The organism is Roseovarius faecimaris (assembly GCF_009762325.1).
In the GTDB taxonomy this organism is placed as follows: Bacteria; Pseudomonadota; Alphaproteobacteria; order Rhodobacterales; family Rhodobacteraceae; genus Roseovarius; species Roseovarius faecimaris.
In genome coordinates, this window is record NZ_CP034348.1 from 1,653,550 (window position 1) to 1,709,708 (window position 56,159).

54 protein-coding genes, 1 tRNA gene and 1 other RNA gene (2 of these 56 only partly in view) are annotated in these 56,159 nt (G+C 61.7%); 33 read left to right on the top strand and 23 right to left on the bottom strand.

All coding sequences use genetic code 11. The features are described 5' to 3' along the window. Positions 1-820: the end of a ribonuclease E/G gene (locus EI983_RS08535; RefSeq protein ID WP_157706951.1), read on the top strand. It extends 1,937 nt beyond the left edge of the window; 820 of the gene's 2,757 nt are visible here — the last part of the coding sequence; its start codon lies beyond the left edge, outside the window; it ends in the stop codon at positions 818-820. Positions 821-866: 46 nt separating this feature from the next. On the opposite strand, the gene EI983_RS08540 is transcribed toward EI983_RS08535, so the two are convergent. Beyond that, positions 867-1,097 (bottom strand): sulfurtransferase TusA family protein, encoded by a 231-nt coding sequence (locus EI983_RS08540; RefSeq protein WP_157706952.1) that lies wholly within the window; start codon positions 1,095-1,097, stop codon positions 867-869. A 205-nt stretch (positions 1,098-1,302) separates the two neighbouring features. Here EI983_RS08540 and EI983_RS08545 point away from each other — a divergent pair, with 205 nt between their 5' ends. The 4 genes from EI983_RS08545 to EI983_RS08560 all read left to right on the top strand — a co-directional run bounded on the left by EI983_RS08545 (position 1,303) and on the right by EI983_RS08560 (position 5,129). Then, entirely contained in the window at positions 1,303-2,055 is a 753-nt protein-coding gene (locus tag EI983_RS08545; protein WP_157706953.1) for a cytochrome c biogenesis CcdA family protein, read from the top strand. Between the two features lie 74 nt (positions 2,056-2,129). After that, on the top strand, positions 2,130-3,365 hold the full coding sequence (locus EI983_RS08550; protein WP_157706954.1) for a hypothetical protein: 1,236 nt from the start codon (positions 2,130-2,132) through the stop codon (positions 3,363-3,365). Continuing rightward, the gene (locus tag EI983_RS08555; protein ID WP_157706955.1) at positions 3,362-4,729 is read left to right on the top strand and encodes a cytochrome P450; all 1,368 of its coding nucleotides are present in this window, start codon (positions 3,362-3,364) and stop codon (positions 4,727-4,729) included. The genes EI983_RS08550 and EI983_RS08555 overlap by 4 nt, the downstream gene beginning before the upstream one ends. A 220-nt stretch (positions 4,730-4,949) precedes the next feature. Further along, positions 4,950-5,129, top strand: a complete 180-nt coding sequence (locus tag EI983_RS08560) for a hypothetical protein (protein WP_157706956.1) — start codon at positions 4,950-4,952, stop codon at positions 5,127-5,129. 11 nt (positions 5,130-5,140) lie between these two features. Here EI983_RS08560 and EI983_RS08565 read toward each other — a convergent pair whose 3' ends face one another. The 10 genes from EI983_RS08565 to EI983_RS08610 form a co-directional block, all read right to left on the bottom strand. Then, positions 5,141-5,374 carry a ribbon-helix-helix domain-containing protein gene (locus EI983_RS08565; protein WP_157706957.1) on the bottom strand — a complete coding sequence of 78 codons (234 nt, stop codon included), beginning with the start codon at positions 5,372-5,374 and terminating at the stop codon, positions 5,141-5,143. Then, the gene (locus EI983_RS08570) at positions 5,371-5,547 is read right to left on the bottom strand and encodes a DUF4169 family protein (RefSeq protein ID WP_157706958.1); all 177 of its coding nucleotides are present in this window, start codon (positions 5,545-5,547) and stop codon (positions 5,371-5,373) included. The genes EI983_RS08565 and EI983_RS08570 overlap by 4 nt, the downstream gene beginning before the upstream one ends. After that, positions 5,547-6,938: a class II fumarate hydratase gene (gene fumC, locus EI983_RS08575; protein WP_157706959.1), complete on the bottom strand. Its 1,392-nt coding sequence runs from the start codon at positions 6,936-6,938 to the stop codon at positions 5,547-5,549. Before fumC ends, EI983_RS08570 begins: the two co-directional genes overlap by 1 nt. Positions 6,939-7,059: 121 nt before the next feature. Beyond that, positions 7,060-7,542, bottom strand: coding sequence for an SspB family protein (locus tag EI983_RS08580; protein WP_157706960.1), 483 nt, complete (start codon positions 7,540-7,542; stop codon positions 7,060-7,062). 74 nt (positions 7,543-7,616) lie between these two features. After that, the gene (gene chrA, locus EI983_RS08585) at positions 7,617-8,867 is read right to left on the bottom strand and encodes a chromate efflux transporter (RefSeq protein ID WP_157706961.1); all 1,251 of its coding nucleotides are present in this window, start codon (positions 8,865-8,867) and stop codon (positions 7,617-7,619) included. Next, positions 8,864-9,367 (bottom strand): chromate resistance protein ChrB domain-containing protein, encoded by a 504-nt coding sequence (locus EI983_RS08590; RefSeq protein ID WP_157706962.1) that lies wholly within the window; start codon positions 9,365-9,367, stop codon positions 8,864-8,866. Before EI983_RS08590 ends, chrA begins: the two co-directional genes overlap by 4 nt. Before the next feature lie 116 nt (positions 9,368-9,483). Continuing rightward, positions 9,484-9,840, bottom strand: a transfer-messenger RNA (tmRNA) gene (gene ssrA / locus EI983_RS08595). Between the two features lie 74 nt (positions 9,841-9,914). Further along, positions 9,915-11,969, bottom strand: a complete 2,055-nt coding sequence (locus tag EI983_RS08600) for a hypothetical protein (RefSeq protein WP_157706963.1) — start codon at positions 11,967-11,969, stop codon at positions 9,915-9,917. A gap of 107 nt (positions 11,970-12,076) precedes the next feature. Next, the gene (locus EI983_RS08605; protein ID WP_157706964.1) at positions 12,077-12,934 is read right to left on the bottom strand and encodes a DMT family transporter; all 858 of its coding nucleotides are present in this window, start codon (positions 12,932-12,934) and stop codon (positions 12,077-12,079) included. 125 nt (positions 12,935-13,059) lie between these two features. Then, positions 13,060-14,916, bottom strand: a complete 1,857-nt coding sequence (locus EI983_RS08610) for a BCCT family transporter (protein WP_157706965.1) — start codon at positions 14,914-14,916, stop codon at positions 13,060-13,062. Positions 14,917-15,223: 307 nt separating this feature from the next. On the opposite strand from EI983_RS08610, the gene EI983_RS08615 reads away from it, so the two are divergent. The 9 genes from EI983_RS08615 to EI983_RS08655 all read left to right on the top strand — a co-directional run bounded on the left by EI983_RS08615 (position 15,224) and on the right by EI983_RS08655 (position 25,297). Further along, positions 15,224-16,450: an aminotransferase class V-fold PLP-dependent enzyme gene (locus tag EI983_RS08615; RefSeq protein ID WP_246162352.1), complete on the top strand. Its 1,227-nt coding sequence runs from the start codon at positions 15,224-15,226 to the stop codon at positions 16,448-16,450. A gap of 93 nt (positions 16,451-16,543) precedes the next feature. Beyond that, positions 16,544-17,962, top strand: coding sequence for a cryptochrome/photolyase family protein (locus EI983_RS08620; protein WP_157706966.1), 1,419 nt, complete (start codon positions 16,544-16,546; stop codon positions 17,960-17,962). 75 nt (positions 17,963-18,037) lie between these two features. Continuing rightward, entirely contained in the window at positions 18,038-19,246 is a 1,209-nt protein-coding gene (locus EI983_RS08625) for an SAM-dependent methyltransferase (RefSeq protein WP_157706967.1), read from the top strand. Then, entirely contained in the window at positions 19,246-19,704 is a 459-nt protein-coding gene (locus tag EI983_RS08630) for a TrgA family protein (RefSeq protein WP_157706968.1), read from the top strand. Before EI983_RS08625 ends, EI983_RS08630 begins: the two co-directional genes overlap by 1 nt. 4 nt (positions 19,705-19,708) lie before the next feature. Then, positions 19,709-20,815: an NUDIX domain-containing protein gene (locus tag EI983_RS19320; RefSeq protein WP_246162353.1), complete on the top strand. Its 1,107-nt coding sequence runs from the start codon at positions 19,709-19,711 to the stop codon at positions 20,813-20,815. Positions 20,816-20,878: 63 nt separating this feature from the next. Beyond that, entirely contained in the window at positions 20,879-21,910 is a 1,032-nt protein-coding gene (locus EI983_RS08640) for a cysteine synthase A (protein WP_157706969.1), read from the top strand. Next, entirely contained in the window at positions 21,907-24,369 is a 2,463-nt protein-coding gene (locus EI983_RS08645; protein ID WP_157706970.1) for a DUF3772 domain-containing protein, read from the top strand. Before EI983_RS08640 ends, EI983_RS08645 begins: the two co-directional genes overlap by 4 nt. Further along, positions 24,366-25,088, top strand: a complete 723-nt coding sequence (locus EI983_RS08650) for an alanyl-tRNA editing protein (RefSeq protein ID WP_157706971.1) — start codon at positions 24,366-24,368, stop codon at positions 25,086-25,088. The genes EI983_RS08645 and EI983_RS08650 overlap by 4 nt, the downstream gene beginning before the upstream one ends. A 119-nt stretch (positions 25,089-25,207) precedes the next feature. Then, a tRNA-Ser gene (locus tag EI983_RS08655) sits at positions 25,208-25,297 on the top strand. A gap of 291 nt (positions 25,298-25,588) precedes the next feature. On the opposite strand, the gene EI983_RS08660 is transcribed toward EI983_RS08655, so the two are convergent. Further along, complete coding sequence (locus EI983_RS08660) at positions 25,589-26,089, bottom strand: OST-HTH/LOTUS domain-containing protein (protein WP_246162398.1); 501 nt, start codon at positions 26,087-26,089, stop codon at positions 25,589-25,591. A gap of 8 nt (positions 26,090-26,097) precedes the next feature. Beyond that, positions 26,098-26,448 (bottom strand): hypothetical protein, encoded by a 351-nt coding sequence (locus tag EI983_RS19325; protein ID WP_246162354.1) that lies wholly within the window; start codon positions 26,446-26,448, stop codon positions 26,098-26,100. 576 nt (positions 26,449-27,024) lie between these two features. On the opposite strand from EI983_RS19325, the gene EI983_RS08665 reads away from it, so the two are divergent. Beyond that, on the top strand, positions 27,025-27,705 hold the full coding sequence (locus tag EI983_RS08665; protein WP_157706972.1) for a Crp/Fnr family transcriptional regulator: 681 nt from the start codon (positions 27,025-27,027) through the stop codon (positions 27,703-27,705). A 154-nt stretch (positions 27,706-27,859) separates the two neighbouring features. On the opposite strand, the gene EI983_RS08670 is transcribed toward EI983_RS08665, so the two are convergent. Continuing rightward, on the bottom strand, positions 27,860-28,621 hold the full coding sequence (locus EI983_RS08670; protein WP_157706973.1) for an IclR family transcriptional regulator: 762 nt from the start codon (positions 28,619-28,621) through the stop codon (positions 27,860-27,862). Positions 28,622-28,694: 73 nt separating this feature from the next. Here EI983_RS08670 and EI983_RS08675 point away from each other — a divergent pair, with 73 nt between their 5' ends. From EI983_RS08675 to EI983_RS08715, 9 genes are all read left to right on the top strand, one after another. Further along, positions 28,695-30,050: a selenium-binding family protein gene (locus EI983_RS08675; protein WP_157706974.1), complete on the top strand. Its 1,356-nt coding sequence runs from the start codon at positions 28,695-28,697 to the stop codon at positions 30,048-30,050. Beyond that, complete coding sequence (locus EI983_RS08680; protein WP_157706975.1) at positions 30,047-30,415, top strand: 2Fe-2S iron-sulfur cluster-binding protein; 369 nt, start codon at positions 30,047-30,049, stop codon at positions 30,413-30,415. Before EI983_RS08675 ends, EI983_RS08680 begins: the two co-directional genes overlap by 4 nt. Next, positions 30,416-30,880: a CoA-binding protein gene (locus tag EI983_RS08685; RefSeq protein WP_157706976.1), complete on the top strand. Its 465-nt coding sequence runs from the start codon at positions 30,416-30,418 to the stop codon at positions 30,878-30,880. It abuts the gene before it with no gap. Positions 30,881-30,996: 116 nt separating this feature from the next. Further along, a complete protein-coding gene (locus EI983_RS08690) occupies positions 30,997-31,386 on the top strand; it encodes a rhodanese-like domain-containing protein (RefSeq protein ID WP_157706977.1) in 390 nt (129 codons plus the stop codon). Between the two features lie 15 nt (positions 31,387-31,401). Then, positions 31,402-32,286 carry an MBL fold metallo-hydrolase gene (locus tag EI983_RS08695; protein WP_157706978.1) on the top strand — a complete coding sequence of 295 codons (885 nt, stop codon included), beginning with the start codon at positions 31,402-31,404 and terminating at the stop codon, positions 32,284-32,286. A gap of 279 nt (positions 32,287-32,565) precedes the next feature. After that, a complete protein-coding gene (locus EI983_RS08700; RefSeq protein WP_246162355.1) occupies positions 32,566-33,501 on the top strand; it encodes a glycosyltransferase family 2 protein in 936 nt (311 codons plus the stop codon). Between the two features lie 336 nt (positions 33,502-33,837). Beyond that, on the top strand, positions 33,838-35,592 hold the full coding sequence (locus EI983_RS08705) for a glycosyltransferase family protein (RefSeq protein ID WP_157706979.1): 1,755 nt from the start codon (positions 33,838-33,840) through the stop codon (positions 35,590-35,592). After that, on the top strand, positions 35,592-36,566 hold the full coding sequence (locus tag EI983_RS08710) for a lysylphosphatidylglycerol synthase transmembrane domain-containing protein (RefSeq protein WP_157706980.1): 975 nt from the start codon (positions 35,592-35,594) through the stop codon (positions 36,564-36,566). Before EI983_RS08705 ends, EI983_RS08710 begins: the two co-directional genes overlap by 1 nt. A gap of 70 nt (positions 36,567-36,636) precedes the next feature. Continuing rightward, positions 36,637-37,599, top strand: a complete 963-nt coding sequence (locus EI983_RS08715; RefSeq protein WP_157706981.1) for a glycosyltransferase family 2 protein — start codon at positions 36,637-36,639, stop codon at positions 37,597-37,599. Positions 37,600-37,688: 89 nt separating this feature from the next. Here EI983_RS08715 and EI983_RS08720 read toward each other — a convergent pair whose 3' ends face one another. Both EI983_RS08720 and EI983_RS08725 read right to left on the bottom strand, forming a co-directional pair. Beyond that, on the bottom strand, positions 37,689-38,468 hold the full coding sequence (locus EI983_RS08720) for a class I SAM-dependent methyltransferase (RefSeq protein WP_157706982.1): 780 nt from the start codon (positions 38,466-38,468) through the stop codon (positions 37,689-37,691). Between the two features lie 163 nt (positions 38,469-38,631). After that, positions 38,632-39,042, bottom strand: a complete 411-nt coding sequence (locus EI983_RS08725; RefSeq protein ID WP_157706983.1) for a PaaI family thioesterase — start codon at positions 39,040-39,042, stop codon at positions 38,632-38,634. A gap of 210 nt (positions 39,043-39,252) precedes the next feature. Between EI983_RS08725 and EI983_RS08730 the strand changes: the two genes are divergently transcribed. Beyond that, positions 39,253-40,581 carry an MmgE/PrpD family protein gene (locus EI983_RS08730; RefSeq protein ID WP_157706984.1) on the top strand — a complete coding sequence of 443 codons (1,329 nt, stop codon included), beginning with the start codon at positions 39,253-39,255 and terminating at the stop codon, positions 40,579-40,581. A 72-nt stretch (positions 40,582-40,653) separates the two neighbouring features. On the opposite strand, the gene EI983_RS08735 is transcribed toward EI983_RS08730, so the two are convergent. Continuing rightward, complete coding sequence (locus EI983_RS08735) at positions 40,654-42,156, bottom strand: fumarate hydratase (RefSeq protein WP_157706985.1); 1,503 nt, start codon at positions 42,154-42,156, stop codon at positions 40,654-40,656. A 531-nt stretch (positions 42,157-42,687) separates the two neighbouring features. On the opposite strand from EI983_RS08735, the gene EI983_RS08740 reads away from it, so the two are divergent. From EI983_RS08740 to EI983_RS08760, 5 genes are all read left to right on the top strand, one after another. Continuing rightward, positions 42,688-44,364 carry a cytochrome D1 domain-containing protein gene (locus EI983_RS08740; protein ID WP_157706986.1) on the top strand — a complete coding sequence of 559 codons (1,677 nt, stop codon included), beginning with the start codon at positions 42,688-42,690 and terminating at the stop codon, positions 44,362-44,364. Between the two features lie 78 nt (positions 44,365-44,442). Then, the gene (locus EI983_RS08745; RefSeq protein WP_157706987.1) at positions 44,443-46,260 is read left to right on the top strand and encodes a NapC/NirT family cytochrome c; all 1,818 of its coding nucleotides are present in this window, start codon (positions 44,443-44,445) and stop codon (positions 46,258-46,260) included. A 1-nt stretch (position 46,261) separates the two neighbouring features. Continuing rightward, on the top strand, positions 46,262-46,669 hold the full coding sequence (locus EI983_RS08750; protein WP_246162356.1) for a plastocyanin/azurin family copper-binding protein: 408 nt from the start codon (positions 46,262-46,264) through the stop codon (positions 46,667-46,669). 231 nt (positions 46,670-46,900) lie between these two features. Beyond that, entirely contained in the window at positions 46,901-47,605 is a 705-nt protein-coding gene (locus tag EI983_RS08755; protein ID WP_157706988.1) for a Crp/Fnr family transcriptional regulator, read from the top strand. Continuing rightward, positions 47,599-48,183: a DUF4202 domain-containing protein gene (locus EI983_RS08760; protein WP_157706989.1), complete on the top strand. Its 585-nt coding sequence runs from the start codon at positions 47,599-47,601 to the stop codon at positions 48,181-48,183. Before EI983_RS08755 ends, EI983_RS08760 begins: the two co-directional genes overlap by 7 nt. Here EI983_RS08760 and EI983_RS08765 read toward each other — a convergent pair. Genes EI983_RS08765 through EI983_RS08790 form a run of 6 tightly spaced genes read right to left on the bottom strand, consistent with a single transcriptional unit; the run spans position 48,180 to position 53,532 of the window. Next, positions 48,180-48,425, bottom strand: coding sequence for a cytochrome C oxidase subunit IV family protein (locus tag EI983_RS08765; protein WP_157706990.1), 246 nt, complete (start codon positions 48,423-48,425; stop codon positions 48,180-48,182). The genes EI983_RS08760 and EI983_RS08765 overlap by 4 nt on opposite strands. Continuing rightward, complete coding sequence (locus EI983_RS08770) at positions 48,422-48,952, bottom strand: cytochrome c oxidase subunit 3 (RefSeq protein WP_246162357.1); 531 nt, start codon at positions 48,950-48,952, stop codon at positions 48,422-48,424. Before EI983_RS08770 ends, EI983_RS08765 begins: the two co-directional genes overlap by 4 nt. Continuing rightward, positions 48,949-50,889 (bottom strand): nitric oxide reductase activation protein NorD, encoded by a 1,941-nt coding sequence (locus tag EI983_RS08775; protein ID WP_157706991.1) that lies wholly within the window; start codon positions 50,887-50,889, stop codon positions 48,949-48,951. Before EI983_RS08775 ends, EI983_RS08770 begins: the two co-directional genes overlap by 4 nt. Before the next feature lie 4 nt (positions 50,890-50,893). Further along, positions 50,894-51,700, bottom strand: a complete 807-nt coding sequence (locus EI983_RS08780; RefSeq protein WP_198389401.1) for a CbbQ/NirQ/NorQ/GpvN family protein — start codon at positions 51,698-51,700, stop codon at positions 50,894-50,896. Positions 51,701-51,702: 2 nt separating this feature from the next. Beyond that, positions 51,703-53,067, bottom strand: coding sequence for a cbb3-type cytochrome c oxidase subunit I (locus tag EI983_RS08785; protein WP_157706993.1), 1,365 nt, complete (start codon positions 53,065-53,067; stop codon positions 51,703-51,705). Between the two features lie 12 nt (positions 53,068-53,079). Continuing rightward, the gene (locus tag EI983_RS08790; protein WP_157706994.1) at positions 53,080-53,532 is read right to left on the bottom strand and encodes a c-type cytochrome; all 453 of its coding nucleotides are present in this window, start codon (positions 53,530-53,532) and stop codon (positions 53,080-53,082) included. 471 nt (positions 53,533-54,003) lie between these two features. Between EI983_RS08790 and cobA the strand changes: the two genes are divergently transcribed. The 3 genes in view from cobA to EI983_RS08805 are tightly spaced (at most 38 nt apart) and all read left to right on the top strand, a layout consistent with a single transcriptional unit that may run on beyond the window. Further along, the gene (gene cobA, locus EI983_RS08795) at positions 54,004-54,789 is read left to right on the top strand and encodes a uroporphyrinogen-III C-methyltransferase (protein WP_157706995.1); all 786 of its coding nucleotides are present in this window, start codon (positions 54,004-54,006) and stop codon (positions 54,787-54,789) included. Beyond that, positions 54,782-55,111: a c-type cytochrome gene (locus EI983_RS08800; RefSeq protein ID WP_157706996.1), complete on the top strand. Its 330-nt coding sequence runs from the start codon at positions 54,782-54,784 to the stop codon at positions 55,109-55,111. The genes cobA and EI983_RS08800 overlap by 8 nt, the downstream gene beginning before the upstream one ends. Positions 55,112-55,149: 38 nt before the next feature. Continuing rightward, positions 55,150-56,159 carry the 5' portion of a cytochrome D1 domain-containing protein gene (locus tag EI983_RS08805; RefSeq protein ID WP_157709034.1) on the top strand. The gene runs 97 nt beyond the window's last position, so only the first 1,010 of its 1,107 coding nucleotides appear in the window; it begins with the start codon at positions 55,150-55,152; its stop codon lies off the right edge, out of view.

Genomic DNA, 56,159 nt, shown 5'->3' on the forward strand with positions numbered 1-56,159 from the left:
GAGCGTACGGATCGAAGGCGATCCGATGCTGGTCAGCCCCGATTTCAGCCTTGAGAAGTTCAAGACCGCCACGCGGGTCGTGCCCGAGGCGGTCGCCCCGGTCGTGTCGGTGGACAGCTCGATCATGGATGAGGTGGACGAGGACGAGGCGCAGGCCACCGATGCCGTTACCCCGGAGGGAGAGGGCGAGGAGACCAAGCCCAAGAAGCGCCGCCGCCGCCGCCGCCGCAAGCCCAAGTCGCAGAGGGACGGGGCAGACGCCCAGGAGCAGGACGCCGAGACATCTGGCGACAGCGAGGAGCAGCAGCCCGAGGCCGCAGAGGCAAGTGAGCCTGACGCGGCACCTGCCGAGGCTGATGCGGAAGACGCGCCCAAGCCCAAGCGCAGCCGCTCGCGCCGCAAACCCGCCAAGAAGGACGCGGAGGGGGCTGAGGCACCGTCCGAGGCCCCATCCGAGGCATCTGTCGAGGCCGAAGCCGATGCAGCGCCTGTTGCGGAGGACACGCCTGCAGAGGACACGCCTGCAGAAGATGAGGCCGCGGAGAAGCCAAAGAAAAAGCCGACCCGGACACGGCGCAAGAAAGCCGAGCCCGCCGCAGAGCCTCAAGAGGCCCCAGCAGAGCCTGAGGCGGCCGGAGAGCCCGCGCCGGAGCCCGAGCCTGCTGTTGCCGCCGAAACCGCAGCCGAGCCTGTGGCCGAGCCGGAGCCGGTCGCTGAGGAGGCGTCTGTCACCGAGGCCGCCGTCGCGAACGCCGAAGGCGAGGGCCAGGATAACGCGGACAAGCCCAAGCGCCGGGGCTGGTGGGCCATCGGCCGGTAATCAAAGATCAGCGTGGGGTGCGTGAAATCACGCACCCTACGGTTTCTCAGCCGGGTTTGCGCAGAAGATAGACCTGATACCCCTCGGCCTCGGTCATCGAGACGAGCGTGGTGCCGGACTCGCTGCAGAAATGCGGCACATCCACCACCGCCGCCGGATCGTCGGCCCAAAGTGTCACCCGGGCGCCCGGGGCGAGCGTTTTCATCCGCTTGCGCAGCTTCAGCACCGGCAGCGGGCAGAGCAGACCGCGTGCATCTATCGTGTCATCCGCATCCATAAACCGTTTCGCCTTTAACCTGAGACATCACCTGAGCCGAAGCATGCGCAAGATACGCGGGTTTCGCTGCGCGTCGCGAAACGCAGGGGGTCAGGTGTTTCACGAAACGCTTTAGCCGCGACATAGGCCGCTTGTTTCATCTTGTCCACGGGGATGTGACTTCTGGCCACGTGACGCAGGCGGTGAATAGGACTATGTGGGGGATATGTTCGGAATCGAAATCATCGACGCGGCGTTGCTGCCCGCCATGATCGTGGCGCTACTGGCGGGGGTTATCTCTTTCCTCAGCCCCTGCGTCTTGCCCATCGTGCCGCCCTATCTTGCTTACATGAGCGGGGTGACAATGTCCGAGCTTTCCGACAGCGGCGCACAAAGCCGCCGCGCGGTTGTGCCCGCGCTGTTCTTTGTGCTGGGCCTCTCCACGGTGTTTCTTTTCCTCGGCTTCGCGGCCTCTGCGGCGGGCATGATGTTCCTGGCCTATCAGGATTGGTTCAACACCATCGCCGGGGTCATCGTGATGATTTTCGGCGCGCATTTCATCGGTATCTACCGGATCGGCTTTCTCGACCGGGAGGCGCGCATGGACGCGGGCGACCGCGGAGGCAGCTCTTTTGGGGCTTATATTCTTGGCCTCGCCTTTGCCTTCGGCTGGACCCCCTGCATCGGCCCGCAGCTTGGTGCGATCCTGTCGCTTGCCGCGGCCGAGGCATCGGTCAGCCGGGGCACCTTGCTTCTTGCGGTCTATGCCATCGGACTTGGGGTGCCGTTCCTGCTGGTGGCGGCGTTCCTGCCGCGTCTGGGCGGTCTCATGACCTGGATGAAACGGCATATGGAACAGATCGAGCGGGTCATGGGGCTTCTGCTCTGGACCATCGGCCTGCTGATGCTGACAGGCGGATTTGCCGCTTTCTCCTACTGGCTGCTGGAAATGTTCCCGGCCCTTGCCGCGCTCGGATAAGCCCGCGCCGCACAAGGATAAGCCTTACTCTCGCCGGAATCCTGCGCTAGGCTTTTGCGCATAAGAGGTTTGGCATGAGCAGCAATCCCGAAACCCCGGTGCGCAAACGGCGCGTCTTTTACATTCCGGGTTATGACCCGATCCATCCGCGCCGCTACCGTGAGCTTTATCGCAAGGAAGGCGCGGAACAGGCGCGCGTGTCAGGCTACGAGATCGCCCTGTCGCCGGGTAAAAGCGGTGGTCGATATGGCTGGCATGTCGAGGGGGTGATCGACGCACGGACGGTCGAGGCCGATTTCGAGGTGCTTGTCTGGTCCGACATCGTGCGCGACAGCATGGAACAGGGGATCGCTCAAACCTACCTGCAACTCATGCGCACCGCCTGGACCTATATCTCCTCCGGCGCGCTGTTCCGGCTGATGCGCCTGCGCAAGGGGCCGGTCATCGCAGCCCTTTATCCGGTGGTGTTCCTGCTGGTGCAGTTGCTGGTCGCCCTGGCCTTGGCGGCCGGGGTGATCTGGGCGGGCAGGGCGATGCTGGTGCCCGTGCTCGGCCTTGCGGGCGCTCTGGCCTCCTGGGCTGTCGCCTTTGGCCTTTTCCTCGGCCTGCTGCACTGGTTCAAATCCAAGGACAACAAGCTCTTTGCCTATTACCTGATGCATGACTATGCCTATTCAGCGCAATCCAAAGGGGCCAATCCGCCCGAGTTGGAGGCACGGATGGCCGAATTTACGGCCGAGATTGCCGAGGCGCTCACGCAAGGGAGCGACGAGGTGCTCGTCGTCGGCCATTCTTCGGGGGCGCATCTGGGGGTGTCGATACTGGCGGATCTCATCCGGGCCGGGCAATTGCCCGACAACGGCCCGGCGCTGAGTTTTCTCACGCTTGGGCAGGTGGTGCCTATGGTCTCCTTCCTGCGCGACGCCCACCGCCTGCGCGCCGATCTTCACTACCTCAGCACCCGGGACGAACTCACCTGGGTCGATGTCACCGCCCCCGGCGATGGGTGCGCCTTTGCGCTATGTGATCCGGTGTCTGTCTCCACCCACCCGCCCGAGGGCAAGCGCTGGCCGCTGGTGATTTCCGCCGCCTTCACCCAAACGCTCAGCCCCGAGCGGTGGAAGGCGCTCAAACGCCGCTTCTTCCGGCTGCACTTTCAGTATCTTTGCGCCTTCGACCGTCCGGGCGACTACGATTACTTTCAGATCACCGCCGGGCCCCTCACACTGGGCGACCGCTATGCGGGCCGCACCCCGTCGCCCAGCCGGATCGAGGCGACCGTCAATAAGTATCCCGGGATCGCATCATGACGCTGCCGCCCAAACCGCCCGCCCGTGAAGGGCACGTGTCGTTCCGGCGGTATCTGCGGCTTTTCCGGCAAGATATCCTGTCGGCGCAGCCCGCGCGGCTTTACCGCGCCTGGATGGCCGAATTTCGCACGCCTTTCTTCCGCTCATTCCTGTGCAACCAGCCCGAGCTTGTTGACCTCGTCCTGAAGGAGCGGCCGGATGATTTCCCCAAATCCGACCGGGTGCGCGAGGGGCTGACGCCGCTTCTGGGCAATTCGGTCTTTGTGACCAATGGCGAGACCTGGAAACGCCAGCGGCGGATCATCGACCCGGCTTTCGAGGGCGGGCGGCTTCGCGATGTGTTTCCGGCGATGGTGGCCGCGGGGCAGGGGGCGGTGACGCGGCTCATGGCCCTTGCGGATGGCCAGCCGCATGACATCGAACCTGAAACCAGCCATGTGGCCGCCGATGTGATCTTTCGCACGCTGTTTTCCATTCCCATCGAACATGAGGTGGCCAGCCGGGTCTTTGAGGCGTTCCGGGAACATCAGCGCACACAACCGGTGCTCAACCTCGGGGCGCTGTTGCCTCTGCCGCACTGGGTGCCGCGATTTCACCGGGCCGAGACGAAACGCACCGCGCGCGAGATTCGCAGCCTGATCACGACCCTGACCGCAGACCGGATGGCCGAGATCGAAAGCGGCTGCGCGCCCGACGATCTGGCCAGCAAGATCATGACCACTGCCGATCCGCAGACCGGCGAGCGTTTTGACACCGAGGAGATGGTCGACCAGGTGGCGATCTTCTTTCTGGCAGGCCATGAAACCAGCGCCTCGGCCCTGGCCTGGGCGCTTTACCTTCTGGCGCTCTATCCTGAATGGCAGGACAGGGTGGCGGCAGAAGCGACGGCGCTTGGTGATGCGCCCGAATTTGGCGATATGGCGAAACTGCCCGTCACACGCGATGTTTTCCGCGAGACGCTTCGGCTCTATCCGCCGGTGCCGATGATGGTGCGCGAAGCGGCCTGCCCTGAGAGGTTTCGTGACCGGGACGTGCCCCGGGGCAGCCAGATCGTCCTCAGCCCCTGGCACCAGCACCGGCATGAGAGGCTGTGGGACAATCCCGACGGGTTTGACCCGGCGCGGTTTCAGACCGAAAACGGACGCGCCTGCCTGCGGACGGCCTATATGCCGTTCTCGGCCGGGCAACGGGTCTGTACCGGGGCGGGCTTTGCGATGATCGAAGGGCCGCTTCTGTTGGCCATGCTGGTGCGCGCCCTGCGGTTTGACGCGGTGACCGAACGTCCGGCAATGCCGGTGGCCCATCTGACGGTCCGTGGCAAGGACGGAATATGGCTAAAAATCTCAGGCCGGAACCATTGTTGACGGATCCGAAACACGCATGAGCCGTCCTAACGGCTTGTTACGTAACGTCACTTTGCGCGATCTTTCAAGAAAATGCTTAAAATTAAGGCATTATGAACATTCACCATGCAAGGCGCGGCCATGACGGTGATTGCTTTTTGCGGGGTTTCCGAAAATAGTCGCGGCAGTTCTTTCAGGAGTAGGACGGGGGCCCGGCCTGAATTTGTGAAGGAGCGTAAGAATGACTGCTTTGTTGAGTGCCTATTTGCCACAGACATTGCTTGGATTCGGGTCGGCCAAAATTGCCGATTCCGAATCGCTGACCTCACAGACCCAAGGTGATGTGAAACTCAATCGCGATGATCTGACGGCCTTGTTTTCCGATATTCTGTCTGAGCAGGACATTCGTCGCGCAGACTGAGCGACGGGCGATTACATGTCGGAGCGGAGCCTGTTCTGCAGCGTCTTCAGAACATAGACGCGGATGGCCGATGCAAGGCCGCTCTCCATCCCTCGGTCCGCATCAATTTCGGCGGCCAGGGCATTGATTGCCGTTCCTTTTTCTGCGGCTATCTCTCGAAAGGCCTGCCAGAATTCCTCTTCAAGGGACACGCTGGTGCGGTGCCCGTGCAAGGTCAGCGAATGTTTGACAGGCCGCCCGCTCATGGTTCGCGCTTATGCCCGTCAAGCGTATCTGACGCCGCTTTGGCACGGGCTTTCTCAAGATCTTTCTGCGTCTTGGTCCGCCCGAACTTGACCGCGTTTTCCTCGGCGCGGGCCTGTTTGTCGGCCCGGGCCTTCGCCTTGCGAAACCGGTTCAGGTTGACCGGCTGAGCCATTACTTCGGGCCCACCATGTTCTCGGGGCGCACCACGCGGTCAAAGGTCTCTTCATCGACAAAACCAAGCGCGATGGCCTCTTCTTTCAGGGTCGTGCCGTTCTTGTGCGCGGTCTTGGCGACCTTGGTGGCGTTGTCATACCCGATCTCGGGCGCCAGCGCGGTGACCAGCATCAGCGACTCGCGCATCAGCTTGTCGATCCGGGTTTCATCGGCGCGCAGCCCGTCCACCAGATTGTCGGTAAAGGCCGAAGCGGCATCGCCCAAAAGCTGCATGGATTGCAGCACGTTATAGGCCATCATTGGCTTGTAGACATTCAGCTCGAAATGCCCCTGGCTGCCGGCAAAGCCCACGGCGGCGTCATTGCCCATCACATGCGCACAGACCTGGGTCAGCGCCTCGCATTGCGTCGGGTTCACCTTGCCCGGCATGATCGAGCTGCCTGGCTCGTTCTCGGGCAGGATCAGCTCGCCCAGCCCGCAACGCGGGCCCGAGCCGAGAAGGCGGATGTCATTGGCGATCTTGAAGAGCGAGGCCGCCACGGTTTTCAGCGCACCCGAGATTTCCACCATCGCGTCATGGGCGGCCAGCGCCTCGAACTTGTTGGGCGCGGTGACGAATGGCAGCCCGGTGATGTCGGCCATGTTTTTCGCGACCATCACGTCCCAGCCCTTAGTCGTGTTCAGCCCCGTACCCACGGCGGTGCCGCCCTGGGCCAGTTCGTAAATCCGGCCCAACGCGTCCTTGACCCGCTGGATGCCCATGGCAACCTGGTGGGTATAGCCTGAAAACTCCTGCGCCAGCGTCAGGGGGGTTGCATCCTGCGTATGGGTGCGACCGATCTTGATGATGCCGTCGAACGCCTCGACCTTCTGCGCCAAGGCGGCGTGCAGCTTCTCCAGACCCGGCAACAGCACATCATGCGCGGTCATGGCGGTTGAGATATGCATCGCCGTCGGGAAGGTGTCATTCGACGACTGACCCATATTGCAATGATCATTCGGGTGCACCGGATCCTTCGAGCCAATCACCCCGCCGAGGATTTCAATCGCGCGGTTGGCGATGACCTCGTTCGAGTTCATGTTGGATTGCGTGCCCGAACCGGTCTGCCACACCACCAGCGGGAAGTTGTCGTCAAACTTGCCCTCGATCACCTCGCCGGCGGCCTGGATGATGGCATCGGCGCGGGTCTCGTCAAGCTTGCCCAGCTCCTTGTTGGCCATCGCACAGGCCTTCTTGATCACACCCAGGGCGCGGACGATGGCGATGGGCTGTTTTTCCCAGCCGATGGGAAAGTTCATGATCGACCGCTGCGTCTGTGCACCCCAGTACTTGTCGGCAGGCACTTCGAGAGGGCCAAAACTGTCGGTCTCGGTGCGGGTCTGGGTCATGGCTCATCTCTCCTAGATAGGGCGCGGCAGCACGCCGGATTTGCCCTGTTCATACCCATCAACAGCAAAAGTGCAATCACCGCCTGCTGCGATGCGACATAGTGGCAAAGGCCCGGGCGGGTTACTTGCGGAAACTGTCGAGGCTGACGATTTCGGCCTTCGGATTCTCGTCCTTGTCCTCGGCACGCTCGCTTGCCCGGTCAAGCTCGGGCGGGGCGACAGGCAGTTCTGCAAGTTCGGCTTCGTCGTCATCATGACTTTCGAACCGCAGGCCAAATTCCACGGACGGATCCACAAAGGTCTTGATCGCATCATAGGGCACATAGAGGTTTTCCGGCGCATCGCCGAAATTCAGCGTGACCGAGAAGCCTTCGTCTGTGACCTGCAATGCGTCGAACCAGTTCTGCATGACCACGGTCATCTCCGACGGGTAGCGCTCGCGCAGCCAGTCCGCCATGCGCACCTCGCCATGCATTGTGTCGAAGGTGATGAAGAAATGATGCTGCCCGGGAAGCCCGTTTTCGGAAACAGCGCTGAGCACATCCTGAATCAGGCTGCGCATGGCGCGATGCATCAGTTTTCCATAGTCGATCGAGTCAGACATGGCGCTCTCCGGGACCTGATACGACTCAGCATAGGACTTTTGCTGGAAAGTGGAAGCCTTCGCGTTGGTCGTGGTCAGCCAAAAATTGACGCGATCGCCGCGAGTGCGGCCATCAGTCCCAGAACCGATAACATAGGCAGTCGCATAACAAGCAGAAACACGGCGGCCAGCACCACAAGCGCGGCGCTGAGGGGCGCGAAGCTGCTGAGTTCGGGCAGGGGGCCGAACCGCGTCGCGTGAATGTCGCCAAACAGCACATGCAGCGCGAACCAGACCGAGAGATTGAGGATCACCCCCACCACGGCGGCTGAAATACCCGCCAGCGCGCCCTTGAGCCGGGGCCGGTGCAAAAGCGCATCCACATAAGGGGCTGCGGCAAATATCCACAGGAAACAGGGCACGAATGTCACCCAGAGCACGAAGGCTCCGGCGGTGAGCGCGAGGCCCGGCCCACCTTGCAGGTATCCTGAAAGAATGGCCACGAACTCGGTCACGAGGATCAGCGGCCCGGGGGTGGTCTCGGCAAGTCCGAGAGCGTCGATCATCTGCTCAGGCGTCAGCCAGCCATGGGTGTCGACCACGGCCTGCGTCATATAGGCCAGCACCGCATAGGCGCCGCCAAAGGTGACCACGGCAAGCTTGGAGAAAAAGAGCCCCAGATCGAGAAGAAACCGTGCCTCGACCGTCCAGGCCCACAGGACCGGGGCCATCCACAAGGCAAGCCAGACCGCCGCAACAAGGGCCGTGCGGCCAGGCGGTGGCGCATGGTGGGTGGGCAGCGGCGGGGCACGGTCCGCAGACCCGCTGCGCAGCGCGCCCCAGAATGCTGCACAGGCGATGACGATGGGAAAGGGCACCGACAGGGCGAACATGGCGACAAAGGCCAGCCCGGCGAGGACCCAGTGATCGCCCTGCGTCAGCGCCTTGCGCGACAGCTTCAGCAGCGCCTGCAGAACGATCGCCACAACAGCGGCCTTGATCCCCACGAAAAGCGCCTGAACCAGCGGCACACCGCCAAACTGCGCATACCCCAACGCCAAGGCCGCGATCACAAGCGCGCCGGGCAGGACAAAGAGCAATCCCGCGATCAACCCGCCGGGAATGCCCCTGAGCCGCCAGCCGGCGAAGGTGGCAAGCTGCATCGCTTCGGGCCCGGGCAAGAGCATGCAAAAGCTGAGCGCGCCCAGGAATTGCGGCTCGTCCAGCCAGCGGCGCTTGTCCACAAGTTCCTCGTGCATAAGGGAAATCTGCGCCGCAGGGCCACCGAAGGACAGCAACCCGATCCGGCCAAAGACGCGGAACATCTCGCCATAGGATACACTCATGCGGCTGCTCCTGTCGCGGTGGGCCAGTCATGCCCCTCGTCCTGCCCGTCGCGCGCCCAGCGGTAAAGCGCATCATAAAATGCCATCCCGGCCTCCAGCTGTGCCTGGTCGTCGCGGTATTGCCGCGACAGCCCCACGGAAAGGGCGAGCAGACCCGCACAGGCCGGATGCAGATCGTGCCTGTTGATATCGGCGCTGCGGATGATCCGGGCCATGATGGACAACGCCGGGGAGGTGAGCTGAAACTCTTCGATCATCGTGTCGAAGGTGCAGGCCGTGCCACGATAAGTCCAGAAAACATTATCGATATCAAAGGGTAACGCGTCAAACCTGTCAGCCACGTTCTCCACCTCGCTCGGTGCGACAAAAAGAAAACGCGCACGCCGGTCAACGAAGCGGCGGATCAGCAAGGGGCAGGCGATCCGGTCGATCTCGGGGCAATTGGGGGTTCCGATCAGGCGGTTCAACTGAGGGGGAGTGAGTTCATTCGGCGCGGGCATGGCACATCCTTCATAGATCAAGGATGCGACTTTGGGCCGGAGCCTCACGGGGCAGTCGCATGTTGGGCCCCTTATGCGAAAACTGGCCATAAAGCATTGTAATGTCAAGAAGAATGAGTGCAGGCTTCTGTTGCCAGGTGCCTGCGAACCCCGCCTTACCTTGCTAGAGGCAAGGGCTTAAGTTTCGGTGTTTCCAACAGCTTACGCTGCGAGAGCAACCGGAGCACGATTGTCGTTGGCAATTATGCTTAGTGTACCGATAACGGTGGTAACTCACCGGGACAAAGCAAACCCCTTTAGACGTTCGTCGATCCTGTTTCGGCCCCTTAACCCCTTCCAACGACAGGTTTTTATGGTGGAGCCGCCGGGTACCGCCCCCGGGTCCGATCCGCTTATTACGAGCGCGTTTATGTCCATAGTTGGCCGAAACCAACGATCTGAATATAGGGGCTTGCCGCGTGGATTGCAAAGGGGGGAATTTTGTACGTTTTGTACAGTTTGACCCTTCGAATTGTACAAAACGCGTTTCGCGATCTTTGGACCCAGGTTACTCCTGAGGAGGTTGCACCGATGTAAGGTCGAAATCAAGTCCGCCGCCGATCCGGTAGGTTCCCAGATACCTCTGGTTGGGCGACAGGATGCCCTGGCCCTTGGGCACAAAACAGCAGAACTCGGTCCCGATTGCGAAGGCGTCGAATTCGCGAACCTGATTGACCGGGACGGTTTTGCGCACGGCCTCTTCGGCATGTCGCATCTTTTCCATCTGCTTGGCGGCGTTTCTGAACCCGGACCAGAAGCGGGCAACCTTGATCATCTGCGATATGCGCTTCATGCCGGCGTCTTCGGCGGGGCTGCGTCCGGTATCGTTTTGCGCAAACGTATCTAGCTCATCGACGATGTCGTCGAGATTGAAATCGCCCAGATCGGGCCTGAACTCCCGGTCGATGGCGTACATCCACGAATAGAGCGCGGCTCCAAGGTGCAGATGCTCAAGAAAGGTGTTGTTTGCGCTTGCCTGAGCGGCATCTTCAAAGGCAGTGCGGATCTCCTCGTTCTGTGAGGCAACAAGGCGCGCCACGCTTTCGCGCCGCTTTGCCACATGCTCCACAAACGCGTCGTAGGCCTCCGACTCTTCCTCGATCTCCAAAAGAACATAGTCTGTCACTGCGCGTTCTATATCGATGTCACCTGCATGCACCACATCGGCAAAACTGATCGCATCAAAGTTACCCTTTTCCACGTTTTCCAATGCAAAGATGAGTGCACGAGCAGATCGTTCAATGTCGCTCAGGGAATCGCGAAGATCCAGCAGCTCTTGCAAATGACTGACCTGCATGCGCGCGTCACTCAGTGCAGCCTGCAGTGTTCCGAACTGTCGGTTATCGTAAAGGCTGGTGACCCTCTTCAATTCGCCCATGTCGCGTGGAATACAGAAAGTCGAGCCGGTGGTATCGGATTTTACAAATGAAACTTTGCAGTTGGGCATGCCCGAGCTTGGACGTTTTACGGTTGAAACACAAAGGCCACGTCTTTCGTCGTTGCGATCGTCGGGAATGCGATAAAGGCCCAGAATGATTTCGTGATACGTCTCTTCGACACCAAGCTCGCACCAGATGCCACCAAGGGCGTTGATCTGTCCGCCAAGCGAGATGGTAAGCTTTATGTCGTGCAGGCATTGGTGTTGAAGCTGTAGCGGATGCGTTATTCCGCCATCATATTCGAACCGGTCAATTTCGATATCAGCGCAGTCCGGAAGGCCGTCAAACACCGGATCGTTTTGCCCCGCCACGAGATCAGTTGTGACAAGCGGAGAGGTCGAAAAGATTTCGCAACGGCGCCCGTTCGCAGTTTCTATGCAATCGCTCAGTCCGCGGCCACCGCTCTTTTCGAGCTGGTCCATGATCTTCTGGTCGGTCTTGCGAATAAGCCCTGAAAGGGAATTTTCATTTTGCCAATCTGTCATCTTCGCGAGTTCGTCGAGATATCGGCGGGCTTGCGATTTTACGATGCTGGGGCTGCCTTGAAAGTCGCGCGCGAAACGAATGCGCAGGAAAAGTTCGGAATAAGCCGCAGCGATCACGGTCAGGGCGTGCACACCATGTGCCTCGGAACGTTTGAGAAGGTCGCGCGACAGGGTGTTGATATCGTTGATATTGGTAAAGAGCGTAGCGCGTAAGTCTTTTTCCAGAAGGACCAGCCGCTGGGGGTCGTTAGCAAAGCTGCGCGTGTCTTCCCGATGCGAGACATAGGCGTCGAGCGTGTTTTCCCCGATGGCGGTGATGCGGTTGCCCAGAGCCAGGCTCTGCGCCTTAAGATGAGAGTCGAGCAGGGTTTTGGGAAGAAGCTCAAACTCCAGCAATGTTTTCGCAATCCCTTCTTCGATCCCGTCGAGACGGTCATGCATGGCGATGAGCAATTCGCGGTTGGCCTTCAGAATGGACAAAGAAGGGTCAGGGGCCGGGTCGCGCAGCAGCGTATCGATGACCTGGACGGTGGCATAAACAGTGCCGGGCTCAAGCGCGTGAACAGAACGGGGAAGAAGCAGGCTGAGGCAAAGAATGGGTGTGAATAGAACTGTTCTGAAGCATATGGAAAGGGGCATGGGGTCTTCGATTAAGTTTGGGTTGTCTTTCGATGAGTAAAAGCCGCTTTGGGATTTTCTGCAACATGGCGCTGGCAAATTAAGAATGTGTTTGTGGTATCGGATACCTATCGCCCGCGCACCAGCCAGAGCGAGCCGAGGCCGGAGACCAGGATTGTCACCAGCCCCATCAGGGCCAGGGCATCCGGCCAGTCGCCGAAGACCAGAACACCCGAGATCGTGGCGGCGATGAGCTGGCTGTAGATCAGCGGTGCGATCAGGCTGGCATCGGCCTGGCGGTTGGCCTGCACGATCAGGTAGTTGCCCGCCGCCGAGCCGAGGGCGCTGAGCCCGATCAGGCCCCAGAGCGAAGCGGTCATGGCGGAGGGGGCGGCCGTGGCAATCCCGAAGGGCGAGAGGACCAGAGCGCCGACCAGCAGTTGAGACAGCAGCAGAAGCCGTGGACGATAGAGCCCCGCGATGGCGCGCGTGGTGGCCAGAAACGCCCCGTAGAACACCCCGGCGAGGACGGCAAAACCGATGCCGGGGGTGGCGCCAAACCCCGGTTTGACCACCAGCATCACGCCGACAAACCCCAGGATCAGCAGAGCCACGCGCAAAAGCGACGGGCGTTCGCGCAGGAAGATCACGGCCAGCACGGTCGACGCGATGGGGCCGATGAAGAACGCTCCGAAAACATTGGCGATGGGCTCGGTCTGGAGCGCGGTCAGGATCGAGCTGATCCCGCCGGTCACAAAAAGCCCGCGCATGAGGACGCGCGGGTGGGTCAGGATGCGCAGCTCGTGCAGGGCCAGCCCGCTGAATGGCAGAAACACCAGCGCGGCCACGGCAAAGCGGGTCCAGGCGACAAAGACGGGGGCCACGCCCGCACCGGTCAGCGCCTTGCCCGCGGTGTCGCCCAGCACGATCAGGCAACAGGCGGTGAAGACAAGCGCGCCGATACGGCTGAGATCTGCAAGGGTCATGGCGGCGGGGATGTCCCAGATGTTGCGCTGACCGGGCGCTATACCGGTTGCGGCCATCGGGCAAGGGCAAAGAAAAACGGCGCCACCCGGGGGCAGCGCCGTCTGAGTTCAGGGCCGTGACAGGCTTATTCGGCCGGTGTGCCGGTGGGCGTGTGCATCACGCCTGCCTTCTCACGCTTGCCGTCACGCCACAGCGCCTTGGCCAGAGCGATGCACATCAGGCCCATCACCATGGTAAAGGGCAGGGCGCCGATGATCATCGCGTTTTTCAGCGCATCCATCGGGTTGTTTTCCCCTGCGGCAAGGATCAGCGTGCCGATCACCGCGGTCAGGATCAGGCCCCAGACGATGCGGTGCTTGATGCCCGTCTCCTGGCTGCCGCCCGACATGATGGTGTTCATCACCAGGATGCCGGAGTCGGCCGAGGTCACGAGGAAGGTCATGATCAGCACAACGCACATCACAGTCAGCGCCGACAGCAACCCGCCCGAGATCATCTGACCCAGGGTGGCGAAAAGCTGGTTGGTCTGGCTGGCGCCGGTGATGGCCCCTGCGGCTTCGCCGGTCAGTTCCAGGTCAATCGCGGTGCCGCCGAGGATGGTCATCCAGGCAAAGCAGACCAGCGCCGGTGCGAAGACGCAGCCGACGATGAACTCACGCACGGTGCGGCCCTTGGAGATACGCGCAAGGAACAGGCCCACGAAGGGCGAGAACGCGATCCACCAGGCCCAGTAGAACGTGGTCCAGCCGGCTTGCCAGCCGAACTGACGGCCCTGATTGCCTGCCTCATAGACAGCGGCCAGCGTTTCGGGCGGCAGTGCCGCGGCGTCGCCTTCAAGGCCCGAGACGAAAGTCTCATACCCGTCCGAGCCGGCCCAGGCGCCCCAGGCATTGGTGGCCCCGCCATAAAGCTGGTCCGCGAGCGGCTTGGCATCTTCCGGCAGCGCTGCGGTGAAGGCCGCGATGTCCTGCGGACCCCAGGCGGCAAAGCTGATCGACACGAAGTGGATGATGTAGTCGATGAAGGCCGAGCCGTAGGTGCTCATCGCGAAGGCGAAGGAGCCGAAGATCACGAAGGTCATCAGCAGGATCAGCGACAGGACGAGGTTGAGGTTCGACAGATACTTCACCCCACGACCCACGCCCGAGACAGCCGAGATGATCGACAGGCCCATGATCATGACCAGACCGGCAACGAGGCCAACCTTGCTGGGCGTCGGGGGGCCGTCTTCGGTGATGTTCATCAGCCAGCCCATGCCGGAGATGTTGTACAGACCGTCGATGAACTGGCTCACGCCGAAACCGATGGTGACGGACACGCCGAGGATCGTGGCGACCACGCCCAGAACGTCGACGACATGGCCGAGAAAGCCGTTCATCGCCTTGCCGAACAGCGGTGTCAGAGCCGAGCGGATCGTCAGCGGCATGTCACGCGTATAGGCGTAATAGGCCAGGCTGAGGCCGGTCACCACATAGATCGCCCAGGCATGGAAGCCGTAATGCGCAAAGGTGTAGCGATAGGCGGACTGGATGGAGGCCTCGGTATTGCCGGGCACCTCACCGGCGACAACCACCGGGTTCGAGCCCCAGAGGCTGAGCGGTTCGGCGGTGGCAAAGACCATCAGACCCACGCCGAGACCGGCGCCGAACATCATCGAGAACCAGGAAAAGTTGGAAAACTCGGGCTTCTGGCCCGGCACGCCCATGACCCGCGCGCCGGTCTTGGGCAGGATTGCGATAACCAGAAGGAAGAAGGCGAAAGCGCCGACGATCACGATATAGAACTGGTTGAAGATGTTGAGCAGCTGGCTGTTGAGCGAGCCCAGCGTGCCGTTTGCGTTGGCCGGCCAGACCAGAGCCCAGATCACGAGCGCGACCATGATGCTTTTCGAGATCAGAGCGATGGGAAGGCTGTTATCCTTGTAGAAGCCATCCGGTTGCGTCTTGATCTCCAATTCGGTGAATGGAGGTTTGATACTCATTTTGTGTCCCTTTTATCGTTCTTGAAAAATGGGCCGGTTCCATGGCGCGAAATGCGCCCCTCTCCTCACCGAAAAGCAGACAACTTTGGCTCATTAGCCCCCATTTGCAACACATTGTCACAGGCGGTTGATGGGCAGGGGTAAAAATTGCGGCACTGATTGCATTGAATGCGACGTTTCTCCGCAAGGCTGAGCGCGGTATTGCGCCGCATCGGGCGAGAATTGTTTGCTTGCATGCAAATTCGGAATCCTGTCTTGTCGGCTGCGCATCCCGCCCCAAACCCGCTTGTCCGAAGGAATACCCGACATGACCCGCATGCTTGACCCGGCCTTTGTGCGTGCCCAGTTTCCCGCTTTCGAGGAGGCGTCGCTGAAGGGGCAGGCGTTCTTTGAGAACGCCGGCGGCTCGTATACCTGCCGACCGGTGATCGAGCGGCTGACGCGGTTTTATACCGAGCGCAAGGTGCAGCCCTATGCGCCCTACGCGGCCTCGAAGCTGGGCGGCGAGGAGATGGACGAGGCCCGCACCCGGTTGGCCGCCATGCTGGGCGTCGGAGAGGATGAGCTGAGCTTCGGGCCCTCCACGACGCAGAACACCTATGTCCTGGCGCAGGCCTTCCGGCAATGGATGCGCGAGGGCGAGGCGATCGTTGTCACCAATCAGGACCACGAGGCCAATTCCGGCCCGTGGCGGCGGCTGGCCGAGGAGGGCATCGAGGTCCGTGAATGGACGGTGGACCCCGAGACCGGCCATTTGCCGCTGGAGGGGCTGGAGGCGCTGCTGGACGAGAAGGTGCGGTTGGTCTGTTTTCCGCATTGTTCGAACATCGTGGGCGAGATCAACCCGGTGGTCGAGATCACTGCGCGGGCCCATGCGGCGGGCGCCTTCGTCTGTGTTGACGGGGTGTCCTACGCGCCGCACGGATTTCCGAATGTCGGCCATATGGGGCCGGATATCTACCTGTTTTCCAGCTACAAGACCTATGGCCCGCATCAGGGCGTCATGGTGATGCGGCGCGAGCTGGCGCAGCTTCTGCCCAATCAGGGGCATTGGTTCAACGCCGGATCGCTGATCAAGAAATTCACGCCCGCGGGGCCGGATCACGCGCAGGTGGCGGCCTGTGCGGGCATGGCGGATTACATTGACGCGCTGGCCGCGCATCACGGGATCACTGGTGCGCCGTCGGACCGCTGCACGGGGGTGCATGACCTGATGCGCGCGCATGAAACGGCGCTTTTGCAGCCGTTGCTAGACGATCTGAAGGCGCGCAATTCGGTCCGTCTGATCGGCCCGTCGGAGGCCACGCGCAAAGCGCCGACCGTCGCGGTCGAACTGCCCGGACCGGGCGAGGCGGCGGCGGCGGAGCTGGCACGGCATGGCATCATGACGGGGGGCGGGGATTTTTACGGCTCGCGCCCGTTGCAGGCGATGGGGGTGGATCTGGAGAAGGGCGTGCTGCGCTTGAGCTTCGTGCATTACACCACCGAAGAAGAGATCGACCAGCTGCGCGAGGCGCTCGACGTGGTGCTCTAGGCCGCGAACGGCCCGCAAAAGAAATCCGCGTGAAAAGTCGCCTTTTTCGCGCGGCGGATTATGTCCTCCGCAAAACACGACATCGAGGGACAAATGACAACCGCTCCAACACTTCTCTGGCTTCGCCGGGATTTGCGCCTGAGTGACAATGCCGCCCTGTGCGGAGCGATCGCGGCGGGGGGGCCGGTGATCCCCGTCTTCATTCATGATGACAGCGTTGCAACGCTGGGGGCGGCGGCCCGGTGGCGGCTTGGCCTGTCGCTGGCGGATCTCGGGGCGCGACTGCGCGCGATGGGGTCGCGGCTGATCCTGCGGCGCGGAGCGGCCGAGCAGGTGCTGGAGACGCTGATCGAAGAGACCGGGGCAGGGGCAGTGCATTGGACGCGCCTTTACGAGCCGCAGGCGATCGTGCGCGACAAGCGGATCAAGACCCGGCTGAAAGAGCTGGATGTGCACGCCGAGAGCCATGCCGGCCATGTTTTGTTCGAGCCCTGGACGGTGGAGACCAAATCAGGCGGGTTCTACCGCGTCTATTCGCCCATGTGGCGCGCGGTGAAGGATCGCGAGGTGCCCGACGCCCTGCCTGCCCCCGGAAAAATCCCGGCGCCGGAGAGCTGGCCCCAAAGCGATGCCCTGGAGGCGTGGCAGCTTGGTCAGGCGATGCAGCGCGGGGCCGAGGTGTGCGCGGCCCATCAGACCGTGGGCGAGGAGGCGGCGCAGGGCCGGTTGGGCTGGTTCATGGGCCAGGCGGTGGAAGACTACAAGGACGCGCGTGACCGGCCGGCCGTCCGGGGCACATCGGGCCTGTCGGAAAACCTGACCTATGGAGAGATTTCGGCGCGCCAGTGCTGGCATGCGGGGCAGCGGGCCATGGCGCGGGGCGCGGCCGGGGCCGAGCACTGGCTGAAGGAACTGGTCTGGCGCGAATTCGCCACGCATCTGATGTATCACACACCGCATATCCTGACCGATTGCTGGCGCGAGGAATGGGACAATTTCCCCTGGTCGGAGGATGCCGGTCATCCGCATGTCACCGCCTGGAAACAGGGCCGCACCGGCGTGCCCTTTGTCGATGCGGCGATGCGGCAGATGTATGTGACCGGCACGATGCACAACCGCGCGCGGATGATCGTGGCCTCCTACCTGACCAAGCATCTGATGGTGCACTGGCGCGTCGGGCAGGCGTGGTTTGACGACTGCCTGACGGATTGGGACGCGGCCTCAAACGCGATGGGCTGGCAATGGACCGCAGGCTCCGGGCCCGATGCCGCGCCCTATTTCCGCATTTTCAACCCGGTGACCCAGCTTGACAAGTTCGACCCCGAACATGCCTATCCGCGGGCCTGGATCGCCGAGGGGCAGAGGCGGCCGCCCGAGACGGCGCTGAGCTATTTCGAGGCGATCCCGAAAAGCTGGGGGTTGAGCCCGGATGACGCCTATCCCGCACAAATTGTCGATCTCTCCGAAGGGCGCGAGCGCGCGCTGGCGGCCTATCAGGCGCGGGAAAGCTAAGTGTTAACAAATCACTTGCCGCCGGGGGGGCGGCACCCTAGCCTTGTGCCCCATAAAGACGAGGGAGAGACAGGCATGATCCTGACCGACACCACCGGCCAGACCGACCTGCCGCGCTATTTTTCAAGTGTGTTCGCGACCGCGAAACATATCAGCACCGGGCGGCTCGATTTCGTGCTGCCCGATGGCCGCGTGTTCCGTGCCGAGGGGGCGCGTCCGGGGCCGGTGGGGGTGGTGGAGATTCACAACCCCGATTGCTTTTCCCGGCTGGTGCGCGAGGGCGATCTGGGCTTTTCGGATGCCTATCTGGAAGGCTGGTGGTCCACGCCCGACCTGCAGGCGCTGATGGATTTTGTGCATTACGACAATGAAGTGCTCTATGACGGCTTTCCCGGCATGGGTGTGGTGCGCTTTTACGAGCGGCTGCGGCACTGGCTGAACGGCAACAGCCGCCGTCAGGCGAAGAAGAATATCTCGTATCATTATGATCTGGGCAATGATTTCTACCGGCTGTGGCTGGATGAGACGATGACCTATTCATCGGCCCTGTTCGAAACCGGACAGGAAGATCTGGAACGCGCGCAGATCGCGAAATATGCCAGCATGGTCGATCAGATGGGGGTTGAGCCCGGCGATCATGTGCTGGAGATCGGATGCGGCTGGGGCGGGTTCGCCGAATATGCCGCAAAAGAGCGCGGGCTGCATGTGACCGGCCTGACCATCAGTGAAGAGCAGTTGAAGTATGCCCGACAACGGATTGAAAACGCAGGTCTATCCGACAAGGTAGAGCTGAAGCTTCAGGATTATCGCGATGAGCGCGGCACCTATGACGGCATTGCCTCCATCGAGATGTTCGAGGCGGTGGGCGAGAAATACTGGCCGGTCTATTTCGACACGGTGCGCGAGCGGCTGAACCCGGGCCGTCGCGCGACATTGCAGATCATCACCGTGGAGGATCGCCGTTTCGAGGCCTATCGCAAGGGCGTGGATTTCATCCAGAAATATATCTTTCCGGGCGGCATGCTGCCCAGTCCGACGGTGCTGCGGCGCGAGGTGGAGCGGGCCGGGCTGCGCGTGGCGCGGTCGATCGAATTCGGAGACAGCTATTCGCAGACCCTGCGGCGCTGGCACGAGACGTTCAACGCCAAATGGGATCAGGTGGCGCAGCTGGGCTTTGACGAAAGGTTCCGGCGCATGTGGAATTTCTACCTGACCTCTTGCGCGAGCGCCTTCCAGTCCGGTAATTGCAATGTAGTCCAGATCACTGTTGCAAGGCCCGACTGATGCCATTGTCTGACAATATGCCCACCGCCGCCAAGCTGATTGGGGCGATCGGCCTTGCCGCCGTGGGGTGGTTTGCCTCCGAGGCGATCCGCCCGCTGATGCCGCCGCATACCGATTTCGGCTGGTTCAACCAGGTGAATGTGGCGCTGGGGCTGATTTGTGGCTGGCGGGTGCTGGGCAAGCGCGTCGGCGGCGGGTTCTCGGAAGCGATCAGCGCAGGGTTGACCGGCGCCGCGGCGCTGGTGTTCTGGGGGGTCTTTGTGCAGGCCTTCAACCAGATGCTCGATTTCGCGCTGGAAAAGAAATATGACGGCCCGTTCGAAGGGATCATCGGCGTGTTCAACCTGATGCTGGAATTTGGCGTCAACCTTCTGGATGCCAAGGTGATCGGGATCATCGTGATTGGCGGCCTGCTGACGGGGATCCTCGCGGACCGGGTGGCACGGCGATACGGCTGAGCGGGTGAGAGACGTCTTCCTTTATGGGTCGCTTGGCAGCGCGCGGGTGCTGGAACAGCTCTTTGGGCCGGTCCGCACCGAGGCGGCCACGCTTGGCGGGTATGAAACCCTCGCATTGAAAAACTCCGTGTTTCCGGTGGCAAACCCGTCTGAGGGGGGCGCGCTTGACGGGGTGCTGTTGCACGATCTGAGCCCGGCACAGGCCGATCGGCTGGCTTTTGTGCTGGACGTGGCGGGCGCGGCCCCGGTGCCGTGCGAGGTAGAGACCGCTGAGGGCAGGACCCTGACCGCCAAGACCGCTGTGCTGCCCCGCGCGGCGGAGCGGGCGGCGGCCGAGCCCGGCGCGGTGGACTGGAACCGGCTGACCGAGGCGGCGATCGGTGAGATCCTGAGCTATCACGGATGGCGTGCGCCGGAAGCGGTCAGAGCGGTGCTGATGATGATCATGGCGCGGGCGGCGGCGCATGTGGCGGCGGCGCATGGGACGGCGGCGGATTATCGCAGCAAGACACCGCATGAGGCGGTTGAGGTGGCCCAAATGGAGACGCCGCATCAGGGGTTTTTCCTGACCCGGTCATATGAGCTCCGCCATCCGCGGTTTGACGGCCGCATGAGCCCGCCCCTGAGGCGCGAGGTGTTCGTGGCGACCGATGCCAGCATCGTGCTGCCCTATGACCCCAGGCGCGACCGGGTGCTTCTGGTCGAGCAGTTTCGCATGGGGCCTTTCGGGCGGGGCGATGCCTATCCCTGGATGCTTGAGCCGGTGGCGGGGCGGGTCGATGCGGGCGAGACGCCCGAGACGACAGCGCACCGGGAATGCCAGGAGGAGGCGGGGCTTGCGCTCTATGGTCTGGAAAAGGTCAGCGCGCATTACTGCTCGCCCGGGGATTCAACAGAATATTTCCATGTCTTCATAGGCTTGTGCGATCTGCCGGAGGTCAGCCAGGGGCGCGGAGGGCTGGAGACCGAGCACGAGGATATCCGCACCCATATCCTGAGCTACGAGCAGGCGATGGGCCTGCTGGACAGCGGCGAGGCCGAGGCGGGACCGCTGGTTCTGGCGCTGCTGTGGCTGGCAAAAAGCCGGGACCGGCTGCGCGCCACCGCTTGAGTTATTGGCGGTGAGGGGATACGTCTTCTCGGACGCCGAACTCTGCAAGATCTGGGGGGAACCATGACAGCAGCACAAGACCTGGCCGCCGCGGTGGGCAATACACCCCTGATCCGGCTGCGCCGCGCCTCGGAAGAGACCGGCTGTGAGATTTATGGCAAATGCGAGTTTCTCAACCCGGGCCAGTCGGTCAAGGACCGTGCGGCGCTTTTTATCATCCGTGACGCGATGGCGCGCGGGGCGCTGAAGCCCGGCGGCACGATCGTCGAGGGCACCGCCGGCAATACCGGGATCGGCCTTGCGCTGGTGGGGGCGTCGCTGGGGTTCAAGACGGTGATCGTCATCCCCGAAACGCAAAGCCAGGAGAAAAAGGATATGCTGCGCCTCGCGGGGGCGGACCTGGTGCAGGTGCCTGCCGCGCCCTATGCAAATCCGAACAATTTTGTGCATTATTCCGAGAGGTTGGCGGAAAAACTTGCACAAAGCGAACCAAATGGTGTGGTCTGGGCCAACCAGTTCGACAATGTGGCGAACCGGCAGGCGCATGTCGAGACCACGGGGCCGGAGATCTGGGAACAGACCGATGGCAAGGTGGACGGGTTCATCTGCGCCTGCGGATCGGGTGGCACGCTGGCCGGTGTGGCCGAGGCGCTTCAGCCGAAGGGCGTGAAGATCGGCCTCGCGGACCCGATGGGCGCCAAGCTCTATAGCTATTATACGACCGGTGAACTGGAGGCTGAGGGCAGCTCGATCGCCGAAGGGATCGGGCAGGTGCGCATCACCAAGAACCTCGAAGGGTTCAAGCCCGATTTTGCCTATCAGATCGAGGATGCCGAGGCGCTGCCCATCGTGTTCGACCTGCTGGCCGAAGAGGGGCTGTGCCTTGGGGCCTCGTCGGGGGTGAATATCGCCGGGGCCAAACGCCTGGCGCGCGACCTGGGCCCGGGACACACCATCGTCACCGTGCTGTGCGATTACGGCACACGGTATCAGTCGAAATTGTTCAACCCTGAGTTTTTGAAAGAAAAAGGGTTGCCGACGCCAGCCTGGCTGGATCAGGCACCCCGGTCCATACCCGGAGTATTTGTCGAGTGAAACGTCTATTGAGACCGCTGGCCCTGCTCTTGCTGTTGAGCTTCGGCGCGGCCCTGTTCACGCCCGCAGCACAGCTGTCGGCACAGCCGGTGGCCGCGATCCCGGATTACGAGGACTGGCAGCGCACCGCCGCGCGCGCCGATGAGGCGATCGAGGCCAGCCGTGCCAGCACGCCCGCGCTTGAGGCGCTGCGGCAGCAACTGGTGAACTGGCGCGAGCAATTCGTCGAAGCGCAGGGCATCAACGCCAACGCGATTTCCACGGTGCAGAGCCAGCTTGATGCGCTTGGCCCGGTGCCGGAAAATGGCGAAGAGCCCGCGACGGTCGCCAGTCAGCGCGCCGATCTGAATGCACGGCTGGCAGAGTTGCAGGAGCCGGCCAAGACGGCGGAACTGGCGCAGAACCGCGCCGACGGGCTGATCCGGGGGATCGACAATATCATCCGGGACCGGCAGGCCGATGAGCTTCTTGAATTCGGGCCATCGCCGGTCAATCCGGTGAACTGGGCCGCCGGTCTTTCGGCGGTCAGCGGGACGGCGGCGCATGTGCGCGGTGAGTTCAAGAATGCATGGAACAATTCCGTACAGAGGGCCGAGGCGCAGGAGGATTTGCCGGCGGTGATCCTGCTGGCGGGGATCGGTCTTTTGCTGATCATCCGCGGGCGGCGCTGGAGCCGCAGGCTGAGCAACTGGGTGCTGACCGAGCAGCCGGGCGCCGGGCGCTGGATCGGGGGCTTCGCGCTGTCGCTGGGGTCGGTTCTGCTGCCCTTTGCCGGGGTGGTGATGCTGACCGAAAGCGCCTTTGCCACCAATCTCATCGGGCTGCGCAGCGAGCAGATGATCAGCGGCGTCCTGGGGCCGGTCTTTGTCTATCTGCTGGCGCGTTGGCTGGCGATGCGCATCTTCCCGGCGCGCGAGGCGCGCACCTTGCCGCTTACGCTTGAACCGGCGCAAAGGCAGGCGGGCCGTTTCTATGGTGCCTCGCTCGGGGCCGTGGCCGGGGCGTATTTCTTTGTGTCGGATCTGTCGGGCTTTGCCAACTGGACCGAAACCGCCACCAACGTGGTGCTTTTCCCGTTCATCGCCGTGGCGGGGCTGATGCTGCTGCGCCTGGCGCGGCTGTTGCAACTGCATTGCAAGAACGCGGTCAGCGAGGATGGCGAGGAAAGCTATCGCAATTCGATCACGCGGTTCCTGGCGCTGGCCATGGCGGTGCTTGGGGTCGTGTCGCCGGTGCTGGCGGCGGTGGGGTATTTCAAGCTGGCCCATTTCCTGATGTTCCCGTCGCTGCTGTCCCTGCAACTGATGGCGGTGCTGCTGGTGCTGCAGCGGGTGGTGGTCGAGGTTTACGTGCTGGTGACGGGCAACCGGGAGGGAGCGACGGATTCGCTCGTTCCGGTTGTCATCGGGCTGATCATGGTGCTCTTGTCGCTGCCCTTTTTCGCGATGGCCTGGGGGGTGCGGCCGAGCCAGCTTCTGGATCTGTGGACGCGGTTCACCGAAGGGGTCAATCTGGGCGGCGTGCGGATTTCGCCGACGGTGTTCCTGACCTTCGCGATCGTCTTTGCCATCGGCTATATCGCCACGCGGCTTTTGCAGGGGACGCTCAAGAACACGATCCTGCCCAAGACCAGGATCGACCAGGGCGGACGCAATGCCATCGTGGCCGGTGTGGGCTATGTCGGGATCTTTCTGGCGGCGGTCGTGGCGATCACCTCGGCGGGGGTCGATCTCAGCTCGATCGCGATTGTCGCCGGGGCGCTGTCGGTCGGCATCGGCTTTGGCCTGCGCACCATTGTGGAGAACTTCGTCTCGGGTATCATCCTGCTGATCGAGCGGCCCATTTCCGAGGGCGACTGGATCGAGGTGGGCGGCGTGCATGGCACGGTGCGCGATATTTCGGTGCGCTCCACCCGGATCGAGACCTTTGACCGCTCTGACGTGATCCTGCCCAATGCCGATCTGGTGGCGGGCCGGGTGACCAACTACACCCGTTTCAACACCGTTGGCCGGGCCGTGATTCCGGTGGGGGTCGCCTATGGCACCGATACCAAGAAGGTCGAAAGTATCCTGATGGAAATCGCGGAGGCGCATCCGATGGTGCTGGCTAATCCCGGGCCGTCGGTTGTGTTCAAGAATTTCGGAGCGGACAGCCTGGATTTCGAGATCAGGGCGATCCTGCGCGATGTGAACTGGGTGCTGAGCGTGACCTCGGACATCAATCACGAGATTGCTCGCCGCTTTGCCGAGGAGGGGGTCGAGATCCCCTTCGCGCAGCGCGACATCTGGATCCGCAACCCCGAGGCGCTGACCGGCGAGGGCGCTGCCAAGGCGGCCCCCGCGGCGCCCGCCGCCGAGCCGGTTCAGGAACCGCCCAAGGATACCGCCTTGCCCGGTGAGGGCGACATGCCCGAAAGCGACGGGGAGGATGCAGGCGGCGGGGAAGGCGACAGCCGATGACCACGGTGCCGCTTTTTCGCGAGGATGCCTATCTCAGCGAGGCCCCGGCGGAGGTTGTAGCCCACACGCCCGAGGGCGGGATCGTGCTGGATGCGTCGATCTTTTATCCGACCGGGGGCGGGCAACCCGGCGATTCCGGGCGGATCCGCTGGCAGGGCGGGGCGGTCAATGTGGCCACGACCGTGAAGGCCGAGGCCGACGATATCGCGCTGGTGCCCTCAGAGCCGCAGGCGCTGCCCGCGATCGGCACGCAAGTGGTGCAAGAGCTCGACTGGGCGCGCCGGCACCGGCATATGCGCCTGCACACGGCGCTGCATCTTCTGTCTGTCGTGATCCCCTTGCCGGTGACGGGCGGGGCCATCGGCACCGAGAAGGGGCGGCTCGATTTTGACATGCCGGAGGCCCCCGAAGACCGCGAGGCGCTGGAACGCGAGCTGAACGCGCTGATAGACCGGGATCTGAAAGTGTCACAGGACTGGATCAGCGATGAGGCGCTGCGCGCGCAGCCCGAGCTTGTGAAGACCATGTCGGTCGCCCCTCCGATGGGGGCCGGGCGGGTGCGTCTGGTGCGGATCGGAGAGGGGCGCGGGCAGGTCGATCTGCAGCCCTGCGGCGGCACCCATGTGGCGCGCACCGCCGAGATCGGCCGGGTGCGCCTGGGCAAGATCGAGAAGAAGGGCCGTCAGAACCGGCGGGTCTATCTGCATCTTGACGACTGACCAAGCCGCACGGGCAGGGGGCGGATAAGAGGGCAGGCGGACAGGCTTTTTTTCGACCTGCACGCCAGGGCCAATTTCCCCCTTGCACCGCCCCCTCGGCCTTCATTATACCCGGCGGCGGACAGGTGGCCGAGTGGTCGAAGGCGCGCGCCTGGAAAGTGCGTAGGCGGGAAACCGTCTCGAGGGTTCGAATCCCTTCCTGTCCGCCACAACATAAGTCATTGATATTAAACGATTTTACACCTCACGTATTGTGGCGTGTTTTCCGCGACTTGTGCGGGGCGTTGGCCTCTAGAGACTTGAATTCACAGGCGAAATAGCCGCCCGAAACGGCCCGAGTCTCTGTTTGGCATTTGGCGCGATACGGTTTTCGGCGCCCGCTTCCGGCGCTGGACTTGACTTTCGGTTGAATGAAAGCTGATGGCCACCGAATTCCCAGGCAGCCCGCGGACCCAGCCAGCCTCGTATGGCATAAGATGCAGCCTGCCTGCAGACTGGCCTCAACTTGGGTTCGCATGGCGTTTTTTATCCCGATACCGAGCAACGCGAAGTGCGCCGACTTCAAAGTATCGTAGTTCGAAGAAACGGGATTCATGCACGACCTGCCGCCAACTGCTGCATCCATATTTCTCGGGCCGTTGTTCTGGATACCGCTCCGCAATCCACCTGTCAGCCTCCGCGACGCTCGTCCAACCCTCGACGGCCAACACTCCAGAGGCTTCCTGCAGCGCGCGCACAATGCCTGCGTCGGGCCAGAACACTTTGCCATCCGGGTGAATGCCGTTCACCACGAGGTCGTGGAATGCATCTGATTGGACGACCCCCGCGAGCGCCCGACGAGCGTCATGCATGCCTTTGGCCCATGCCCGGAGTTCTTCGAAATGCTGGTCAATCCGGGTGTAGGCTTCGATCAAGGCATCGCGGCCGCCACGGCATCCGTCCAGGGTTCCGATGTCGTGCTGGTCAATGAAATGATGGACCAGGTTGTTCCGCAGAAGCACCAATTCCCTCAGCTCATTCTCAGTCCGAAATCCGCGTCCGATAGTTGCAGCCGACTGCCGATTGAGATGTGGCCATTAGAGGTATCGGTTGAGGTCGGTATCGGAGTGTCGACCTCATTGGGAACAACATACGATCCCAGGAGTTCGCTGACTATGGTTCCGAGCGTCTTGCCGGCGGTGGCGGTCATGCGCGCGGCCCTCACTTCCTCCAAGGCATGAGGCGGCCCTGAGATTTCGTAGTTCGCCATAATAGCTTTGATCAGACGTTCGTACTGTTGTAGCCGCAGCAAACATCGACCCAGTAATCGCTGGACCTCACGCTGAAGCGCCTGCAGTGCTTCGTCAGAATTTGCCGTCATGCCGAAATCTAGCTCCGTTTTCTTGCGTCAACCATATAATGACCCGGGACACTGTACAGGCTGGTTTATTGCCGCCGTGTCGGGAGGGAACGACTGAGGCGCTACTCGGCGACACGATAAGAAAGGCGGTGTCACGGCGCCAAGTCGGCCATTGCGTTCATCGTAAAGGCGAGCGCCAGGGAGCTGAAAAGTTATGCAAAATCAACAGTCTACCCTAATTTCCACGCTGAAATTATGACGTGTTTTCCGGGGGTTACAGAAAGGAACATATCTCTGGTTCGAATCCAGAGCGCTCCGCCACCCACCCCTATCTTGGTCATGTCAGATTAACTTGGCCTGAGCCGGGCAGGGCGCTTGCCGTGCCTCTGGCCATGACCATGCGATGATCTGCAGGCGTGCGGTCGCCGGCTCAACAACTGCGTTGAGACTTCACACCTGCCGTGCCCGGCATGATCATCGAAGATCAAGCTCGGACTTGGAATGACATATCCACGGGTGATCCTTGACGAGGGCGCATTGTGATGTCGCCCCATCCGCTCTAGCATGCGCAACAGATAGCATATCGACAGGGACGGAATGGAAGACTTGCATTTTGCCGACTACCTGGTGTTCGCGGGTGCCGGGATGTTCGTTCTAGGTTATCTTATCATCAACCAGGTGATACTGCGGATCATGCTGCTTGTGGGGACCCTGTTGTACATCTGGTACTACGGGGTGGTGGATGATACCCCGCTTTGGTCGGCGATCTGGGCGAGCACTGCGACAGGAACCGCGAATATTTTGGGGTTGCTCAACCTGTTCTACAGCAGGTCGGCACTGGCCATCCCGCACGGCTTTCAGGATATCTATGAGCGCTTTGACAACCTGCCGCCGGGAGACTTCGCAAAACTGATGCGCGCATCGGAACGCGTCCATCGACCGGATGGTCATCGTCTGGTTACGGAAGGCGCGCAGGTTGCCACACTTTACTACATTCTCGAGGGGAATGCGCAGATCACAAAGGGCCTTAACAGCTTTGAAATCGCAGAGGACACGTTTGTGGGCGAGATCGGCTATCTGACTGGCAATCCTGCTTCGGCGACCGCCGAACTGGCACAGGACAGCGTCCTGCTCGAATGGGATGTGGCAAAACTTCGCAAACGCGCCCGGCGCGATCCGCGTTTCAAACTGGCTCTGGAGGCGCTTATCTCGCTTGATCTGGCTGAAAAAGTCACGCGGTCAGTGCGCGCCCACCCACAAGAGCCACCGGTGCTTTGAAAACTGCAGCAATGTCATCTTAAAGTGGCGCGGACTGGGTTTGCGCATTCAGCGGCAAACCGAGACTGGTACGAAGTCGCCTGACGGTAGTAGTGAGACCAGCTCGACCCGGTCTGACATCGCCAGTTGCCCGGCGTGCCTCCGTCTCGGCCGATTATGCGGATTTGGAGGGGCGCGGGACGCTGTCCCAGTTTAGGCTGGCTGCAATGTCTTGTGCGATCCGCACCATCGCCACACCGATTTTGGCGCGGAACGCGGGCGAGAAAACGCGGGTCGATCCTGTTGCGCCGATCGACAGGGTCGCGCCCGGTCCGTCATGGCTTAGCGGGGCGGCCACCGAACACATGCCGCGCTCTATCTCTTCGACGCATTCGGCATAGCCGCGCTGTCGGATGAGAGCGAGTTCGGCCGTGACATCCTCAAGGCGCGTCAGGGTGAATTCGGTGTAGGATTTCAACTGCCCTTCGAGGTGTTTCGACAGCAGCAGATCGGGCGAAAACGCGACAATCGCCTTTGAGCAGGAGCACGCATGCAGCGGGCGTTTGCCCAGGCCGGGATGGAGAAAGGACACGCCGTTACCGGGCGTTTCCACATGGATGATCTCCACGGCGCGTCCGCGCAGCCGGGACAGGAAAAACGCCGCGCCATAAGTGGCCGCCGATTGCCGGAGGCTGGGGGCGACACGTTCGATGAGCGAGTGGTCCGACTGGTCTGCCCGGACAATCCGTTTCAGGCGCGTGCCGACCGCGAAGCGCCCGCGCGCCACCGGCTCCAGCAATCCTGCGTTCACCAGATCCTGCACCAGGCGATACGCCGTCGCCTTGGGCAGCTCCGAATGGGCGCAGATATCGGTCACGGTCGCCTCGCCCCTCTGTCCGACGATTTCAAGGATCAGCGTCAGGCGTTCCAGATGCATGTTTTTCTCATTTCGTAATAAGTCATTTTTCGTTATACGGGAATTAATCAAGAATCAAGGGAGGACGCGGACGATGGACGGAGCATGTTGCGGACCGGGTTACGCAAGCCCGCAGGAGGCCATCAGGGCACCGAGGGAGAAACTGCTTTACACGATTGCCATCTACACGGGGACCGGGATCCAGAAACCGGATTACCTGGCCACGGTGGATGCAGACCCTGACAGCCCGACCTATTCCCAGGTCATTCACCGGCTGGAAATGCCGGGGATCGGGGACGAGCTGCACCATATGGGGTGGAATGCGTGTTCGTCCTGTCATGACGACAGTTCGATGTCGCGCAAATACCTTCTGGTGCCGGGCGTGCGGTCGAACAACATTCATGTCGTGGACACCGCAACCGATCCGCGCGCGCCGCGCCTGCACAAGATCATCGACGGCGCCGAGATCAAGGCCAAGGCCAATCTGAGTGGTCCTCATACCGTACATTGCCTTGGCTCCGAGATTATCATTTCGTTCCTTGGAGACGCTCAGGGCGAGGCGCCGGGCGGCTATCTGCATCTCAACAAGGATTTCGAGATTGTCGGCCGGTGGGAAGAAACCATGGGCGATATCCCCTTCGGCTATGATTTCTGGTACCAGCCGCGTCACAATGTGATGATCAGTTCGGAATGGGCGGCCCCCAACACCTTCATGCCGGGCTTCGATCTGGAAGAGGTGGGGCACCTGAAATACGGCCGCCGCCTGCATATCTGGGATTTCGAGAAACGCAGGCCGATCGAGAGCATGTATCTGGGAGAGGATGGCCTTATCCCGCTTGAGGTGAAGTTCCTGCACGATCCCGACAGCACGCATGGTTTCTGCGGGGCCGCGCTGAGCACCAACGTCATCCATTTCTGGAAATCGGACGCCGGAAAATGGGAATGGGAAAAGGTGATCGATGTCGAGAACGAACCGCACCCCGAATGGCCGATCCCGGTGCCGGGCGTGATGTCGGCCATTCTGGTGTCCATGGACGACAAGTATCTTTACCTGAACAACTGGCTGCATGGCGACATGCGCCAGTATGACATCACCGATCCGCACAATCCGAAACTGACCGGCCAGGTCTGGATGGGGGGGCTTCTGGGCAAGGCGCCCGAGGTCAACGGCGTCAAGGTCGCCGGCGGGCCGCAGATGTTCCAGCTCAGTCTTGATGGCAAGCGGCTCTATGTCACCACATCGCTGTTCTCGACATGGGACAACCAGTTCTATCCCGAGATCCGCACCCAGGGCGGGGTCATGGTGATGATCGACTGCGATGTCGAAAACGGCGGCATGAAGATCAACGAGGATTTCATCGTCGATTTCGGGAAAGAGCCGAACGGCCCCAGCCGTTGCCACGAAACGCGCTATCCCGGTGGCGATTGTACGAGCGACATCTGGCTGTGACCGAGGTCAGGACCATAACCCTCGCCAATCGCGACGGCGCGACCTATGTCGTCGAGGCGCGTCGGCCGCTGCTGGACACGTTGCGAGAGCAGGGGGTCGATCTGCCCTATGGCTGCAAATACGGCGGGTGCATCACCTGTGCGGCCAAACTGACAGATGGCGAGATCGACCAGCGCCGGCAGGTCGCGCTGAACAACCGCCAGATCGCGAACGGGTATGTTTTGCTTTGCGTGGCGCGGCCCAAGACCGACTGCACGCTGGAAATCGGCGTGGAGAGCCACGACAAACTGTACCGCAACCCGTTTCTTGACCCGCTGGAGCCGCATGAGCTGAAGGCGGATATCGCACAACCCAAGGAGCTGTAGATGCCCGACGCCGATATTGATCATCGCTATGACTATGCGCAGGACTACCTTTCTGACATCCTGCGCTCGGTCAAGACCATCGCCATGGTCGGGGCCAGTGCCGACAAGACCAAGTTCAGCTATGGTGTGCTGCGGGTTCTGCACGAAACCGGGTATGATATGATCCCGGTGAACCCCAATCCCAATGTGACCGAAATCCGCGGTATCCCTGTGTATCATTCCCTGAAGGACATTGACCGGCCCGTCGACATGGTCGAGGTGTTCCGGCCTAAGGAAGAGCTCTATGGGATCGCCGAACAGGCCATCGAGATCGGGGCCAAGGTGCTTTGGGGCCAGATCGGGGTATATGATGACCGCGCTGCGCGTCTTGCTGAAGAGGCGGGTTTGAAGGTCGTGATGGACCGCTGCCCCAAGATCGAGCTGTTCCGCCCGTTCTGGAAACCGCGGCTCGATCTGGCGATATGACAAACCCGGGCCCGTCCACACGGTCGGCCTGTGCCTGCGGCGCGGGCGGGACGGCGGACTGGCCCTTGAATGTTTTGCTCGGGTGGCTGGCCGCCATCCGCAACAGGAGGCAGACCATGCCACAAAAGATCACGAAGAGCTCCAAGGAGATCGTCAAGGCGGCGCTGGCGGCGACCCCTTCGATAAGCGCCGAAGACGCGCTTGCGCTGGTCGGGTCGCCCGATCATGTCTTTGTCGATCTGCGCGACGGAACCGAGCAGGCCAAGACCGGGATCATTCCGGGGGCTGTGGCCTCGTCGCGGGGGATGATGGAATTTCACATCGACCCGGAAAGCCCGGCCCACAAACCTGAATTGAATCAGGACAAGACCTATGTTTTCTATTGTGCATCGGGCGGGCGCTCGGCCATTGCGGCACAGGTGGCGATGGATATGGGGCTGACCCCGGTGCTGAACCTGGCCGGTGGTGTCGGCGCCTGGACAAAGGCCGGTGGCACGCTGGAATAGACCCTGGAGGACGTTATGGAGTTTCCTGCTCTGAACATGGCGGTGTCGCCCGAGGTCGAGGGTGTTTTCGACCCGGCGAGTAACACGATTTCCTATCTCGTCAGGGATCCCGGATCCGACGCCTGCGCGATCATCGACAGCGTGCTCGACATCGATTACGCAGCCGGGCGCATCACTTATGACAGCGCCGATCGTCTGATTGCGATGGTCGAGGCGCGCGGCCTCAGACTGGAATGGATCATCGAGACCCATGTCCACGCCGATCACCTGTCGGCCGCGCCCTATATCCAGCAGAAACTGGGCGGCAAGATCGGCGTCGGCGCGCGCATCGTCGAGGTGCAGGACACGTTCGGCAAGATCTTCAACGAGGGCACGGAGTTTCAGCGCGACGGCTCGCAGTTCGATGCGCTGTTCGAAGAGGGCGACACCTACACGATCGGCGGGATGACGGCGTTTGCAATCGCCACGCCGGGCCACACCCCGGCCTGCATGGTGCATGTGATCGGGGATGCCGCGTTTGCGGGTGATACGCTGTTCATGCCCGATGGCGGGTCGGCACGCGCCGATTTCCCCGGCGGGGATGCCGCGCAGCTTTACGATTCGATTCAGAAAGTGCTCTCGCTTCCTGACGAGATGCGCCTTTTCATCTGCCATGACTATGCGCCCGGCGGGCGGGCCATCGCCTGGGAAACGACCATTGGCGAACAAAAGGCCGACAATATCCATGTCGGCGGCGGCAAGACGCGCGACGAGTTCGTGCGCTTCCGCGAGGAGCGCGACGCGCAGCTTTCCATGCCCAAACTCATCATCCCGTCCCTGCAGGTGAACATGCGTGCGGGTCAAATTCCGCAGGATGACGAGGGCGTTCCAATGCTGAAAGTGCCCGTCAATCGCCTGTAAAGCCGCCCTGCCTGTCGGCGCGCGCATTTTCGAAGCGCGGCCTGGCGCCGAGACGCGAGGCCAGAATGTCTTGTGATGAGCAGTCTTCCGGCATGAGCCCCGGGGGCGTTCAGGTGCCGCCCGTGGCCCAAATTTTTCGCTCTTGCATGTGGTTTCTGAAAAACCGTTGGGCAGGACACACTTAAACAGATGTTTTTCTTTAAATTGAATACGCACGAAACCTTGCTATGAAGGATTAAGAACGTTTCAAATGAAGACAGGCAAGCGGGTTATCGGAAAGTGCTCGACTATAGCGATACCGTTGTTCTCGTGCCGTGCCTGAATGAAGAAGCGTCCGTTGCGAAGGTTGTCGAAGGGTTTCAAAACCATTTGCCCGGCTGCCGGATCGTCGTTTACGACAACAACTCCACCGACGATACTGTTGCGCTGGCCGCCGCAAGCGGGGCCGAGGTGCGGCATGAAAAGATGCGCGGCAAGGGGCATGTCGTGAGGCGCATGTTTCGCGATATTGATGCGCAAATCTACATCCTGACAGATGGTGACCTGACCTACGATCCGTCCAAAGCGCCTGCTATGATCGATCTGTTGCGCAAAGACGCCCTCGATGTGGTGATCGGCCGACGCATCGACGCGGGTGGAAAGGAATATCGCCGGGGGCATCGCTTTGGCAACAGAGCTTTGACCTCCACAATTTCGCGGTTATTCCGCAGCGAACTTTCGGACATGTTGTCAGGTTACAGGGTCATGTCCCGACGCTTTGTCAAAAGCTTTCCCGTTGAAGCCAAAGGCTTTGAGATTGAAACCGAACTGACGGTACATATGCTGCAGCTTTCCATCCCGTTTGCAGAAGTCGATACAGAGTATGGCGCTCGGCATGAGGATACTGAAAGCAAGCTGAGAACCTTTGTTGACGGCTTTCGGATTTTGCGGACGATCGCCGGTTTGACGATACTCGAACGTCCTACTCTCGTTTTTGGCGCGTCGGGTTTCGCGGCTTGCCTGGTTGCTTTGGCGATGTTCCTGCCGGTGCTGGCCGAGTTTCAGCAAACCGGACTGGTTGGGCGTCTGCCCACACTTGTCGTCTCCATTGTGCTTGGTTCGACCGGTCTGGTGTCGATATTCACCGGGCTCATTCTGTCCGGCATCACCCGAACACGCCGCGATATGAAAAGGCTCGCTTATCTTCGTCTGCCGCCGCCGGTGCCGTCAGAATGACATTGGCCTCCAGAGTTCGACAAGGGCGCTGCGCCACGGTGGGTGGCAGTGTCTTTCCTTTTGCGTGCATGTCGGGCCGGTGTCGCCTCGTGAGAGTGCCGATTGGCCACGGGGAAAGGAACGAAGGCATGGCAGGGCGCGCCGGAGGCGAAGGATTGCGCGGGATATCTGACCGGGTTGAATGAGCGAACGCGCCCCGATTCAGCGCTTGGCGGCGAACCCCCAGCCGTGGTCTATTGGCTGCGAAAACACAAAGTTAGCCGACCCGGTCAGCAAGAGCGAAGACGAGCCTAGGTCACACCGGATACTGTTCAAGCATTGGAAAAGCAGCTTACCATGCAACAAGACGTTTCACGCCGGTTCATCCGCTCGACAACGTTTTGCTTTTTCCTGCTTCTTGCCAGCGGCGCCGCGCTAACCTTTTACCCGGGCGGTATTTTCGGAATTTCGGGCCTCATCTATTGGCTGATTGATTTTCCGGACGCAGCCATTTCCGTTGCGATCATGTTTGCCATCAGCCTCGTCGTTGCCCGACTGCCTGAAAGCGCCTTGACCCGGATAGGCCTTGATGCCGGAGACCCTGTGAAACTGGTCGGCTTGATGGCTTGCATGGGCCTGCTTCTGGCGGTTGCGGGGACGCGTTTTGTCTATCATGAATACGCATTGTCGATGGACGAATGGATGCCCCGCCTGCAAAGCGAGATATTCGCCAGCAAGGCTTTGACAGCGACGGTAAGCGCGGAATGGCGGCCCTGGGGCCACATGATATATGACAGCTTCGCCACCTTCGATCCGGACAGCGGCCAGTTGGCAAGCGGGTACCGCCCCGGGTTGGCTGCATTGATCGCGTTGGCCAATGTGATAGGCAACGGCGCCTATATTTCATCCTTTTTCTTTGCTGGCTCGATCATCCTGGTCGCGCTCGTCACGCGCCAGATCGCACCGACCTTGCCACGGGCACCGGTGATTGCCGCTTTGCTCATGGTGACATCTTCACAGGCATTGGTCGCAGGTATGACCACCTACGCCATGCCGGCGCATCTGTTCTTTAACCTGCTCTGGCTTCATTTCTTTCTGCGCGACCGGATGATCTGGCATGTCGTTGCGGCCTTGATCGGGGTGATCACCGCGTCTTTGCATCAGGTTCATATGCACCTGTTTTTCGCATTGCCCTTCTTTGTGTTGCTTCTGAATCCGCTGCGCCTGGGGCCATTGCTGATCTACGGGGTGATCTATCTGATCGGTCATCTTCTGGTGATCGGATGGGACAGCGTACTGATCAGTGAGACAACAGGCAAAACCTCTCTAGGGTCCGAGACAACGCGCGAGATACTGGCCAGGATATTCAAACTTCCCGGAGTAACCGATCTGTCGGCGGTCTGGACCAACCTCGGTCGTCTCGTATTGTGGCAGAATCTGGCGTTTGTCCCGCTTTTCGCCGCCTATTTCCTCCTCATGAGGTCTTATCGAAACCGGCTCGTCGTCTTGCTTCTGAGCAGTACAGCGCTGAGCCTTGTGCCGTACATATTCCTGATGCCGGATCAGGGACATGGCTGGGGCTACCGATATCTGCACGGCTTGCTGGGTAATCTGTTCATCGTGGCGGCCATCGCCTGGGAAACAAGCCTGGCCAATCAGACATATACCAGAATCCGGACATTCGTTATTTTGCTTCTGATCGCTTCCCCGCTGATCATGTTTCCAATTCGCGGCTTTCAGGTTTCTTCCTTTGTCGGCAAGTATCATCAGGCGACCACTTGGGTGCACAGCCTTGATGCGGATGTCGTAATCGTCGATGATTTTGAAGTGCCCATAGGGAGCGATATCCCGCGAAACAGCGCTCTGGCGCCAGAGCGGCCTGTGGTCATGTATATGCACACCGCATCACCAGAAGACCTGAGCCGATTGTGCTCCCGATATGATGTTCTGGTCTTGTCGGGGGAGGATTTCGAACATGTCGGTCTGAGGCCGATTACATTCACTCTTCCCATTGTTGTAAATGCCCATAACATGTTGCTCGATACAATGGATGCGTCAGGCTGCCGTCGCTTGTCGACGGAGCCTTCTGAAAGCGGGGCTGCACAGCAGTGATGCAGCGGCGTTATCTCATTCAGATCCTGTCAGGTCTCATCGGAATACTGCTCATTCTGCTGATGTTTTGGGCGCTGGATCTATCGCTGAGCAGCGTTCTTGAACTGCCGCAAATGACGCCCCTTTGGGTGTTGTTCGCCGTGGCTGCATTGACTGGCGCCAATCAACTGTTGGGTGTCATGAAGTGGAAGCTTGCCGCGGCGCAGCTCGCCCCGGGCGCTGATGCGCCGGACGTTCTGCAAATGGCCCGTATCACCACGATCGGCACTCTGTTCGCACAGATCATACCTATGCCCGTCAGCATGGCGTTGACGCGCTGGCTTTTGGCCACCAGGCAATTGCGCGCTTCGGGATTTGCAGCAAGATCGACATTTTATGAGCAGGTTTTCGATATCGTGATCATGGTGTGTACGGGTCTTGCAAGCCTCGCCATGTGGCTGTTCGGCGTTCCGGGAGGGGGTGCCTTGGCCATATTGGTGATCACATGTGCAATCAGTCTGTTCGCGGTCCGTAGCATTCTGGATCTGTTCCACAGGCTGACAGGCTGGCTTGCGGCTCGCCGTTTCGCGGCTGCGAAGTTCGAGCAGGCGTCCGACATCTTCGCAATGGCGCGGGACACACCTTTTCACCAATGCCTGTTGCAATCCGCGCTGTCGCTTTGCCGGCTTGTTCTGCAATTGATGCGCGTGCTTCTTCTGGTGACGACCTTCATCCCTGACATTGATGTTTTGGCGCTTCTTATCGCGAGCCCGGCGGTCATTCTGATTGGGCTGATTCCACTGACGCCCGGCGGATTGGGGGTGATTGAATGGACATGGAGCAGTTTCCTGATCAGTCTCGGCGCGTCCGTTCAGATGGCCGCGCTTGTGGCGCTTGTTTTTCGTGTCTTTGTCTTTATCGAGCTCGCCCTTGTCTTCACCGTACTGACCGCAATGCGGCTTGTCGTGAACCGGCTCTGTGGGGGACGCGGGTGACGGGCGGTGTTTTCGGTCAGGCTGGAAGATGGCATGTTTCACCGTCTGACCAGATGAGGAGGTCCGACGCATGACCCCAGAGTTGCCTTCCGCGCAACGCCCGTGGCTAAGTGTTGTCATGCCCGTCTTCAACGGGGCGGACACTCTTGCTGAAAGCATTGCTTCGGTCGCTCTGCAAGCGGAGGGGATCGAACTTGTCCTGGTGGATCAAGCTTCGGATGATGCAAGCGTTGCTATCGCGAAAAGCTTTGCCGACAGGATCGATATTCGTATCGTCAGCAATCCCGAAAGCTCGGGGTGGATGGAAAACACAAACCTCGCCATGTCGATGGCCCGCGCGCCTTTCGCCACCATGTTGCATCAGGATGATTACTGGCACGAAGACCGGGCCGCAGTCCTGAAGGCCATGCTGGAGACGTACAGCGAAGCGGCGCTGTGGGTTCACGGGGCGGACTATGTCGATGATCGGAGCCACCGAATAGGAACTTTTGCCCCACCTTTTGGCGCGCGCCGCCGACTGGTGCCGTCGGCAGAAGCATTCGAAACGCTTATTGTTCAGGATACCATTGCCCTTCCGGCCGTCGTGTTCCGCACCAGCGACTACCGGATGTTGGCTGGCCTTGATGAAACGCTCTGGATGACAGCGGACTGGGATCTCTGGCTGAAGCTGATTGGCAAAGGCCCATTGGCCTGGACGCATGAAAAACTGGTTGCCTTTCGCCTTCACAGAGCGTCGCTGACCCTTAAGGGCTCGCGCAAACTGGAGGATTATCGCGATCAGTTGGACCGCGCCCTTCACAGGCATCTCGATACGCTTGCCGAGGCTGAAAGAGCGCGGCTCGAACCGCTTGCGCGGTCTTCGAACGCCATCAACTTCTGGCTTGCATCGCGATATCACGCCGCCGGTGCGTCAATCAGCGAGCTGCTGCGGATCGTTTTGTCAATCGGCCCCCGAAGGTGGGGGGAGTTCCTGCGCAAGACCCAACTTCTACAGCGGGTCGTGCCGCGCCTGCGTCTGCGGAAAAAGAAGTGACGGACGTCGTTGCTGTGTTGTCAGAGCGGGACAGACATCCTCTTTCGAAACAGATGCTGTCTTGAGAGTGTCATCCGGCAGCTTCACGGTCAGACGTAAACAAGCCCGATACCGCTGTGCCCTTGCGCCGCATCATGAACGATTGTGTCCGTCTGGTGCGTTGAATCCGCTTCGAGTTGCGCCCAGAATTCACTGACGTTGATCGAAGGATCCTCTGTATTCGGCAAAATATCATGAAGCGCGATGAGGCCCCCGGCAGCGACCAACGGGATATAGGTATGGAAATCAGTCCGTACGCCCTCGAAGGAATGGTCGGCATCGATCAGGAGAAAATCCGCCATGTCACCTCCGAGAATGTCACGGACGATCCTGAAGGTTTCCGGGTCATGAGAATTGGCGCGCAGAAGGGTCAGCTTCTGATCCGGATGGGTGAAGGATTGATAGAATTTTCCTTTCCACCTGGGATATCCGCCCCCGTTGCGCGCATAGGGCAGATCAATGCTCACAATCTGGGCATCGGGTGCTGCGAACCGGCAAAGTAGCAGCAATGTACCGCCGCGGGCCGTGCCGATTTCGATGAGTTTACGGGGCTTGCGTTCGTCGATCAGGCGAATGAGAGCGTCCAGTTCCTGCCGGACCTGCATCGGACGAGCACCGCGGCCAATGCGCCCTTCGCACACCATTTGCACAGCCACAGAAGGCTCGGTCGGGAACGCATTCCGCTTCAGAACGCCCCGCAGCTGTCCGATATGAATCCGGTCATACAGATTTCTGGCTTGCACCCATGCAAACGTTGCCGCCTGGGTGATCCAACTGTATTTTCCGTCACGCTCCCATATCCTGATTTGTTTTTTCAGGCGATCCAGCATTTCAAGCCCTGTTCTGTAAGCCTGACACTGTCGCTAGCATTTCGGCGTAAGGTTGACCAGATATGCGTCACCGGCCTCGGAGACCGAAGACGACAAGCAAAAAGCGCTGAAACGGCGGAGTTTGATTTTGTATGAATGCCCCCGTTGACGCAGCTTGCCGGCATCACGGCCCATGGGGGCTCTCCAGTGTCATCTGCGTCTGAATCACGATTGCCGCGGCCTTTCCGTCGGAACGCGATACGGTGGTCTGCCAGATGGTTGTCCGGCGGCCCCGATGCAGTGGAATGGAGCGCGCGCTGGCCCGGTCGCCGATCGGGATCGCGCGCAGAAAGTTCGTTTTGCTCTCGACCGTGGTGGTCATTTGGCCCTCGTCCAGGTTGAGGGCTGCCGCCGTGCCCCCCAGGGCATCCGCGAAGGCCATGACCGCCCCGCCGTGCATCACCCCGTTGCGGTTGGCATGCTCCGGGCGCACGGTCATCTGGCCCGCGACCGCCTCGGCGCTGCACTCGGTGAGGGTGATCCCGAGCGACCTGGGAAAATCGGGCAGGTGCCCGTCAAGGTTTTCAGTGTCCATGATCCGGTTTCGTCCTTCGCCGTCAAATCTCGCGTGTCGCTTCAGATGTAGAACAAACCTCATGGTCGGGACCATCGTGAAACACCCGGCTATACATCGGGCTTATGACGCCTCCAGTCCAGAGCTGAGGCGCACACTCCTGTGCTGTGCCTCTGGCGGGGCTGTGATAGAAGGCGGCAAAGCGCCCTCTGCCCGAACAGGAGATTTGCGATGCAACTGATGGATCAGCTTCTCGATCTGGCCGCCATGCGCGAGGAGGATCTGCCCGGGCGGGCACTGGCACTGGCGCGGTTTTCGCTTCTGGACTGGATGGCCTGCGGTCTGGCGGGCAAGGACGAACCGCTTGCCCGGAAACTGCGCAGCCTGGCGGTATCGGAAGGGGGCAGGCCGGTGGCCAGTGTGATCGGCGGCGAGGCGGCCCCGGCGCGGATGGCGGCGCTGGTTAATGGTGCAACAAGCCACGCGCTGGATTATGACGATACCCATTTCGCCCATGTGGGGCACCTGTCCGTTGCGATTTATCCCGCCGCCCTTGCGGTGGCCGAAGACTGCGATGCCACCGCCGGCGCGCTTGTGGCGGGTTTTCTCATCGGGGCGGAGGCCGCGATCCGGGTGGGCAAGGTGCTTGGCCGGGCGCATTACAATCTGGGCTTTCACCAGACCGCGACGGCGGGGGCCTTTGGCGCGACCGTGGCGGCGGGGCGGCTTTATGATTTGAACCGGGATCAAATGCGCGTGGCCCTTGGGCTTTGCGCGACCCGTGCCTCGGGTCTGAAATCGCAGTTCGGCACGATGGGCAAACCCTATAATGCCGGGATTGCCGCTGCCAACGGGGTGGAATGTGCCGCCCTTGCGCGGCTTGGGTTCACCTCTGCCGATGACGGGCTTGCCGGGCCGCAGGGTTTTGTCGAAACCCATACGCCCGAGATCGGCGCGGTCGAGCCGTTGAGCGGCATGCTGTTCGAGGACAACAAGTACAAGCTGCATGCCTGCTGCCACGGAACCCATGCGATGATCGAGGCGCTGCTGGCCGTCAGGGGCAAGGACGCGCTTGACCTCGATGCGGTGGAGGAGGTCGCGCTGCGGACCAACCCGCGGTGGCTCAAGGTCTGCGATATCAAGCTGCCGCGCACCGGGCTTGAGGTGAAGTTCAGCTATGCCTGGCTTGCCGGGATGGCGCTGCGCGGTGACGGCACCGGGGATGACCGGGCCTATACCGATGCGCTGGCGAGTGATGGCGCGCTCGCGGCCTTTGCCCGGAGGGTCAGGGTGACGGGTGATGAGACGGTCAGCGATCTGCAGGCCGAAGGGCAGCTGCGGTTCAGGGACGGCACGGTCGTGCCGCTGTCGCATGACCTTGCGGACGAGATCCCGCAGGAGGTGCTGGCCCGGCGTCTGCGCCAGAAGGCCGAGGCATTGCTTGGTGCCAGGGGGGGCGCACTCTGGGACATGGCGGACCGGCTTGACCAGTGTCCGGCGCGCGCCATCGGGGCGCAGCTTGCGGCGCCTCTGCCCGATGGGGGGATGGCCGCGGGCTAAAGCGTTTTACGAAACCCGTCAGGCGGGAGCGCCAGGGCAGGGCAGAGGCCCGCTTGGCGTTATCAATTGAAGCTACAACGCAGGCGCGCGCCGCCATTTCTCGGGGCCGGTCCGGTGGATCGAGTTGCCGTTGCTGTCAACCGCGACCGTGACCGGCATATCCTCGACCTTAAGCTCATAGATCGCTTCCATGCCAAGATCCTGAAAGGCGACCGGGCGGGCGGCCTTGATCGCCTTGGAGACGAGGTAAGCCGCCCCGCCCACGGCGATCAGATAGGCGGCGCGGTGCCGGGCGATGGCATCGAGGGTGGCGGGGCCGCGCTCGGCCTTGCCGATCATCAGCTTGAGGCTGGTTTCGCTGAGGATGCGGTCGGTGAACCTGTCCATCCGGGTCGAGGTCGTGGGGCCGGCGGGACCGATGGCTTCGTCCCCGACGGCATCGACGGGACCGACGTAATAGATCGCGCGGCCGCGCAGGTCGACGGGCAGGGCCTCGCCCGCGTCGAGCATGTCGATCATGCGTTTATGCGCCGCATCCCGGCCGGTGTAGAGCGTGCCTGACAAAAGCAGGGTCTGCCCCGGTTCCAGCGAAGAGATGACATCATCCGTGAGGGTGTCGAGGTCGATTTTCCGGGCCGTCGCGCTGGCCTGGTCGAGCAGGATCTCAGGGTAGAGCGCAAGGTCCGGCGGCGTGAATTCGGCCGGGCCAGAGCCATCAAGGGTGAAATGAACATGCCGTGTCGCAGCACAATTGGGGATAAGGCCCACCGGGAGCGAGGCCGCATGGGTCGGAAATGACCGCAGTTTGACGTCGAGCACGGTTGTGACGCCGCCCAGACCCTGCGCGCCGATCCCCAGCGCGTTCACGCGCTCGGCAATCTCAAGGCGCAACTCTTCGGTGCGGTTCGACGGGCCGCGCCGCTGCAGCTCATGCAGGTCGATGGGGTCGCTCAGAGCCGCCTTTGCAAGGGCCATGGCCTTGTCGGCATTGCCGCCGACGCCGATCCCGAGAATACCCGGCGGGCACCATCCGGCCCCAAGGGTGGCGACGGTCTCGACCACCCAGTCCGCGACCGACCCGGACGGGTTGAGAGTGGTGAACTTCGCCTTGTTCTCGGACCCGCCGCCCTTGGCGGCCACGTCGATCTCGATCCGGTCGCCTTCGACGATCTCCACCGTCAGCATGCAGGGCGTGTTATCCCCCGAATTCTGTCGCGTTCCGAAGGGATCGACCACCACCGAGGCCCGCAGCGGATTCGTGTCGCGCCGGTATCCCTGGCGCGTGCCCTCGTCGCAGATCTCCTGAAGCGACCGCGTGAAATCGGTTCTGGCCTGAACGCCATAGCGGATGTGGATATTCGCGGCCCCCGTATCCTGACAGATGGGACGGCGGCCAATGGCGCACATGCGCGAATTCACGAGGATTTGCGCCATGGCCTGTTTGGCGCCGGGATTTTCCTCGCGTTCCCAGGCCGCTGACATGGCGCTGATGAAATCCGGGGGGTGAAAATACGAGATGTACTGGAGCGCTTCGGCAATGGAGGCGATCAGGTCGTCTTCGCGGATGATGGTCATCTCAGGTCTTTCCTTCCAGGCGGCGTATCTCGTCGATGGCCTTACCATTGCGCTATTCGGGGCAGGCGACAACCGGGCCATTGGGCCTGTCGGGCACTTTACTGACTGGCGCCTGCTGTCCGGGGCGGGCCGGATCCCCGATTGCAGGCAGGGGTAGCCCGTCCGGCCCCGACACGATCGGGTCAATGACAAAAGAAACAGTCGATGACGCCGCGCTTTCCCATCGCCGAGACGGTGGCGTATGCCGTCTGCCCCTGGTCCCGTGCGGCCCCTTGGCCGCCGGATCAGGGGGAGATTCCGTCCAATTCCCTGCGATAAATCAGGAAATTCGGGGTCATTCGCGGCCCTGCGATGAAGCCGTGCACAAAGATACGCGCGCGGTGATAAAAAATTGCACGATTTGGCAATGGGTTAGGCGAGGGTTTCGCGCTTTGGGCCGCGCTGGCGGGCCGGGCCTAACGAAAGTCAAGGATTCAGCGCAGTCAGGGGCGCCTAATGAGGCATGTCTCACCAGGAAAACGGAGAGTTTTTATGTCTCATGGATTAACCTTTTCGGCTTCAGCCCGCGCGCTCACCGCTGGGGTGGCGTTGATGGTTGGCGGCCTGGCAAGCCCTGCCGTCGCCGAGGAGCCGACACTGAGCGAAGAGGCGTTTGAAGCCTCCAAGCAGGTGTATTTCGAGCGTTGCGCCGGCTGCCACGGCGTGCTGCGTAAAGGCGCGACAGGTAAGAACCTGCTGCCGGAATGGAAAAAGACCGCTGCGGATGGCACCGTGACCGAAGGCGGGACGCTGAAACTGGGCCAGGAGCGGCTTGAGAAAATCATCTCCTGGGGCACCGAAGGCGGGATGAACAACTTTTCGGACGTGATGACCGAAGAGCAGATCCGCGACATGGCGACCTACATCATGATGGAGCCGCCGAAGCCGCCGGAGATGTCGCTTGAGCAGATGATGGAGACCCGCAAGGTCTATGTGGAGCCGGAGGACTATCCGACCGAGCCGCTGCATGGCCGCAACTGGGAAAACTTCTTTGTCGTGATCGAGCGTGACGTCGGCAAGGTGGCCGTGGTTGACGGCGACACCAAGGAAGTGCTGGCGCATATTCCGACGGGCTATGCCGTGCACGTTCTGAAAGCCTCCGAGCACCACAAGCTGGAAGAGCCGGAAAACCCGGGCCGCTTCTGGTACACGATGGGCCGCGACGGCAAGATGACCAAGATCGACCTTTGGCAGAACCCCGAGAACATGCTCGTGGCCGAGGTCAAGATTGCCTATGACGCGCGCGACGTGGCTGTGTCGGGCGACGGCAAATACGTGATCGGTGGGGGCTACTGGCCGCCGCATTTCGCGATCGTCGACGCGGTGACCATGGAGCCGAAGAAGGTCGTCTCGACCCGCGGTGTGAACGTGGACGGGAACTATGTGGAAGAGGCCCGCGTGGCCGCCATCTACACCACCCCGAACGAGCCCACCTGGATCGTGGCCGTCAAGGAGCTGGGTCAGCTCTGGCAGGTCGATTACACCGATATCGACAACCTGGGCATCACCAAGATCGACAGTGCCAAGTTCCTGCATGACGGGTTCTTCGACCCGACGGGCCGGTATTTCCAGATTGCGGCCAACGCCTCGAACGCGATGGTCGTGGTGGACAGCAAGACCCACAAGCTGGAAGCGATCATCGACACCGATGCGCTGCCGCACCCGGGACCGGGCGCCAACTGGGTTGACCCGAATTGCGGGCCGGTGGCGGGCACCACGCACCTTGGTGTCGGTCTCGTGACGGTCTGGGGCAACGACCCCGAAGGCCACCCGGACAATGCCTGGAAGATCTGCTACGAGACGGAAACCGATGGCGCGGGCCTGTTCATCCGGACGCACCCGACCAGCGATTACATCTGGGCTGACCAGACCAAGCACCCCGAACCGGAAGTGCAGCAATCTGTGCAGGTGATCTCGAAAGAGACCGGGGAGATCGTGAAAACGATCCAGATCACCGAAGAGGAAGGCAATGCCGCCGTCCATTTCGAGTTCAACCAGGATGGTACGGAGGTTTGGGTGTCCAAGTGGAACCGCTCGACCTCGCTGGAACCGAATGGTGAGATCGTGATCTTCGACGCCAAGACGCTGGAAGAAATTGGACGTGTCAAAGGGCTCTATGCGCCCACCGGCAAGTTCAATGTCTACAACCGGTCGAACCACGTCACCTGACGCTGTGACCTCATACTAACTGCGAAAGGGCGGGCCATGACGCCCGCCCTTTCCTTGCTTTCACTCGGAGTGTGACCCATGGCTGACGCCCCCAAAAAATCCGGCTTGAAACTTTTCTTCAGCAAATACGTCCTGTTTGGATTGCCGCTTGCCGGTGCCGCCGGAGCTTTTGCCGCCGGGATCATTTTCTGGGGCGGGTTCAACACCGCCATGGAAGCGACGAATACCGAAAAGTTCTGTGTCTCCTGTCACGAGATGCGGAATTTTGTTTATGAGGAATACAAGGGCACCATCCATGATGTGAACCGCTCCGGTGTCGGCGCGGTCTGCTCGGATTGTCACGTGCCAAAGGACTGGACCCACAAGGTCATCCGCAAGATCAAAGCCAGCCGCGAGCTTTATGGCAAGGCGATGGGCACCATCAATACCAAGGAAAAATTCGAGGCCAAGCGGCTGCATCTGGCAATGAACGAATGGGAGCGGATGAAAGGCAATGACAGCCGCGAATGCCGCAACTGTCACGACTTCCAGTCGATGATGCCCGAGTTCCAGAAGCCGCGTGCGCGCCAGCAGCACCTGAACGCGATGGAGGCGGGCCAGACCTGCATCGATTGCCATAAGGGGATTGCACACTCCGATCTGCGCGACCGCGCGGATGAGGCCTATCTGGAAGAGCTTGAGGCCCCGAACCCGGATTTCGTGCGCGAGATTCCGGCTGAATATGTGGCCAGCCTGGAACGGGTGACAGCGCGTGAAGCCGAAGAGGCAGAGGCCAAGAAAGCGGCGGATGCCGCCGCGCGTGAGCAGATGCTGGCGCAGATCGACGCCGCCGTAGAGGCCGCGCGCGCAGACGAACGCGCCAAGATGGAAGCGGCCTCGGGCGGCACCGAGGTGGCCTCGGCCGATGCTGGCGCCGCCGCGGGCGCGGCCGTCGATGTGGCGCCGGGGATCGACTGGGCCCAGGTGTCCGGCACGGACCTGACGCTGTTCTATCCGGGGCAGGCGAGCTTTGAGTGGGTGCAGAACGGCAAGCAGCATGGCGGCGCGCGGCCGCTGACCAAGGGCGGCGATGCCTGCTCGACCTGCCATGCCGCAGAGTTGGAGACCATCGGCAACAAGATCGTCAAGGGCACCGAAGAGACCGAGCCGACCCCGATCCCGGGCAAGCGCGGCACGATCAGCGCGACGGTGCAGGCCGCGCATGACGCCAAGAACGCCTATTTCCGCATCTCCTGGCCGGATGGCCCGCATGCCCCTGTGCCCTTTGTCGAAGGCGGCAAGATGGACCCCGACAACCAGATCAAGGTGGCGATGATGATCACCGGCACCGGGATCGAGATGGGCGAGCAGGTGGGCTGCTGGGCGTCGTGCCATGCGGATAACAGCTATATGCCCTTTGATCCCGAAGATGCCGACATCGCCGCCAGTGGCGACGTGGCCGCCCGGCTGGAGGCCTCGGACCGGATCACCAAATACCTGACCGAAAGCCGCACCGAGATCGAGATCAAGGGCCGTCGCGGCAAGGCACAGGGCGGTTGGGATAAGCTGAAATCCGAAGAGGAGATCGCGGCACTGCTGGAGGCGGGAACCTTCCTCGATCTGCTCAGGGTCTATGAGGACGGGTCGTCGTCCAACGGGTATCTGCTGGAGCGCCGGGTGCAGAATGGCGGCGAGATGCAGGCCTCGGCTGTCAATGAGGCCGGACTGTGGGTCGTGACCTTCTCGCGCCCGCTGTCCGGGGGCGAGGGCGACGTGCCGCTGGAGGCGGGCAAGACCTATACAGTAGGCTTTGCCATCCATGACGACTATGCCGCCGCGCGGTTCCACCATGTGACGCTTGACACCAAGATGGCGCTGGATGACCCTGCTGCGGCGATCAATGTGGAAGGACAGTGACATGATGCGGTCATGGATCCTCGCCCTTGCAATGGTATTTCCTGCCGGTGCTTCACTGGCAGGAGATGACGAGCAGGCCGCACTCTGTGCCGAGGCCGAGGAGCGCTATGTGGAGCTTTTCGGAGAGCCGTCGGCGGATGCCGAAGGGGTGCGTGTCGTGATCATGTATGAGTACAGTTTCTGCCCACGGGAGATCACGGTGAAGGTGGGCGAAACCGTGCGCTGGGTGAATGTCGACAAACGCACGAGTCATTCCGTCATCGTCAAGGGTCAGCCCGAATCGGACCGCGCCTTTCCCGAGGAATTTGTCGAGTTCACCTTCCTGACCGCCGCGCCTGCAGAGGAATATCTGTGTGGTCCGCACTGGGAACGGCGCGGGATGATCGGCATGGTCACGGTGATCGAATAATTCAGGAAAACTACAGAGTTTTAAAGATCTTCTTAACCGCCGGGCGCGCAGTTTCTCCAAGAAACATGGACGAGATGAGCACGCTTGAAATGGACAGAGTGTCGCAGGGGCATAGAAGGATAATCCTGATTTGACAAAGGTCAATGCGATTTTCACGATAAAGTGTATTGCTTGGGTATCTTTAGAGCGGGCTGGGGAAACTATCGCTCCTAAGCAGAAGACGGAGACCCAATGACATTGATGAGCGACATCGCGCTGAAGGCGCCGGTATTTCGAGATGTGCCTGAAGGCCATGTGACACCTCTGCTGGCCAAGGGTCACCTGAAAGAAGCCAATCGCGGAGCCTCGATCCATCTGCAGGGGGAACGTGCCCACAGCATGTTCCTGGTCCTTGACGGATGGGTGAAGCTCTATCGGATGTCCCCCTGCGGCAGTGAGGCGGTTGTCGGCATCCTGACCAAGGGGGATTGTTTCGGGGAAGCGGCGGCGATCCGCGGTGAGGTTTATGCAACCGGTGCAGAGGCGGTGACCTCTGCCAACATGATCCAGTTCGACTGCCATGACCTGTGGCAGGCGGTAGAGGATGACGTTGTTTTGTGCCGCTCGCTGCTGGGGGCCATCGTGAAGGGCAACAATGCCCTGGTGCATCAGCTGGAACAGCTCAAATCCCATACCGGCGCGCAGCGGATTGCGGATTTCCTGCTGGGGCTGTGCAAGGACGAAACCGGCGAATGCTCGGTCATACTGCCTTATGACAAGGTGCTGATTGCCGCCTGGCTCGGGATGAAGCCGGAATCGCTGTCGCGCTCGTTCCGTCGGCTGGAGCGGTGCGGTGTGAAGATCGTGAAGGACCGGGCGTTGATCTCGTCGGTCGAGCGGCTGATGGAATTCGCGGATGAGGATCCGTCGTCGTCCTGGAGTGCCAAAGCATGTTGAGCAAGCTGGACCGCGTGCTGGCCGCGATAGATGCCGCCAATGAAAAAGACCCGAATATGGACCGGGACGACACCGGCGCGGACGTCCCCGAGGCGCTGCTTTATGGCCGCAGGATGAGCGCGGAGCTGGAGCGGCTTTTCGGTGAGGATGTGGCCGATGTGCTCAAGATCGCCTGCCGCGGTCAGCATATCGAGCGCTGGAAAATCGCGCGTTCAAGCTATCCCGAAGGGCGCACCGGGTATCTGACCTGGCGGCGCGATCAGGGCCGGGCGCATGGCGAGCGGCTGGCCGGGCTGATGCAAGAGGCGGGTTATGACGAGGTGGATTGCGCACGCGTCGGAGTGTTCTTGCGCAAAGAAGGGCTGAAACGCGACCCGCAGGTGCAGATGCTCGAAGACGTGATCTGCATGGTGTTCCTCAAGCATTACTTTGCCTCCTTCGCCGAAAAGCACGCGTTTGAGAAAGTGGTGGATATCGTCGCCAAGACCGCGCGGAAACTCTCCGAAGGCGGGCGCAACCGGGTGTTGCAGGAGTTTGAGTTGCCCGAGCCGCTGGCCGACGCGGTGCGCGCGGCTTAAGCGGCCACGTAAAGCCCCATCAGCAACAGCATGAACAGGCTGAGGCCGGTCAGGATACCACTGCGCCAGGACGGCACGGGGGCAAGCTCCAGATACCACAGGAAGATGAGCCGCGCCTTGCCCCAGGCGCAGGCCAGGATCAGCGCGCCGGTATAGGGCGCGGGCAGGGGGCTGAGCGCGATCAGCGTTGAGGCCGCCGAGAGCAGCGCCAGACCGATCCAGGCCCGCTCCAGCGCGCTCATAGCAGGTAGACCACGGGGAAGAGCAGCACCCAGACCAGATCGACCATATGCCAGAAGGCCGCACCGGTCTGGATATGGGCGGGCACGCGCGTGTAGGCGACAAAGAGCAGGATGAAGATACCCGCGACCACATGGGCGGCGTGAAAGCCCGTCAGCAGGTAATAGAACATGAAGAAATCATGGGTCTCGAAGGTGATGCCAAGGGCGGCCTTGTGCTGAAACTCGATGCCTTTGAGCACGAGGAAGACGACGCCGAGCAGTGCCGCCAGGATCAGCAGCACCCGCGCACGGGCGGGATTGTGCATGGCCTTTGCCGCGAGATAGCCGGAGGTGATCAGGACGACGGTGTTCGTCCCTGCCAGTGCGGGCAGAAGGGCCGTCTGCGCCTCGGCAAAGCCCGCAGGGTCCATCAGCCGCAGCACTAAGAAAAGCACCAGCCCCGCGCCGAAAACAGCCAGTTCCGAAAAGATCAGAACCCACATCATCAGCTCGCCCGGCAGGCCCTTCTGGGCGACTGTCTGGCTCATCCGCCGCCACCCACGAGCTGACGATAGATCTGCGGCAGCGCGATGGTCAGTTTGTCGGGATCCGACAGCACCGCGTAATGCCCGGTGCCGAAGAGCCGGGGAAACCAGCTTTGGCCCTTGGGGTCAATGGCGATGCCAAAGACGGACTGGCCCCGCCGACGCGCCTCGCGGATGGCCATGCGGGTGTCTTCGATGCCGTGGCGGCCTTCGTAATGATCGAGGTCGTTGGGCTTGCCATCGGTCAGAACCAGCAGCAGGCGGCGGGTATGGCTGCGCTCCTCAAGGCGGGTGGAGACATGGCGGATCGCGGCCCCAAGGCGGGTATAGAAGCCCGGGCGCAGGGCGGCGAGGCGGCGCTCGGTCAGCGCGCCCATGGGGGTGTCAAATTCCTTGATCTGCTGCACATAGACGCGTTGGCGGCGCAGCGAGGAAAAGGCGTGGATCGCGCAGGCGTCGCCGCAGGCTTCCAGCCCCCAGGCGAGCGCGGTGAGCGCCTCGCGCTCGATATCCAGCACGGCACGGCCGGTGACCGCACTTTCGGTCGAACGCGAGGCATCGAGCAGGATCGAAACCGACAGGTTGCGCGCCTGGGCTTGTGTCCGGCACCAGAGCGCGTCGCGTGGATCGCCGGTAGCCTTGGCATCGGCGCGCGCGCGCATCACCGCATCGAGGTCAAGCTCGTCGCCATCGACCTGGCCGTTGATCGTGACCGGGCGGGGGCGGAAGGCCTCGAACTGGCGGCGCACGCGATTGATACGGCGCTGCGCGGCCGGGTCGCGCTCGGGCAGCTCGGCCACGGGGTCGATCATGGTTTCAAAGACCGCGCAATGATCGGCCATGTAGCCGCGCTGACGCGCGTCCCACTCTGGATAGGTGAACTGCCCGGCGGCGGCTTCGCGGTTCACATCCTCGGCGGAGAGGTCGAGATGCAGCTTGAACCGCGTGCGCGGCGTCTTGGAGACATCCGTCAGCGCCAACTCGTCGAGATCGTCGAGGGCTTTCTTGGCCGTGTCGGGATCGTCATCATCGACCCGGCGATTGAGATTGAGAAACTCGGCAAAGCTCAGGATCGCTTCGAACTTGTGCAGGATCAGGCTGTCGCGGCTTTCGGCCTGATCGGATTTCTGGCGCTTGCCCTTGAAGGATTTCTCGATCTCGTCCTGGCTGTCGCCGGTGGGCGGCTCGGGGTCGTTCAGGCGCTCGTGTTCAGAGGTTTCGGCGGGCAGGAACACAGGCCAGAACGGCACCGGGCGCATGGGCATGTATTTGCGCGGCGCCTGAAGCTCGGTCAGCATCGGATCGCCGCTGCGCAGCGCCTCGGCGAGGGCTGTGGTGGCGGGCGTGTTGCTGGGCTGGCCCAGAAGATCGCGTACCGCGCCTTCAAGCGTGGCCTCGGCGCGGGGCAGGCGGCCCGCCGGGCGGCGGGGCAGGTAGGCCGCGGCCAGCCGTTCGGCCAGCGGGGTCAGGCCGGGGCATTGCGCGAAGAGCGTTGCCATGACGCGCTGCACCTGTGCGACCTGCGCCAGATCCGATTGCAGCGGATCGTCCTTGGGCGCGAGAAAGTCGGTGGCCACGGCGCAGAGGGCGGTGAGCCAGGTATAGGCGGCGCGGTTCAGGGCCGCGTCGGGAAAGGTGATGATCTCGGTCGGCAGGCGCAGGATTTCGCCGTCAAAGCTGGCTTGCTCCACCTCTTCGGCGATGGTGCCCAGCTTGCGGCGGAAACTCAGCCGGTGCTCGGACAGCTTGCGGTGACAGGGTCGGATTTCGACCGAAGCGGCCCCGCCGAGCCCGCGAAAGAGCACGGCGAGGCGCCCAACCTCGTCTTCGAGCCGCACGGCGGCCTCGGGCGAGACCAGCGGCGCGTCAAAGCCGCTGGCCCAGTCATGCCAGAGCTTGCCGACGGTTGTCTCCGGCTCCCATGGCTCGAAGTTTTCCATGGGCCTAACCGAAGACCGCCATGACGATGTCGCGCAGCCCTTCCTTGACGTCGTCGTCATCGGTCAGCGGCTCGATCATCGCGGTTTCCACCGCCTGGTTCAGCGGCATCCCGTGGGCCATGAGACTGGCGGCATAGATCACCAGCCGGGTCGAGACCCCTTCCTCAAGATCCTGCCCCTTCAGGCCACGCAGCTTGCCCGCAAGGCGCACGAGGCCCTTGACGCGGGCCGGATCGAGGCCGGATTCGGTGGCGACGATCTGTTCCTCCTGATCGGGCGGCGGGAAGTCGAAGGAGATCGACAAAAAGCGCTGTCGCGTGGAGGGTTTCAGCGTCTTGAGGATGTTCTGGTAGCCCGGGTTGTAGGAGGCCACGAGCATGAAGCCGGGGCCTGCCTCCAAGAGTTCGCCGGTGCGGTCGATGGGCAGGATGCGCCGGTCATCGGTCAGCGGGTGCAGGACCACGGTGACATCCTTGCGCGCCTCGACCACCTCGTCGAGATAGCAGATCGCCCCTTCGCGCACAGCGCGGGTGAGGGGGCCATCGACCCAGACCGTATCACCGCCCTTGAGCAGGTAGCGCCCGATCAGGTCGGCGGCGGTCAGGTCGTCATGGCAGGCCACCGTATAGAGAGGGCGGCCCAGCCGGGCGGCCATATGCGCCACGAAGCGGGTCTTGCCACAGCCCGTCGGGCCTTTGAGCAAGAGCGGCATCTGGTGGCGATACGCGGTCTCGAACAAGGCGCATTCCGGGCCCTGTTCGAGGTAGAAAGGGGCGTCCTGCGCCCCTTCCATTTTTGGTGTGCCAGCCATCGTCATTCTGCCGGCACCGTGGCATCAGGAGAAATCACCTCCTTCTTGGGAACGAGGATCGAGTAGATGAAGACAAGAGCTCCAAGTACCACGACCGCCCCTGCGCCGAGGCGCATCCAATAGAAGAGGGTCAATGCGTCCTGCACGTCCATGAAATAGTCGCCCTCAACCCGTTGCAGGTGGGTTTGCACCGTGCCGGCAAAGGTCAGAACGAAGGTCATGAAGGTCATCCCGCCCGCCATGAGCCAGAACGACACCATGTTGAGCACCTGGTTATAGGGGTCACGTCCCCGCAGGATCGGGAAGGCATAGGTGAAGATCGCCAGGTTCAGCGAGACATAGGCCCCGAAGAACGCAAGGTGACCGTGAGCCGCCGTGATCTGCGTGCCGTGGGTATAATAGTTCACCCCGTGCAGCGTGTGCAGGAAGCCCCAGACGCCAGCGCCGAAGAAGGCCAGAGTGGCGCATCCCAGCGCCCAGAGCAGGGCGGCCTTGTTGGGATGGTCGCGGCGGCCCTTCCAGACCATGACGAAGGCAAAGGCCATCATCGCGAAGAAGGGGATCACCTCCAGCGAGGAGAAGATCGAGCCGATCCACTGCCAGTAGCTGGGCGTGCCGATCCAGTAATAGTGGTGGCCGGTGCCCAGGATGCCCGAGAAGAGCGCGGTGGCGACGATGATATAGAGCCATTTCTCCACGATCTCGCGGTCCACGCCGGTCAGCTTGAGCATCAGGAAGGCCAGCACAGAGGCCATCACCAGCTCCCAGCTGCCTTCGACCCAGAGGTGCACGATGTACCACCAGTATTGCTTGTCCAGCGCCAGGTTATGCGGGTTGTAGAAGGCAAAGAGGAAGAGCAGCGACAGAATCCACAAGCCCAGAAGCAGGACATTGGTGATCGCTGTTTTCTTGCCCTTCAGCGAGGTCATGGTGACGTTGTAGAGGAACATCAGCGCCGCTACGACGATGCCGACCTTGACCCAGACGGGCTGTTCGATGAACTCGCGGCCTTCCTTGCCAAGGAGCCAGTGGCCCTCAAAGAGGTTGAACACATAGGTGACAACCACGCCAAGCGTGCCCAGCACCAGGATGGCAAGCTGCAGATAGGCGATGGTGGGCGAGTGAATTTCCGTCTCCGCCTCTTCGGGCAGGATGAAATAGGTTGCCCCCATGAAGCCCAGCAGCAGCCAGACGACCAGAGAGTTGGTGTGCAGCATGCGCACGATGTTGAACGGCAAAAGCTCCGACAACGTGTTCGGCGCGACATAGATCCAGCCCGCCAGCAACCCGCCCAGAACCTGAACCGCAAAAAGCGCCATGGCGACGATAAAGTAGACCATGGCTATCTGTTGAGTTTGATATTTCATGGCGTTTCCTCCTTAGCCTGCCTCGTTGGGCGGCCAATCCTGGGTCTTGATCTTGTTGGTCCAGCGCAGGAATTCGGACAAGGCGCGTGTCTCTTCCTCGCTCAGGTTGAAATTCGGCATCTGCCGACGCCCCTCGACCCCCGAGGGTTGGGAGGACATCCAAGCATCCAGGGTTTGATAAGCATCTTCGGGGTCGTCCAACACGCCCCAGCGCTCCATCACGTTTCCGACTTCGGGCGCGAAGTAGGCGCCTTCGCCGAGAATCGTGTGGCAATTGATGCACGCATGGCGCTCCCAAACCTTCTTGCCCATGGCCACTTCTTCGGTCAGCGGTGCAGCTGTGGTCGATTCGGTGACAATGTAGCGATGGCTATGAATGGATAGCCCGACGAAGATCACCACAAAGGCAATCGATCCGCCGTAGAAGATGTTCCGGGCCATGGATTTGGTCAGGACTTCGCTCATCCGGGACTCCTTTCAAAGAAGACAGGCGACGCTCCGAGCATGAACCCCGCGGAATGGTCGGGCCTTAACGAAAGTCAAGACTTCGTCAGAGCGCGTCTGTGCGGGCCAGAAAGGCACCGCGCGCAGGGGGGGGTCTCAGCGGAGAGGGCCTGTGGTTTGGCCCATGTTTGAAAGGGGAGGAGGGGCTGCGGGTTTCGGCGCGGAGGCCAGGATGCCGGTCAGCCCCGAAGACGCCGTGACACAGCTTAACAAAAGTCAAGGCAGTCAGGGCCGGTGCCGCCCTAGGCTGAAGAGACAGGAAGCGCGAAAAGAACGATCGTGTGCGGGCTGCGAACCGGAGACCCTGACAAAGCCGCACCAGCGTTCCTCTGACCGTCTCCGAAAGGCGCGAGCCGCCCCGGGCCAATCGCGTGAAGATCAGCCAGCGCCTTTGCAAATTGCGAAGTGCCCTAAAGCCAGATGAGGGATCCGATGTCAGCACTTCACACCCAAGGCCATGTCTACCTCATCGGAGCCGGACCGGGGGATCCGGATCTGCTGACCGTGCGGGCGCTGCGGCTTATTCAGCAGGCCGAGATTGTCGTGCATGACCGGCTTGTTTCGCCCCAGATCATGGCGCTGATCCCGCCAGAGGCACAGTTGATCGACGTGGGCAAGGCGCCGGACCGTCACCCGTTTCCACAACCGAATATCAATGCGCTGCTGGTGTCGCTTGCGATGCGCGGCCAGAAGGTGGTGCGCCTCAAGGGCGGCGATCCCTACATGTTTGGCCGCGGGTCCGAGGAAGTGGCCGAGTTGCGCGATGCCGGTATTTCCCACACGGTTGTGCCGGGTATCACCTCGGCGCAGGGCATTGCCTGCTCGACGGGCGTGCCGCTGACCCATCGGGGGCTGGCCACCGGGGTGCGGTTTGTCACCGGTCATTGCCGCGCCGGGCATGAGCTTGATCTGGACTGGGACGGGCTCACCCATACCGAGACGACACTGGTCATCTATATGGGGCGCGGCCAGGCCGGCCCGATTTCCGCCCGCCTGATGGCGGCGGGCCGGGCGTCCTCGACCCCCGTGATGCTGGTGGTGGATGGCACGCGCGCCACCGAAGAGCGGCATTTCACAACGCTCGCCGAAATGGCGGAGGTGGCGTCCCGGCTCGATGCGCACCGTCCGACGCTTATCGTCATCGGAGACGTGGTGGCACTGGCCGATGATCTTGCCACGCCGGTGGCACGTCCATTGTCGCAGGTGCGCCATGCCTAGAACCCTGACATTGGCGGGGGGGCTGGCTCTGTGGTCGGCCATTGCCATGGCCAGTGACAGCGCGCCGCAGGTTGAACCCGGACGCGCGACCGAGCTGGAGCGGCTGGTGATCCAGGATTGCGGGTCGTGCCACGGTCTGACGCTGAAGGGCGGGCTGGGCCGGGCGATCACCCCGGACCTGATGCAGCATTACGACCGCCATGATCTGCGCGATATCATTCTGGACGGGATCCCCGGCACCGCGATGCCGCCCTGGCGCCCGCTGATGACCGAGGCCGATGCGCTCTGGATTGCCGATTATCTGAGAGGAGAGACACCGTGAGAGGGCTCTTTGCACTTGTCGCCATCTTTTTCGCCACGATGGGCTGGGCCGAGCCCAGGGTCGTGGCCACCGGTGATCTTGGGGTCGTGGTGGAACGGGCGACAGGCTCGGTTCTGATCGTGGACCGGTCCGAGATGGCCATGCTGGCGCGGGTCGAAGGCTTTGGCGATCTCAGCCATGCGAGCCTGGTCTTTTCACCCGATGAGCGTTTTGCCTATGTCTTTGGCCGCGACGGCGGGCTGACCAAGCTCGACCTTGTCACGCAGAGTATCGCCAAACGGGTGATCCAGGCAGGCAATGCCATTGGCGGGGCAATCTCGGATGACGGCACGCTGGTGGCGGTGTCCAATTACGAGCCGGGCGGCGTGCGCATCTTCGATGCCGACACGCTTGAGATGGTGGCCGATCTGCCGACCGGCTCCAAGACGATTGGCCTTGTGGATGCGCCGGGACGGCGGTTCGTCTTCTCGACCTGGGACGATGGCGAGACATGGATCGCGGACCTTTCGGGCGATGAGATGCAGGTGCAGACCTTCGAAGGCGTCGGGGCCAACCCCTATGATGCCCTGATCACCGCGGATGGGCGGCGGTATATTGTGGGCCTCTTTGGCGAGGACGGGCTGACCGCCTTTGACCTCTGGGCCGATCCGCCCAAACAGGAGAAAATCCTGGCCGATTATGGCCGGGGTCAGCAGGACATGCCGGTCTACAAGATGCCGCATCTCGAAGGCTGGGCGCTGGCCGGTGACCGGTTCGCTCTGCCGGCGGTGGGCCATCATCAGGTGCTCTGGGTCGATGCGCAGACGCTTGAGGAGCTGGGCCGCACCAACATCCACGGTCAGCCGGTCTTTGCCGTGGCCCGGCCTGACGGGCGGCATGTCTGGGTCAACTATGCGCATCCCGACAATGACACGATCGAAATCATCGACAGCCAGTCGGGCGAGATCATCCACACGCTGAAACCCGGGCCTGCCGTCCTGCATATGGAGTTCGCACCGCGCGGGCATCAGGTGTGGCTGTCGGTGCGCGATGCGGACCGGATCGACAT

Bases quoted from the DNA above. Each gene is read 5' to 3' on its own strand.
- EI983_RS08630 (WP_157706968.1), top strand. From the start codon at position 19,246: ATGCCATTGTCTGACAATATGCCCACCGCCGCCAAGCTGATTGGGGCG.
- EI983_RS08725 (WP_157706983.1), bottom strand. From the start codon at position 39,042: ATGGACACTGAAAACCTTGACGGGCACCTGCCCGATTTTCCCAGGTCG.
- EI983_RS08640 (WP_157706969.1), top strand. From the start codon at position 20,879: ATGACAGCAGCACAAGACCTGGCCGCCGCGGTGGGCAATACACCCCTG.
- EI983_RS08690 (WP_157706977.1), top strand. From the start codon at position 30,997: ATGCCACAAAAGATCACGAAGAGCTCCAAGGAGATCGTCAAGGCGGCG.
- EI983_RS08800 (WP_157706996.1), top strand. From the start codon at position 54,782: ATGCCTAGAACCCTGACATTGGCGGGGGGGCTGGCTCTGTGGTCGGCC.
- EI983_RS08545 (WP_157706953.1), top strand. From the start codon at position 1,303: ATGTTCGGAATCGAAATCATCGACGCGGCGTTGCTGCCCGCCATGATC.
- EI983_RS08710 (WP_157706980.1), top strand. From the start codon at position 35,592: ATGCAGCGGCGTTATCTCATTCAGATCCTGTCAGGTCTCATCGGAATA.
- EI983_RS08620 (WP_157706966.1), top strand. From the start codon at position 16,544: ATGACAACCGCTCCAACACTTCTCTGGCTTCGCCGGGATTTGCGCCTG.
- EI983_RS08610 (WP_157706965.1), bottom strand. From the start codon at position 14,916: ATGAGTATCAAACCTCCATTCACCGAATTGGAGATCAAGACGCAACCG.
- fumC (WP_157706959.1), bottom strand. From the start codon at position 6,938: ATGACCCAGACCCGCACCGAGACCGACAGTTTTGGCCCTCTCGAAGTG.
- EI983_RS08760 (WP_157706989.1), top strand. From the start codon at position 47,599: ATGTTGAGCAAGCTGGACCGCGTGCTGGCCGCGATAGATGCCGCCAAT.
- EI983_RS08745 (WP_157706987.1), top strand. From the start codon at position 44,443: ATGGCTGACGCCCCCAAAAAATCCGGCTTGAAACTTTTCTTCAGCAAA.
- EI983_RS08605 (WP_157706964.1), bottom strand. From the start codon at position 12,934: ATGACCCTTGCAGATCTCAGCCGTATCGGCGCGCTTGTCTTCACCGCC.
- EI983_RS08550 (WP_157706954.1), top strand. From the start codon at position 2,130: ATGAGCAGCAATCCCGAAACCCCGGTGCGCAAACGGCGCGTCTTTTAC.
- EI983_RS08785 (WP_157706993.1), bottom strand. From the start codon at position 53,067: ATGAAATATCAAACTCAACAGATAGCCATGGTCTACTTTATCGTCGCC.
- EI983_RS08675 (WP_157706974.1), top strand. From the start codon at position 28,695: ATGGACGGAGCATGTTGCGGACCGGGTTACGCAAGCCCGCAGGAGGCC.
- EI983_RS08555 (WP_157706955.1), top strand. From the start codon at position 3,362: ATGACGCTGCCGCCCAAACCGCCCGCCCGTGAAGGGCACGTGTCGTTC.
- EI983_RS08770 (WP_246162357.1), bottom strand. From the start codon at position 48,952: ATGAGCCAGACAGTCGCCCAGAAGGGCCTGCCGGGCGAGCTGATGATG.
- cobA (WP_157706995.1), top strand. From the start codon at position 54,004: ATGTCAGCACTTCACACCCAAGGCCATGTCTACCTCATCGGAGCCGGA.
- EI983_RS08650 (WP_157706971.1), top strand. From the start codon at position 24,366: ATGACCACGGTGCCGCTTTTTCGCGAGGATGCCTATCTCAGCGAGGCC.
- EI983_RS08665 (WP_157706972.1), top strand. From the start codon at position 27,025: ATGGAAGACTTGCATTTTGCCGACTACCTGGTGTTCGCGGGTGCCGGG.
- EI983_RS08625 (WP_157706967.1), top strand. From the start codon at position 18,038: ATGATCCTGACCGACACCACCGGCCAGACCGACCTGCCGCGCTATTTT.
- EI983_RS08740 (WP_157706986.1), top strand. From the start codon at position 42,688: ATGTCTCATGGATTAACCTTTTCGGCTTCAGCCCGCGCGCTCACCGCT.
- EI983_RS08600 (WP_157706963.1), bottom strand. From the start codon at position 11,969: ATGCCCCTTTCCATATGCTTCAGAACAGTTCTATTCACACCCATTCTT.
- EI983_RS08705 (WP_157706979.1), top strand. From the start codon at position 33,838: ATGCAACAAGACGTTTCACGCCGGTTCATCCGCTCGACAACGTTTTGC.
- EI983_RS08580 (WP_157706960.1), bottom strand. From the start codon at position 7,542: ATGTCTGACTCGATCGACTATGGAAAACTGATGCATCGCGCCATGCGC.
- EI983_RS08570 (WP_157706958.1), bottom strand. From the start codon at position 5,547: ATGGCTCAGCCGGTCAACCTGAACCGGTTTCGCAAGGCGAAGGCCCGG.
- EI983_RS08670 (WP_157706973.1), bottom strand. From the start codon at position 28,621: ATGCATCTGGAACGCCTGACGCTGATCCTTGAAATCGTCGGACAGAGG.
- EI983_RS08685 (WP_157706976.1), top strand. From the start codon at position 30,416: ATGCCCGACGCCGATATTGATCATCGCTATGACTATGCGCAGGACTAC.
- EI983_RS08695 (WP_157706978.1), top strand. From the start codon at position 31,402: ATGGAGTTTCCTGCTCTGAACATGGCGGTGTCGCCCGAGGTCGAGGGT.
- EI983_RS08565 (WP_157706957.1), bottom strand. From the start codon at position 5,374: ATGAGCGGGCGGCCTGTCAAACATTCGCTGACCTTGCACGGGCACCGC.
- EI983_RS08540 (WP_157706952.1), bottom strand. From the start codon at position 1,097: ATGGATGCGGATGACACGATAGATGCACGCGGTCTGCTCTGCCCGCTG.
- EI983_RS08560 (WP_157706956.1), top strand. From the start codon at position 4,950: ATGACTGCTTTGTTGAGTGCCTATTTGCCACAGACATTGCTTGGATTC.
- EI983_RS08590 (WP_157706962.1), bottom strand. From the start codon at position 9,367: ATGCCCGCGCCGAATGAACTCACTCCCCCTCAGTTGAACCGCCTGATC.
- EI983_RS08715 (WP_157706981.1), top strand. From the start codon at position 36,637: ATGACCCCAGAGTTGCCTTCCGCGCAACGCCCGTGGCTAAGTGTTGTC.
- EI983_RS08755 (WP_157706988.1), top strand. From the start codon at position 46,901: ATGACATTGATGAGCGACATCGCGCTGAAGGCGCCGGTATTTCGAGAT.
- EI983_RS08750 (WP_246162356.1), top strand. From the start codon at position 46,262: ATGATGCGGTCATGGATCCTCGCCCTTGCAATGGTATTTCCTGCCGGT.
- chrA (WP_157706961.1), bottom strand. From the start codon at position 8,867: ATGAGTGTATCCTATGGCGAGATGTTCCGCGTCTTTGGCCGGATCGGG.
- EI983_RS08790 (WP_157706994.1), bottom strand. From the start codon at position 53,532: ATGAGCGAAGTCCTGACCAAATCCATGGCCCGGAACATCTTCTACGGC.
- EI983_RS08615 (WP_246162352.1), top strand. From the start codon at position 15,224: ATGACCCGCATGCTTGACCCGGCCTTTGTGCGTGCCCAGTTTCCCGCT.
- EI983_RS08765 (WP_157706990.1), bottom strand. From the start codon at position 48,425: ATGAGCGCGCTGGAGCGGGCCTGGATCGGTCTGGCGCTGCTCTCGGCG.
- EI983_RS08730 (WP_157706984.1), top strand. From the start codon at position 39,253: ATGCAACTGATGGATCAGCTTCTCGATCTGGCCGCCATGCGCGAGGAG.
- EI983_RS08735 (WP_157706985.1), bottom strand. From the start codon at position 42,156: ATGACCATCATCCGCGAAGACGACCTGATCGCCTCCATTGCCGAAGCG.
- EI983_RS08720 (WP_157706982.1), bottom strand. From the start codon at position 38,468: ATGCTGGATCGCCTGAAAAAACAAATCAGGATATGGGAGCGTGACGGA.
- EI983_RS19325 (WP_246162354.1), bottom strand. From the start codon at position 26,448: ATGACGGCAAATTCTGACGAAGCACTGCAGGCGCTTCAGCGTGAGGTC.
- EI983_RS08775 (WP_157706991.1), bottom strand. From the start codon at position 50,889: ATGGAAAACTTCGAGCCATGGGAGCCGGAGACAACCGTCGGCAAGCTC.
- EI983_RS08780 (WP_198389401.1), bottom strand. From the start codon at position 51,700: ATGGCTGGCACACCAAAAATGGAAGGGGCGCAGGACGCCCCTTTCTAC.